At 61.0% G+C, this 57,671-nt stretch carries 37 protein-coding genes, 1 other RNA gene and 11 pseudogenes (1 of these 49 running past the window's edge); 25 read left to right on the top strand and 24 right to left on the bottom strand.

Translation table 11 applies throughout. From position 1 onward, the window contains the following. The first annotated feature begins 361 nt into the window (after positions 1 to 361). Positions 362 to 754, top strand: coding sequence for a hypothetical protein (locus tag AC0L21_RS30235; protein WP_473256434.1), 393 nt, complete (start codon positions 362 to 364; stop codon positions 752 to 754). A 1,779-nt stretch (positions 755 to 2,533) separates the two neighbouring features. Further along, a pseudogene (locus AC0L21_RS30240) lies at positions 2,534 to 2,755 on the top strand (transposase); the annotation flags it as partial. A 243-nt stretch (positions 2,756 to 2,998) separates the two neighbouring features. Here the strand turns inward: AC0L21_RS30240 and AC0L21_RS30245 are convergent. Next, positions 2,999 to 4,377: pseudogene (locus AC0L21_RS30245) on the bottom strand (IS1182 family transposase). A gap of 405 nt (positions 4,378 to 4,782) precedes the next feature. Here AC0L21_RS30245 and AC0L21_RS30250 point away from each other — a divergent pair. Further along, a complete protein-coding gene (locus tag AC0L21_RS30250; RefSeq protein WP_473265303.1) occupies positions 4,783 to 4,986 on the top strand; it encodes a hypothetical protein in 204 nt (67 codons plus the stop codon). Positions 4,987 to 5,349: 363 nt separating this feature from the next. Here the strand turns inward: AC0L21_RS30250 and AC0L21_RS30255 are convergent, their stop codons facing one another. Next, positions 5,350 to 5,511, bottom strand: coding sequence for a hypothetical protein (locus AC0L21_RS30255; RefSeq protein ID WP_167552270.1), 162 nt, complete (start codon positions 5,509 to 5,511; stop codon positions 5,350 to 5,352). Positions 5,512 to 6,710: 1,199 nt separating this feature from the next. Here AC0L21_RS30255 and AC0L21_RS30260 point away from each other — a divergent pair. Then, positions 6,711 to 7,143: pseudogene (locus AC0L21_RS30260) on the top strand (MFS transporter); the annotation flags it as partial. A gap of 1,013 nt (positions 7,144 to 8,156) precedes the next feature. Here AC0L21_RS30260 and AC0L21_RS30265 read toward each other — a convergent pair. The 4 genes and pseudogenes from AC0L21_RS30265 to AC0L21_RS30280 all read right to left on the bottom strand — a co-directional run. Then, positions 8,157 to 8,588: pseudogene (locus tag AC0L21_RS30265) on the bottom strand (integrase core domain-containing protein); the annotation flags it as partial. Positions 8,589 to 9,181: 593 nt separating this feature from the next. Beyond that, positions 9,182 to 9,418 carry a DUF2188 domain-containing protein gene (locus tag AC0L21_RS30270; RefSeq protein WP_473265306.1) on the bottom strand — a complete coding sequence of 79 codons (237 nt, stop codon included), beginning with the start codon at positions 9,416 to 9,418 and terminating at the stop codon, positions 9,182 to 9,184. A gap of 376 nt (positions 9,419 to 9,794) precedes the next feature. Further along, a pseudogene (locus tag AC0L21_RS30275) lies at positions 9,795 to 10,052 on the bottom strand (IS110 family transposase); the annotation flags it as partial. Positions 10,053 to 10,509: 457 nt separating this feature from the next. After that, positions 10,510 to 11,808, bottom strand: coding sequence for an AAA family ATPase (locus AC0L21_RS30280; RefSeq protein ID WP_473265407.1), 1,299 nt, complete (start codon positions 11,806 to 11,808; stop codon positions 10,510 to 10,512). 45 nt (positions 11,809 to 11,853) lie between these two features. Between AC0L21_RS30280 and AC0L21_RS30285 the strand changes: the two are divergent. Further along, positions 11,854 to 12,741: pseudogene (locus AC0L21_RS30285) on the top strand (IS91 family transposase); the annotation flags it as partial. Between the two features lie 614 nt (positions 12,742 to 13,355). Here AC0L21_RS30285 and AC0L21_RS30290 read toward each other — a convergent pair. Continuing rightward, the gene (locus tag AC0L21_RS30290; protein ID WP_473256331.1) at positions 13,356 to 13,661 is read right to left on the bottom strand and encodes a hypothetical protein; all 306 of its coding nucleotides are present in this window, start codon (positions 13,659 to 13,661) and stop codon (positions 13,356 to 13,358) included. Positions 13,662 to 14,095: 434 nt separating this feature from the next. On the opposite strand from AC0L21_RS30290, the pseudogene AC0L21_RS30295 reads away from it, so the two are divergent. The 5 genes and pseudogenes from AC0L21_RS30295 to AC0L21_RS30315 form a co-directional block, all read left to right on the top strand. Then, positions 14,096 to 14,224: pseudogene (locus AC0L21_RS30295) on the top strand (cold-shock protein); the annotation flags it as partial. Positions 14,225 to 15,374: 1,150 nt separating this feature from the next. Further along, positions 15,375 to 15,684, top strand: a pseudogene (locus AC0L21_RS30300) (transposase); the annotation flags it as partial. Positions 15,685 to 16,563: 879 nt separating this feature from the next. Then, positions 16,564 to 17,769 (top strand): MFS transporter, encoded by a 1,206-nt coding sequence (locus tag AC0L21_RS30305; RefSeq protein WP_259217615.1) that lies wholly within the window; start codon positions 16,564 to 16,566, stop codon positions 17,767 to 17,769. Positions 17,770 to 19,328: 1,559 nt separating this feature from the next. Continuing rightward, positions 19,329 to 20,396: a LysR family transcriptional regulator gene (locus AC0L21_RS30310; RefSeq protein WP_473265310.1), complete on the top strand. Its 1,068-nt coding sequence runs from the start codon at positions 19,329 to 19,331 to the stop codon at positions 20,394 to 20,396. An 87-nt stretch (positions 20,397 to 20,483) separates the two neighbouring features. Next, complete coding sequence (locus AC0L21_RS30315) at positions 20,484 to 21,884, top strand: aspartate ammonia-lyase (protein ID WP_473265313.1); 1,401 nt, start codon at positions 20,484 to 20,486, stop codon at positions 21,882 to 21,884. 839 nt (positions 21,885 to 22,723) lie between these two features. Here the strand turns inward: AC0L21_RS30315 and AC0L21_RS30320 are convergent. Continuing rightward, positions 22,724 to 22,993 carry a hypothetical protein gene (locus tag AC0L21_RS30320; protein ID WP_438743030.1) on the bottom strand — a complete coding sequence of 90 codons (270 nt, stop codon included), beginning with the start codon at positions 22,991 to 22,993 and terminating at the stop codon, positions 22,724 to 22,726. On the opposite strand from AC0L21_RS30320, the pseudogene AC0L21_RS30325 reads away from it, so the two are divergent. After that, positions 22,958 to 23,361 (top strand): annotated as a pseudogene (locus AC0L21_RS30325) (transposase); the annotation flags it as partial. The gene AC0L21_RS30320 and the pseudogene AC0L21_RS30325 overlap by 36 nt on opposite strands. A gap of 86 nt (positions 23,362 to 23,447) precedes the next feature. On the opposite strand, the gene AC0L21_RS30330 reads toward AC0L21_RS30325, so the two are convergent. Next, positions 23,448 to 24,818 (bottom strand): MATE family efflux transporter, encoded by a 1,371-nt coding sequence (locus tag AC0L21_RS30330; protein ID WP_473265315.1) that lies wholly within the window; start codon positions 24,816 to 24,818, stop codon positions 23,448 to 23,450. A gap of 754 nt (positions 24,819 to 25,572) precedes the next feature. Here AC0L21_RS30330 and queD point away from each other — a divergent pair. Next, complete coding sequence (queD, locus tag AC0L21_RS30335) at positions 25,573 to 25,935, top strand: 6-carboxytetrahydropterin synthase QueD (protein ID WP_085361592.1); 363 nt, start codon at positions 25,573 to 25,575, stop codon at positions 25,933 to 25,935. 1,372 nt (positions 25,936 to 27,307) lie between these two features. Here the strand turns inward: queD and AC0L21_RS30340 are convergent. Then, positions 27,308 to 30,412, bottom strand: a complete 3,105-nt coding sequence (locus tag AC0L21_RS30340; protein ID WP_317245409.1) for an efflux RND transporter permease subunit — start codon at positions 30,410 to 30,412, stop codon at positions 27,308 to 27,310. A gap of 588 nt (positions 30,413 to 31,000) precedes the next feature. Then, entirely contained in the window at positions 31,001 to 31,261 is a 261-nt protein-coding gene (locus AC0L21_RS30345; RefSeq protein ID WP_317245410.1) for a hypothetical protein, read from the bottom strand. 628 nt (positions 31,262 to 31,889) lie between these two features. Between AC0L21_RS30345 and AC0L21_RS30350 the strand changes: the two are divergent. Next, a pseudogene (locus AC0L21_RS30350) lies at positions 31,890 to 32,050 on the top strand (IS256 family transposase); the annotation flags it as partial. Between the two features lie 741 nt (positions 32,051 to 32,791). Then, positions 32,792 to 34,495 carry a recombinase family protein gene (locus AC0L21_RS30355; RefSeq protein ID WP_259217620.1) on the top strand — a complete coding sequence of 568 codons (1,704 nt, stop codon included), beginning with the start codon at positions 32,792 to 32,794 and terminating at the stop codon, positions 34,493 to 34,495. Here AC0L21_RS30355 and AC0L21_RS30360 read toward each other — a convergent pair. The 7 genes and pseudogenes from AC0L21_RS30360 to AC0L21_RS30390 all read right to left on the bottom strand — a co-directional run. Next, positions 34,477 to 34,557 (bottom strand): annotated as a pseudogene (locus AC0L21_RS30360) (acyl-CoA thioester hydrolase); the annotation flags it as partial. The gene AC0L21_RS30355 and the pseudogene AC0L21_RS30360 overlap by 19 nt on opposite strands. A gap of 69 nt (positions 34,558 to 34,626) precedes the next feature. After that, complete coding sequence (locus tag AC0L21_RS30365) at positions 34,627 to 35,544, bottom strand: metallophosphoesterase (protein ID WP_473265318.1); 918 nt, start codon at positions 35,542 to 35,544, stop codon at positions 34,627 to 34,629. 129 nt (positions 35,545 to 35,673) lie between these two features. Continuing rightward, complete coding sequence (gene ruvB, locus AC0L21_RS30370) at positions 35,674 to 36,726, bottom strand: Holliday junction branch migration DNA helicase RuvB (protein ID WP_354063120.1); 1,053 nt, start codon at positions 36,724 to 36,726, stop codon at positions 35,674 to 35,676. Next, positions 36,723 to 37,253 (bottom strand): hypothetical protein, encoded by a 531-nt coding sequence (locus AC0L21_RS30375; protein ID WP_473265322.1) that lies wholly within the window; start codon positions 37,251 to 37,253, stop codon positions 36,723 to 36,725. The genes ruvB and AC0L21_RS30375 overlap by 4 nt, the downstream gene beginning before the upstream one ends. After that, positions 37,250 to 37,867 (bottom strand): Holliday junction branch migration protein RuvA, encoded by a 618-nt coding sequence (gene ruvA / locus AC0L21_RS30380; protein ID WP_027515524.1) that lies wholly within the window; start codon positions 37,865 to 37,867, stop codon positions 37,250 to 37,252. The genes AC0L21_RS30375 and ruvA overlap by 4 nt, the downstream gene beginning before the upstream one ends. Next, on the bottom strand, positions 37,864 to 38,391 hold the full coding sequence (gene ruvC / locus AC0L21_RS30385) for a crossover junction endodeoxyribonuclease RuvC (protein ID WP_007599969.1): 528 nt from the start codon (positions 38,389 to 38,391) through the stop codon (positions 37,864 to 37,866). Before ruvC ends, ruvA begins: the two co-directional genes overlap by 4 nt. Positions 38,392 to 38,462: 71 nt before the next feature. Next, a complete protein-coding gene (locus AC0L21_RS30390) occupies positions 38,463 to 39,209 on the bottom strand; it encodes a YebC/PmpR family DNA-binding transcriptional regulator (RefSeq protein WP_027515523.1) in 747 nt (248 codons plus the stop codon). Positions 39,210 to 39,413: 204 nt separating this feature from the next. Here AC0L21_RS30390 and AC0L21_RS30395 point away from each other — a divergent pair, with 204 nt between their 5' ends. Continuing rightward, positions 39,414 to 41,162 carry a methyl-accepting chemotaxis protein gene (locus AC0L21_RS30395; RefSeq protein WP_473265324.1) on the top strand — a complete coding sequence of 583 codons (1,749 nt, stop codon included), beginning with the start codon at positions 39,414 to 39,416 and terminating at the stop codon, positions 41,160 to 41,162. A 109-nt stretch (positions 41,163 to 41,271) separates the two neighbouring features. After that, positions 41,272 to 42,696: a methyl-accepting chemotaxis protein gene (locus AC0L21_RS30400; protein WP_473265326.1), complete on the top strand. Its 1,425-nt coding sequence runs from the start codon at positions 41,272 to 41,274 to the stop codon at positions 42,694 to 42,696. A 1,054-nt stretch (positions 42,697 to 43,750) separates the two neighbouring features. Here AC0L21_RS30400 and AC0L21_RS30405 read toward each other — a convergent pair. Continuing rightward, positions 43,751 to 44,014, bottom strand: coding sequence for a hypothetical protein (locus tag AC0L21_RS30405; protein ID WP_007599963.1), 264 nt, complete (start codon positions 44,012 to 44,014; stop codon positions 43,751 to 43,753). Positions 44,015 to 44,192: 178 nt separating this feature from the next. On the opposite strand from AC0L21_RS30405, the gene AC0L21_RS30410 reads away from it, so the two are divergent. The 5 genes from AC0L21_RS30410 (at position 44,193) to AC0L21_RS30430 (ending at position 51,114) form a co-directional block, all read left to right on the top strand. Next, positions 44,193 to 44,528, top strand: a complete 336-nt coding sequence (locus AC0L21_RS30410; RefSeq protein ID WP_473265329.1) for a hypothetical protein — start codon at positions 44,193 to 44,195, stop codon at positions 44,526 to 44,528. Positions 44,529 to 44,789: 261 nt separating this feature from the next. Then, entirely contained in the window at positions 44,790 to 46,679 is a 1,890-nt protein-coding gene (locus tag AC0L21_RS30415) for a sensor histidine kinase (protein ID WP_473265331.1), read from the top strand. 444 nt (positions 46,680 to 47,123) lie between these two features. Beyond that, a complete protein-coding gene (locus AC0L21_RS30420) occupies positions 47,124 to 47,588 on the top strand; it encodes a (2Fe-2S)-binding protein (protein WP_473265333.1) in 465 nt (154 codons plus the stop codon). Positions 47,589 to 47,596: 8 nt separating this feature from the next. Further along, positions 47,597 to 49,774 (top strand): xanthine dehydrogenase family protein molybdopterin-binding subunit, encoded by a 2,178-nt coding sequence (locus AC0L21_RS30425; protein ID WP_473265335.1) that lies wholly within the window; start codon positions 47,597 to 47,599, stop codon positions 49,772 to 49,774. Continuing rightward, entirely contained in the window at positions 49,771 to 51,114 is a 1,344-nt protein-coding gene (locus tag AC0L21_RS30430) for a c-type cytochrome (protein WP_473265337.1), read from the top strand. Before AC0L21_RS30425 ends, AC0L21_RS30430 begins: the two co-directional genes overlap by 4 nt. Positions 51,115 to 51,272: 158 nt before the next feature. Here AC0L21_RS30430 and AC0L21_RS30435 read toward each other — a convergent pair whose 3' ends face one another. The 5 genes from AC0L21_RS30435 to AC0L21_RS30455 form a co-directional block, all read right to left on the bottom strand. Then, positions 51,273 to 52,097: a TIGR00282 family metallophosphoesterase gene (locus tag AC0L21_RS30435; RefSeq protein ID WP_473265339.1), complete on the bottom strand. Its 825-nt coding sequence runs from the start codon at positions 52,095 to 52,097 to the stop codon at positions 51,273 to 51,275. Beyond that, on the bottom strand, positions 52,075 to 52,671 hold the full coding sequence (locus AC0L21_RS30440) for a 5-formyltetrahydrofolate cyclo-ligase (RefSeq protein WP_473265341.1): 597 nt from the start codon (positions 52,669 to 52,671) through the stop codon (positions 52,075 to 52,077). Before AC0L21_RS30440 ends, AC0L21_RS30435 begins: the two co-directional genes overlap by 23 nt. 99 nt (positions 52,672 to 52,770) lie before the next feature. Next, positions 52,771 to 52,932, bottom strand: a non-coding RNA gene (ssrS, locus tag AC0L21_RS30445) — 6S RNA. 48 nt (positions 52,933 to 52,980) lie between these two features. Beyond that, positions 52,981 to 53,364, bottom strand: coding sequence for a cell division protein ZapA (locus AC0L21_RS30450; RefSeq protein ID WP_007599950.1), 384 nt, complete (start codon positions 53,362 to 53,364; stop codon positions 52,981 to 52,983). Continuing rightward, on the bottom strand, positions 53,361 to 53,681 hold the full coding sequence (locus AC0L21_RS30455; RefSeq protein ID WP_026232773.1) for a DUF4164 domain-containing protein: 321 nt from the start codon (positions 53,679 to 53,681) through the stop codon (positions 53,361 to 53,363). Before AC0L21_RS30455 ends, AC0L21_RS30450 begins: the two co-directional genes overlap by 4 nt. 287 nt (positions 53,682 to 53,968) lie before the next feature. Between AC0L21_RS30455 and tkt the strand changes: the two genes are divergently transcribed. The 4 genes from tkt to AC0L21_RS30475 form a co-directional block, all read left to right on the top strand. Next, complete coding sequence (gene tkt, locus AC0L21_RS30460) at positions 53,969 to 55,954, top strand: transketolase (RefSeq protein ID WP_473265343.1); 1,986 nt, start codon at positions 53,969 to 53,971, stop codon at positions 55,952 to 55,954. A 147-nt stretch (positions 55,955 to 56,101) separates the two neighbouring features. Next, positions 56,102 to 57,109: a type I glyceraldehyde-3-phosphate dehydrogenase gene (gap, locus tag AC0L21_RS30465; RefSeq protein ID WP_027515515.1), complete on the top strand. Its 1,008-nt coding sequence runs from the start codon at positions 56,102 to 56,104 to the stop codon at positions 57,107 to 57,109. Between the two features lie 33 nt (positions 57,110 to 57,142). Next, on the top strand, positions 57,143 to 57,301 hold the full coding sequence (locus tag AC0L21_RS30470) for a hypothetical protein (RefSeq protein WP_247406375.1): 159 nt from the start codon (positions 57,143 to 57,145) through the stop codon (positions 57,299 to 57,301). Beyond that, on the top strand, positions 57,298 to 57,671 hold the 5' end (the start) of the coding sequence (locus AC0L21_RS30475; protein WP_473265345.1) for a phosphoglycerate kinase. The gene runs 823 nt beyond the window's last position; only the first 374 of its 1,197 coding nucleotides appear in the window; its start codon is at positions 57,298 to 57,300; its stop codon lies beyond the right edge, outside the window. Before AC0L21_RS30470 ends, AC0L21_RS30475 begins: the two co-directional genes overlap by 4 nt.

The following is a 57,671-nucleotide window of genomic DNA, read 5'->3' on the forward strand; positions in this document are numbered from 1 at the left end:
GGCAAAGCCGAGGACAATCGTCCAGACGGTTCTTGCCCGAATGCTCGCATGCGCCGAGGTGATGCCCGGCTCAGCCTTCATGATGCCGCTTCCGAGCGCAGAGCTGTAAATTGAAGGCGCAGGACCGATAGGACGTGAGCTGGATGGATGTAGATTCATCGAAGGATGCCCTCTGCAAGCAGCCGAAAGCACGGTTTGAGATTGCAACGTGATCTTATTAACGCTAAATCGTCGCTCGAGAAGTCTACGCACGGCAGGATAGTTAGCAACCTGCCAACCCAGGTAGGTGCTTTGGCATGCCTTCTAGCCAATGTCTCCGCCCTAAGGATTACCCGCAGCCCCGCGGGAACTAGACCGGCTGATGATCGAGCGTGGCAAGCCCAGCGTGGTGGTCAGCGACAACGGCAGCGAGCTCACCAGCAACGCCATTCTCGCATGGGCCGAGCTGTTGAGGCGACCTCGTTCATTCGGCTGGTCACGCCTCGGCCCTCCCCCTGCAAACCTTGAGGCGCCCGGCCCGGACATCATCGTGAGGCGCTGCGCGATCTCGGAGAGGACCGTGACCCAGGAAAACATGAACCAGCCCGAGCGACCCAATGCCTGGCCGGCAAACTACAATCACCCGCGCCGCAACCCTGACCAGTGCCGCCCGCGCGAGCGCTACGGTCGTGCCGTCCAACTGGCATCCAAACGGGCGCGGCGAAAAAGCGGGCCTCCGAGCGCGATGATCCGGCTTCTTCTGCCGTCGGAATAAGCACCTCCGGCGGAACATGCCTCCAAATCCTGTTTTCCAGCGCGCCGCGCTTCGAACCGGATGATGCATCGTGTTTGAGCGAAACCAAGGCCGCGTAGTGCAGCTCGATAAAATCGGCCATGACGGCTCCGCGAAGCTCCTGCTCGATCTGGATGCGCCGCTCCTCATGCATGTCCATCTCTGGTGTGAGACAGTATGAAGCGCTGGGCTGATCTGCAAGGCCGCAACCTAACGCGACGTTCGGTTCGAACATTTCTCTAGGCGCGACTGTTGCGAGGCGATTGCAGCAATTCGCGCGGTCGTTGTTAAGATGCAGAGGCTTGGAATCAACAGATGAGAGTAGAGCGCCGGGGGGTGAGATGGATTTGGGATCTGGCGACAAGATGAACGACCTCATGGAAAAATTGAACAAGCTCCGCGCCGATGCTGCGGATTTGGCCGTTATGAGCAGCCGAGCAAGCGACCGCAAAAGCACGACCTCTTCCGACGCTTGGCAGATGAGCTCGCAACAGAGGCTCTTGTGCTTGAACAGGTCGTGAAGCGGCAAAGCACACGCTCAGCTCCGGTCCACATGGACAACGTGGTGCCTCTCACTGAAGGTCCTGAGCGGAACTGACCGCTTTTCCGAGCTGTGCGGATCCTGGAAATGGGCAATCCTCAGCGTCGCATTGTTGGTCGTAGTGGCCGCGGATACCTCAACATGCCACGTTCAACCCACCATAGCTGCTTGCCGATATCAGCACACATGCGCAGTCGATGACCGCGAAGGACAGCACTTCAAAGCACTGACGCGGAGTCTCCTCGCGTATGGAACGCCTCGGCCCAACGTCCTTGACACGTCAGCAACTTAGAGGTGCATTTGTTTTGAGGCAGCCGCAGTCCTCGATCCTTCTAAAAAAGAACCCTGTTACCTTCAACGTGTCACGGCTGAAGAAGAAACTCTCGAAAGCACTTATGCGTGCAGCGCCGAAAAGAACCGGCTGATCTTGCCGGTGGTGCATGACGTGAAATATGAAATCACTGATTTGCAACAGCGAGTGTCCGCGCTCGCTCAGACTTGCCCTTACACCTTCCTACCTCAGTGACGACTTAAAACGGGTATGATAAACCGGATCAAGCCGCTCAGAAAGTTTGCTAGTGGCTGCCTGGTCTAAACTTCGGTTGCATGATGCCCAGGACCGGTCGTTCAACCCACTCGGGCGGTTAAGCTGCTTAGGACAACACCCGCCGCGCCTCAGGTCGTTGACTGAGGCCACAAGGCGCTTCGGCAGTTTGGGGGTCTTTCCGCCGACACCACCGACGCATGCCGAGCGATCTCAGCAACGGAGGCGTCGACCACGATTGCGTGGCGCCGCTAGCGTAATCGTAGTCGGGATCGCTGGCGACATCCCGAGCGACACCGGGCGCCCCATTGGACCGCTAAATTCAGCAGAGCGATCTGCGCTCCCGTGTCGTGCGCCTGTGTCTCTCTATTGTGGAAAATCGGGAAGTAGTAGCGTCGCATAGTCGGAGCCCTCGTCCTTTGGTCGCGAGCATGCCCGCCCACATCTCGGCGGTTCCTCACCTGTCAAAAACGACAGGGTCCGTGCGACAGTGGCGCTAGCAGACGGGCTCGCGGTTGCCGCCCCTCGCGGCAATACCTCTCGCGTTCGAGCACATTCTGAGGCAGCAAGCCTTACGTATTGAAATCCGATAGCTACTGACGTGCCCCCGCCAAATTAGGCCAGTTTGAACTGGAATTTTCCACTTATGATCCCCTGATGGGGAGAGGAGAATTCCATGAAGGCATCGAAGTTTTCAGAGGCGCAGATTGCATTCGTGCTGAAGCAGGCTGAAGACGGCTCGGCGGTGGCCGAGGTCTGCCGCAAGGCCGGGATCAGCGAGGCAACCTTCTACAACTGGTGGAAGAAGTATGCAGGCTTGATGCCCTCGGAGATGAAGCGGCTGCGTCAGGTTGAGGAAGAGAACGGGAAGCTGAAGCGGATTGTCGCCGACCTGTCGAAGTCGCGCGTCTCCGGCCCCTTGCCGTTCATCATCTTGAGTTGATAGCGGCCGGTCGGCGCCTTGCCGACCGTGAGGATCCGACGTTGTCTTTAGCCGAACAAGCGTGAGGTCCGTGCAATGTCGGCTATTGGAGGGATTGTGTTGCAAAACTCGTTTCTGACTTGGGGGCGAGCTTGGCTTTGGAGTTTCGGCGGTTTTTTTGGTACGGGGTGTCGGCGGTTTCCGTTTTGCTGGTGGATTTCAGCACGCGACTGCCAGTTGTGGCGGGGGACGGCAGATTAGCTTGGCCAGCCGCCTCAGGTTCTGCGCGGTGGCTGTGAGCAGCACTTCGTCCCTGACGCCATTCAGGCCCCGCAGCCGAAGCCGGTCGAGCCTGAGAATGCGTTTCATATGAGCAAACCGCATCTCGACCTTTTTGCGCTCGCGGTGCGATTGCTCGAAGGCTTCCGTATTGGCCAGCGCACGGACATGATCGCGCACATCTTCGTTGACGTCACGCGTAATTTTGCGCACGACCGCCGTCGTGCATTTGGGCTTCAAGGCGTAGCCAGAGCAATCGCTCTTGCTGGCCCTGTAGTAAACGATGTGACCTTGATCGATATTGCCGGTGCTGGTCAGTTCCGCGCCACCCGGGCAAACATAGACATTGCGCTTTTTGTCGAAGACGAAGTCCGCTCGGCTAAAGGTGCCATCGGGGCGTGCCGACTTGTCCCACACCGGAACGTGCGGCGTGATCTTGCGATCCACTAACCATTTGAGCAATCTGACCGCGCCGTAAGCCGTGTCGCCTGCCAATCTCTTGGGGCGCAGATCGAAGCGACTCTCAACACGGTCCACCATGATCTGGGTGACAGCAATCTCAACCCGCGCGTGCCTACCGCATCGAGGATGATCCCGGCCTTGTTGTCGATCAGATAGTTCGCATCATAAGCAAAGAATGGATCCACGCCCGGCCTCGTAACCCATGTTGCTTGCGGATCGGTGAGCGAGACTTCCTTGGGAGGCTTGCGGCGACGGCTGCGTTCACTTGAACCGCCGCCGTCTTCATCGCCGTCGGTGGCATCAAGCGCTGCGATGTACTCGCGCACGGCATGGGATGCTTCCTCCGCCTTTGGCCAGGTAATAGGCTGGTCGCCGGGAAGTCGCCTAGTCTTGTTCACATCAGCCTTGATCAGGCTCGCATCGACTGAGAACGCTTCGCCTCCGACCAGCCCCGCCGAAATACACAGCGCCACTACACGTTCAAAAACCCGGCGTAAGGCATCGCTCTCACGGAAGCGTTCGCGCCGCGCCCGGCAAAACACCGAGTGATCAGGGATAGGATCCTCGATGCCGAGCTTGCAAAACCATCTATAAGCCAGATTGACCTGGACCTCGGCGCAGAGCCGACGCTCGGAACGAAGTGCAAATACGTAGCCCAAGACCAGCATCCGGATCATGAGCACCGGATCAATCGAAGGCCGGCCAGTGTGGGAGTAGAATGGAGCGAGCTCGTTGTGCACCCAACTCAGGTCCAGAAAACCGTCGATTTGCCGTACCAGGTGATCAACCAGCACCACTTTGTCGAGATCAAAGGAGTAAAAGAAGTGGCCCTGACCGCTCTCCTGCCGACCTAACATCCGCTGCTCCCGCAAATGCCGCCTCAAACCAACGGAATCACAGTTCGCGAGTCGTCTCAACCGGCGTTTTGCAACACAACCGGAGGCAGACCGGACACGGAGCCGGGCTTGCGTCGGCCGCGCTTAGTCACTCCGGCTCTGACTTGCCAGCCAATTCGCGTGCAGCCAAGCTAAGCTCCAGCTCCCTGAGCTGCTCCACCGAGTGCTCTACGATCTCATCGTAGTCAGATGGCGCCAGTGAATGCACGCCGCGCAACGCCAGTTGTTTTTGAAGGATCGTCCACGCCGCGCGCCAAATAACCCATTACGGAGTCGCGCCGCGATCTGGCGAGCCTTCCGGCGGCCATGCTTGCCCGACTTGAGTAACGTCGCGACGCGCTCACTTGCGCCGCCATGGCACCGAGCATGATCATCCTGATGCCGACGTTATCCGGTTACGGCCCGGTGCAGCACGTCCGGGTTAGCCTGGCTCTGGTGCCGGCGCTGGTCGACGGAGAAAAATACCTGATATACGACTACGTCCCGCCACCCGAAGTCCGCGACCTGCGCCGGCTGCGACGGGAGAAGGCACCGCGCGCGCAGCACGCACCCTGGTCCGGTGGACTCTGAAATGCGACAGCCGCTGAAGCGCGCCGGAAGAAGACGATCTGACCCATCAGACACAAACGCACAACGCCCCCCGGTCGAGTATGTTGACCGGGGGGCGATTGGCTTACGCACTGGCCCGAACAGCAGGAAATTCCCAGGCGAAGAGGTACGGCGGTGATGGCGCGAGAGTTTCAAAAAAGAGCCGGCTGATCGGGACCGCGCACTCTCCACAGCGAGTAGCTCGGCCTCAAGCTCCGGTAACGCTACAAGCGCCAGCAACGGCGGCGGCACGTCATTGAGCCGGCCGACACCCGCGCCGAGGCTGAGTTGGCCGAACACCTCGACAAACTGTTCTGCTCGATGAGCCAGGTCAGCAAGCCCCCCTCACTGCAAATCGCGGTAGAGTGCGATCCCGATCATAAGCAGCGAGACAGTTGCAAGCACCAACGGGCAGATAAGCGGCAGCTTCTCCAGCACAGCGATAACGGCTGGCCGTCCAATAACAGTTCTCTTCACCCGCGCGAAGCGCCAGCCTGCGACACCCATTCGGACAACTCCGTTTGGCCCCCAGCAGCGGCAGTCTGACTACTATCAGCGCGAAAGCCCCCGCCTGGCTATAACCGGTTGGCCGGAACCTGAGTGAGGGTAAAGAAAGCCTTTAAACTTAATCTAACGCTCGCCGCATCATGATCACGGCTATGTTTGGCCCAAGTTCACAAACTTTTGGCCTGAATTCGCAGGATACAAAGCGCCCTTTCTATTAAGGCCCTCCCGTTGACCCAACGACCGGGTGCAACTCGACCTGGGATGACTAATGCGCGTCTTTTTTAGTTGCTTGTTTTGCGGGGCGCTTCCCAGCGCTATCCAGGTAGAGCGGCCGGTCGTAGGCAACGGCCGTTTCGAGTGCAAGGAATGCAAGCAACACTCCGTCGATGGTGGAGCGGGTACGACTTTACAGATTGGAAGGGGCCGCTCGACCAGCCTTTGGCGTCGCGCGACGTTTAGGTCGGGATACGATCCGGGTCGTGCCGGATTGCCGCGAGTCACCGGCTCCGCTTCAAATGGGCACATGCCAAACCTCACCCGCCGGCGCTACCCCAAACCCCTACTATCCGGGACTCAATCTGGGAGAGAGGAGACGGCGCAAGCAAGCGTTTCTGGCTGCTCACCCTGTTTGCTGCTTTTGTGGCGGTGATACTCCGAGCCAAACGGAGGACCACGTTCCGGCGCGGGGTATCTTCGACGCCAGGCAGTGGCCGGTGGGTTACAGCTTTCCGGCGTGCGGACCCTGTAACGGATCGACGCGTCACGACGAAACAATCATGGGGATGCTCGCGCGCATCGTGCATTTCGACGACACTACGAACGAACTACAAAACCATGAAATGCGGCGTGCGATGGCGGCTGTGCACCCATGCCTTCCCTGAAGCATACAGATCGACGCGCCTGTCGGCGAATGAAGTTCGGGCGTTTTTGAAGAGCATCGTCGCTCCTGATTCGCAGGCACCAGCGTGCCCGCTGTCAGGCAGAAACTCCACTTATCGACCTGTTCAAACTTGCGGAGCCGGCTCTCAGGTCCACGGTCCGATAGGCTGATACAGAGGCGATCGGGCCCGGCGCGTGAGAAAGTTGAACAGACCAAGAGCTTGTGCGCAGTGCCCCTCATTTTTGGCGGGTGGACTATTCCGTCTCGATTGCCCTACATGGCTGCGCTCGCCAGCAATTTGCTCCGGAGTTTCTAAACGATGTCTGCGGATCGGCCGGCCGCGCGACTTGCAACGCGTCTAGCATTTTTTGCCGCTGGTTTTGGTATGGCGCCCTGGGGCCGCTGGTGCCGTTCGTGAAGGAGCGATTGGCGGTCGATGAGGGCGTTCTCGGCTTTCTGCTGCTATTCCTGGGTTTTGGCTCGGTCGTTGCGGTGCTTTTGATCGGCTTGTCGAGTGCGCGCTACGGCAGTAAAGCTATCATTCTGATCGGTGGGTTCGGCCTTGCACTCATCTTTCCTTGGCTCGTGATTGCCGGTACGCCTTGGGCGCTCGGGGCTACGCTGGTCGCATTCAGCGCCTCGCTCGGCCCGATCGATGTCGCTGCGAATGTCCGCGCGGTGGAGGTAGACGTGCAGCCAAGCGCCCGCTGATGTCCGGTTTTCACGCGCAATTCAGCATCGGCGGCATTGCCCGGCTCCGCCACGACGACTATTGCTTTGGTCGAATGTTGGTGCTTTCGCATCAACCCTAATCTTTGCGAGTTTCATGGCGAGCGTTTTGCGCAGATAACCTCAACCTGGGAACGCCAATTGGCCAGCTGTCCTTCAGTTCGCTGTGACCAGTGGGCGGCTTCTGCCGGTGTATGGCTTGGCTTGGGGACGTAGTCCGTGAATGCTTGGATTGCCGCTACAACTTCGGCCCCAGGACGGGCGTTACTCCTATGAGCGGAGCCAGCTCGAACAGTTGCAGGCCGAGTCTTTTAATATGACAGGCACGCGGGGATGCGGCAATCACCGGTGCCGGTAGGTGCTCTCTAATTCTTCTCAGAATACATATTGGGAGCACCTTGAGAATTCCAGCCTCTCGGGAGCAAAGGTGGCCAGCCTCAGTCTTCGAGGACGGGCTGGCCACTATCGCTTGCGGCGCCACCTGGCAGGCCCAACGGAATGCACACGTTCGAGCGACATATCACCTCACTGCGGTCGCAGGCGCTTGCGGTGCTTGCAGCCAATCAGGCCCGGGCGGCCGATCAGTCTTTGAGCCTGGCAGATCGACAAGTCGCGACGTTTAATGCTGAGGAGGCCCAGGCGGTACTAGACATCCTCCATTGCGTGAAGCTCGACCCCGGGCCTGAGGAGGCACGGAAGATCGCAGCGCGCATACGCGCGCTTCTAGAGTACCCACGGAGGAGCCAACCGATTCGAGTGGCTTGCCTGTAGGGTTTGCTTGGAACACGACGCGACCGTTTCTTGCGTTTGAGGATTCATTGCAGTCCCATTTTCAGGCGTGAACGGAGCACATTCCGAAGCGGGCGCTCGGCAACCGCGATAGCTTGATGAGGGCCGTCATCATTGACGCCAACGTGACCTGCCACTGAATTTTCGGTCAGCGGCAGTCAGAGTTTCGGGGTTTTTGTACGCCAAGTGGCGCGGGTTGAGCAACGGACGATCGGCGGAGCTGGTCGAGGTTGCGCAGCCGATGGTCCGTTGCGGTGAGGTGAGCGGCGTAGGCCGCGGAGGTCAAGTATATCAGCGACGAGTGGGGAGGCTGGCGATTGTAGTCGGCGACCCAATTGGCAATCTTGGTGCGGGCGTCGGCGAGATCGAAGAACAGAGGCTCGTTGAGCAACTCGTCACGCATCCGCCCGGCGAACGTTTCAGCGAAGCCGTTCTGCATCAGCTTTCGGGGAGTAACGAAGTGCCAGTGGATGGCCGCGTCCTTGCTCCAAGCAAGCATGGCGTTGCAGGTGAACTCGGTGCCATCGGACACGATCATTCGGGCTTGCGGCATCGCTCGACGATTGCTGAGTTAGCAGGCCACGCGCCGCCCCGAGATCGACGTGTCCGGAATGGCGCCCAGGCATTCCTTGGGGACGTCGCCGACGATGTTGAGGATGCGGAAGGGCCGACACTCAAAACCTTCAGAGGATCCCTTCGGCCGGAACCATCGCGCGCCTCATGGCAATCGGGCGGGACCTGCTCACGAAAGCGGAGACCGTTCCGCTCGCGGCGAGCGAATCTGGCATGCCAACGTTGGTTGAGGCACGCGAGATCATTGCCGAATTCTACCTGATGATCCGCCGCAAGATCGAGGCGGGTCTCATGACGTGCATCGAGCGCTTGTTCGCGATCAAGGTATGAAGGTGATCGGCAGCCCGATGCGCAACTGCGTTGTACTCACGGTGTTTGCGCTGTAACTTTGGGTTCGCGCCGCTGTAGCGTCTGAGGTTTGGTTCGTTTGGGAGGCACTAACTTCTTCCTCTCTAGAAGCGCGCGTATGCGCCCAGCGATCTTCCGTGCCTCCTCATGCCGGGGGGAGTCGAGTTTCACGCAATTGAGGATGCCTAGCACGTCCTGAGGGTCCTCGGCATCGAACGTCGCGACGTGGCGATCTGCCAAACTCAAGTCTGATCGGCCGCCGGGGCCTGATTGGCTGCAAGCACCGCAAGCCCCTGCCGCCGCCGTGAGGTAATGTGCCGCTCACACGTGTGCATCCGTTGGCCCGCGCGGTTAACCTGGTGGGTACGGGTCGCGCCCATATACCCACTCGCTTCTGAATCTTTTGTCGTAGCCTTGGACTAGAACCTGCGCGTCGTTTCCTGCCTGCCCATGTTTGTGGGCAATTTCTACCGCGACACTGATGGCCTCTTGCTCAGTGGCATATGGGGCGGAGTACACGTCCTTGAGCGAGACCGCCCATTGGCCCTGGTAGCGCGTGACGAAGTATTGAACACCGGTCATTGGCATAACCTCTGGCGAGCACCGCCCAATTGGATCGCCCAAGGTTGAAGTTAGCGGCCAGTGACCCGGCGCAAAAATCAGAGAGAAGCGCTGTCCCTACCACGCGCCGCTAACTTCGACGCTCTCAGCCTCAGCGGCGGAAGAAGCTGACGCTGGGATACATCCATCAGGAAACGGCCTAGGACAACTACCAGAATCGGTCGGCCCCACGTCGTCGACCAGTCTCTAAGCTGGTCCAATGGCTTTGCAGAGGCGAGAGGCATCACCATGGCAAAACGAGTGCGCCTTCGTTGCATAAACAAGACTGACAGACCTAACGCACATGAGAGGATCAAATATGTCGGCGGCCCTGAATTCAGGCGGAACGCGATGGAGGCTATCCGTCGCGAAGGCTACGTTTGACGTAAGGCTTCACGTAAGCTGGCGGCATCATGCGGACAGAGTGGCCCAGCGCCGCTATCTCGCGCGCCAGTGATGGCCACTCGCACAGTCCTCCATACCTACCAAGCTATCTGGGAGGCTCCGAAAGAAGGGTAGAACCTGCGATCTCCGCAATGTGCGACGAACCGGCTCTCCCGTTTTCGGGGGTGCCGTGAACTTGAAAGATCGACTTGGCCAAATCCAAATCCACTGTGATAATTTTCTCATGGAACGGTCCTTCCTTTGTGGCGCCTCTCCTATGTGACCACGTTAGGCACTTTTGATGCCGGTTCGAAGGGCCGTCCCACACCATCACTTTTGATGAAGTTCAAGCGTCGGCTCGCGTTGGTTTCACAAAGGAATCAATATGATGCAGCGAGCCCTACGTCCGTCGGCCGTGGTCCCTCGCGGATTTGACGTGGAAAGCGCCTTTTGTGATGGCGCGACGACCGTGATCACCGTGCGCGCCACGAGTGGGACGAGTCTCTGTCCCAGCTGCGGGAGCAAGCGAGTCTGCGGCAGCGTGGGCCGGGCTACGTCTCAAGGTAAGTCGATTCTGCCGCGTCAATCTTCGCTTTATCACCGCGGGAATAGATTGGATGTTGTTAGGTCGGACCTGGAAGCATCCTTCCGATCTCCGATTGGCATCTGTTAACGCATCGAGAGGACAATTCGACCTACAATAAAGTCGCCTTGGGAGGTTTCTCTAACTCAGCACGGCGTTTTTCAGCATCCTTTTTCCGCTTGTTGGCGTCAACACGGTATTGGTCAATTGCATCGAGATCACTTTTCATCTCGGCTGGTGTCGGAACGAGGATCGCCTTGCCGGCCGCCATGTCATGTCCTGAGCGTTCCGAGACGCGCTTCATCGCCCAGTAGACTTGCTTATGATCGTCATCTTCGACAACGACCATGCGCAAGCTCTGTGTTTTGACCTCGCTGTTGAGTCGTTCAACGACCTTTCCTAACAGGACCTCCTCAACGAATCGCTCCCAAGTTTCCCTGAGATCGGTGTAGAAGTCCTTTGCAAGCCGCCGCCATGTGTCTGTCGTGAAATCCGCAACGCCATCAAAGCCCTTCAGCCGCACCTTGAGCGTCTCAATGCGTTTCGTCACCGACTGAGCAATCCATGGTTCATCGCTTTCGCTGATCAAACCAAAGCCAGCAGATTCCGATTTATTGATGTAGTTTCGGACCAAAGGGACCGCTGGAGTGGCCTGCGCGGCCGCGTCAACCACCTCATTGAAGAACAGAAGATTATGCGTGAAGATGATGACTTGGCGTCCCGCGGCCGCTTCTTTCACAAGTCTCGCGGCCACCCGCCTGATGCGAACGTGATCGAGAGACGATACCGGATCGTCGATGATCATACCTTGGCGCGATGTGTCTCCGCCGACCTCTGCCAGAAAACAGGCTAGTGCAAGCGCGCGCTGCTCACCTTCGCTCAGAACCTTGCTGTTCGGGGTGGCTTTGGCCGCGTCGAGCCCAACCTCGAAATAGCTTTGCCCATCCTGGCTTCGATCATTGACGGCAAACGGAATGTGCGTCAGCGCCAAAGCCTCAATCTCGGCAACGATGCGTTTCTCGAGATTCTCCATGACGAGGCTGCGTCGCAGCGATGTCATCTGCCGGGAGACTGAACCAGTCTCGACGACATCGCAGCATGTGAGAAGCTTGCGGCGCTCTTTCAAATCCGTCAGACGCGCTAGAACCACGGCGAGATCGTCAGAAAATTTCTTGCGATCCTTGAGCGCGTCGCGTCGCGCCCGATCCACAGCGCGATTGCCATCGTTGGCCGCGGCCTTGTCATCTGCCAGCGCCTCAGCCTCCAGCGTTTCCACCTCCGTCTGAATATTCGTCGCGATAGAGGCGGTAAGCGAATGGAGCGCGGCAAAGTCGGCCATCGCTGCAACATCGACAATCGCATCTCGCCTCTTGCCGGCAGCCGCGAAATAAGCCGCAATGAGTGGTACCATCTCCCTGCGCTTGGCCGCCAGATCGCCAAATTCGCCTAGCGCGGCGTCGCCGCGATTGCTTTCCAAAACAAGGCGGTCGTCTATGCCATCCTGTTTAGGGCCGCCGCCGAGGCGATGACCGCCGCTTGCTGCCAATCCGCGCCGGCTCGGCGCGGAGATCGGCGGCGTCGCGGTCCTGCACACCTGGGGACAATCGCTAACGCATCATCCCCACGTTCACTGTGTCGTGCCGGGCGGCGGCCCGTCACCTGATGGAACACGCTGGATCGCCAGCCGACCGAACTTCTTCCTGGCCGTCAAACCGCTGTCCCGGCTCTTTCGCTGTCTTTTTCTCAAACGCCTGATCGGGGCCTTCCACGCCGGCGCCTTGCGCTTCTTCGGCGATCTTGCTTCTCTTGCCGAACTCGACACTTTCGCTGGTCGCATCAAAGCCATGCAGCGCGTCAACTGGGTTGCTTACGCCAAGCGGCCCTTCGGCGGACCCGCACAGGTGCTGGCCTATCTCGGCCGCTACACCCATCGCGTCGCGGTTCGCCAACAGCCGGCTCGTCGCACCCGACAACGATCATGTTGCCTTCACATGGAAGGATTACCGCCGGGACGGCGCGACAAAGATCATGAAGCTCAAGCCCGACGAGTTCATTCGCCGCTTCCTGCTTCATGCGCTGCCCGACGGTTTCCATCGCATCCGCCACTTCGGCTTCATGGCCAACCAATCGCGCTGCCAAGCTCGCCCTTTGCCGCGAACTTCTCGATCATGAGACAGCCCCACACGACAGCCAGCCGCCGCCTGTGGATTCGGAAGCTCAAACCTGGGCCGAAGTTCCTGCCTGTCCGGATTGTGGTGGCGTCATGCGCATCATTGAGCGCTTTCGACACAGCTTCAGACGCTCCATCCCTCGAACATCACCGTTCCGATGCGACACATCGTGAGCCAAGTCATGCCGTGCACGACGATCATCATTCGTCATTTCGCTCCCAGCGTCTCGATCATCGCGGACGATGTCGACTCCGTGCTTTCACACTGCGCGACAACAACCGTCCGATGCAGCAAAATGCCTATCGCGATCTCCAGTGAAGCGCGTCTGATCTCAATTCTTCCCCGATGCGCACATCTCGTGTCTCTGCCTCACGCGCCGAGCCAGCAGATCGGGCCTTCCGATCTCGAACGTGCTGCATGCTCTGGTCCTCGTCTTCGGCCAGAACGAACTTCAAACTGGATTAAGCCCGAGGGGCAGGGTCAACACCCACGCCTTCTCGGCGGTGCGAAATCCATGCACCAGATTCGTGTGGGCGTCGGCGGCGCCACTACAACGATCGCGTGGTTGCCCCCCAGCGCATCCAGTACGAGGGCAACCTATGGCGTGAGGACACCACGCGGCAATCCTCAGCGGGCGGCAATCCTCAGATGGGCTGTGACGGGCGTCTCTTGGAGACTCGTACGACTCTCACGGCTACTCGCCGTTCCCAGCCGGTGGTCGGCCGCAGTCGATTCTTCTGGCGCGATTTGGCGGATTGTTAGCAAAGTTGCGCGACTCTCCGACCGCCTACATCTGTTCGTCGGAGCCGTGGCCTCTCGCGAGATCCCGTGTCCGTTGCATCGTGCGGGAAAAATATTCGTCGCGCTCGCGGCGCACGCGCTCTTGATGCGCTCTGAAATTCGCAACTCGTTTGCTGATGTGCTCTCGCTCGGAGGTGTCCCAGCTCAACCGCGGGGGAGAATCGGGTGGGGAAGCTTTTGCGATTGGCGCGATGGGTGCTATCAGCTTTGGAATAGGCGCTACGCTCCGTGCGCGTTCTAGGAGTGCCGCGGATTGTTGAACCAGCGCCTCCAGTTCCTTCTTCCAGTTCATCTTCCATGTTCTCCGAACAGTCATGGGAGCATGCTAATTTGGTGCGGTACGCTCGTCCAGCTACCCCTTTTGGTAGTTGCGAGGCCGCTGCTTGTCCGCAAAATAGTGGCCGATGAGCCATTTGGGCCGATGAAATTCGCGGCTTCCCTGCTAGGAGAACCCACCCACGTGACCTTCGTCGCCCAAGTGACGCAACAGGATGGAAGATCAGAACGATGCGACCTGGGTCAAACCCGTCGGCTGTGCCTGGTCTCTGGCATGAAAGCATGATCGCCCAGGCTCGCCATACTCGAACTCCTCAAGCGAACTACGCTGACGCCGAAGCAGCGGAGATTGTGCGTCAGTGCGCGAATCGTTGCCGCCCGAATGGTCCGACCAGAACTACTCTACAGTATTGCTCAAATGGGAGACGGGAGTGGCGAGCGGTGTTGTGAAATGCGACGAAGGGTTTCGGCTTTCATTCAGCCGGATGGGAGCGGCTGCGGGAAGGGCAGGCAGTCTCTTACGAGCTTAAAGTCGACCCGAGGCGTGGTAAAAGCAGTGCGGAAAATCTGCGTGTCTGATTTCATGTCGTAGGCGTCTGGCCTCAGCCCCCCGCCCAAGTCTGGCGCTTACCTCGGAACGACCCCAGCCGCTTTAAGCACTGGGGTCGTTTCATTTCTCGCCAATTTTCGACGTTTCGCGGGTCCGAATACAAGAGAACGTAGCTAGCGATGCTCGCTAGCGCATCGCCTCTTTGTCCCGTTTGGTAGACGGGTAACAGTCAGTCCGCCCGCTCGTCATAGCGCGATTTGAAGGCGCTCGCGAGCGGCTTATTGGTCGGAAGGTCATCCTCGCCGATCATCCTGGACTGGAGGTGGTGGCGCCGGCGCTGATCAAACCCGATACCGTGCTGCGGCGCGAGTTCAACAGTGTGGACCAACGAAGGGATGGGAAGCGAAGCAAGGACTCTCGAGTCGAGAGGGCTACGATATCAGGCTATTGCTGCGCGTCTCCCTTCGCCGGACGTTGGATCCGGTCAAGGTCGCCAGCCTCGAGGGCTCACAACCAGGCAATTCGTAGATTCTGGGCAGGCTCGTCAACGCACTCCATCAGGAGTCTTCGGGGATCTCGGGGAGCACGACGCCGCACCTGCGGCCGCGTTTGTGCATGCGCTCGCCGCGCTCTTCTCAGCCACACGCCTGGCGCGTACGCTGAAGCTGCAACCGCGTAGTCGCCCTTCAAGTGCTGGATGATCCTCGCCGAGAAATGATAGCTCGTCACGCAGCGGCGATGATCGTTTACCTCACATCAATAATTGTCGGGGCAGGGCTGGATTGAATTTACCTTAATTGGGCGGGGCCAACTTTGGTTGAGTGCTCGTCCGGTCGCCACGCCATTATGGGATCGCTCTCCGACCTAGAGCCTCTCGTCCTGGAGGTTGGCAATCCTCTTGGCGCAGCGAACCGGCTAGAACTGAAAATCAAATTTTGAGATGCACGAAGGCAATGCCGAACTCACCTATCGGAATTCCTAGGGGATTTTTTCTGAGCCGGGACATTTCAGGCGTCCACCACCGATCCGTGCCTCGCACGGACCAACATACGGCCCGTTGGCATCGAGCGTTGAAGCCCATTTGAGGATTCAAAGCCGGAGCGGCTGCTAGCATCAATGCTAAAGCTCGATCCGTCCTCCTAATTTAACCAGCGCATGCGACGGCACCTTGAAACATCGCGCTTCCGATCGGTATCAAGCGTCGGCGCCTATCTGGGTCTTACGCCTCGACGCAACCCCTCTGGCGAAACCGGGCAAGAAATCAGGATGGGGCGACCGTCTTCTCCCAACCTACCTGTACGAGGCGGCGATCGTCCTGCTTCATCGAACGAAGAAATGGTCCTCTCTTAAGGCTTGGGGCATGAAGCTCGCTAAGCGGATTGGCATTCGAAAGGCAAAGGTCGCCATCGCGCGCAAACTCGCCATCCTTCTTCACTGTATCTGGGTCTACGGCACATCGTTCGACTGGGGCCAGAGGAAGGAAGCCTGATCCGATCTTGTAGAGTTCCTGGTCCGGTCTGCCGGACTGGCGATGTCTCGCTGGGACGGTGTTGTGGCGGCCTCGGTCAATCAGGCGGTGGCGGCTCGTCCGCACTCCGCTGCAAACGTTGAGGCGCCCGACCCCGACATCATCATGAGGCGCTGCGCGACTTGGAAAGGACCATGATCCAGCGAAGACCTCAACCAGCCCCGGCGATCTAATGCACGTATCAGCCGGCCCGCGCCGTCTCCGCAATCCGGACCAGCTCCGACGGCGCGAGCACTACCACCGTGCCGTGGGCGAGTTCAGAAATGTAAGTTTTGACAACAAACCGCAATTAAAGGGCCGATTGACACCCAGCGCGCGCGTACGCAGGCGAGGCAATCGCGGCTCCCCGGAGATCATGATCTGCGAGCGCCCTGCTAAAGCTGCCGAAGCAGTGCCGGGACATCGTGAGTGAGACCTCCTCCTCGGTGTTGGCAGCTCGGCAATCTGCAGGCCGTCCGAACGCACGAAAGGCATCACGATGCTATTGCACCGTTCGTTTGGCGGGGTTGGCGAAGCGCAGCGCCTGGTGGCGAGCGACGCAGCTCTTCGAGTAAGGTCAGGCCCTCTTTCACGACGCCGGCCGGAACGACAGTCCCACTCAGGACGCCAGTCGAGGACACCGAGTGCCGTTTGTCGTGTGTCAACTATCAACTCTCGCAGTTGATGGAGAGAACGACCCATGCAACCGTAACGATCGGATACCACCGATGCAGGTCGATTAACATCCGGAGAGACGCCCGTGCCATGCGGCGCCACGTCCATGGATGAAAAATGCGTACAAGCAGCGGCTGATCATCGACAAATCAAACGGGCGGATCCTTCGTACAGTGATGTTTAATAATGACGAGTGACGGCACAGAATCTTCGCTCCGCATCTGGCTCGCCGTCATCGTGCTAGGCATCGCCTCGTTTCACATCGTCTTGGCAGAGATAGCACCTATCGGACTGTTGTCTCAGATTGCTCGCGACCTCGGACGAGATCAGGCAGCGGTCGGGCTCACGGTGGCCCTCTATGCCTGGATCGGTGCTGCCAGCGGTCTGTTGTCACCCGTTCTGCTTCAGAAGTTTCCTCGCAAGCCGCTACTCATCGCCTTGACTCTTATCCTTTCCGCAACAACGTTTGCGGCGACGATGTCTCACACTTTCGAAGGGTTGTTGCTGGCACGCACGGTGGGCGCTGTCGTTCACGGTTTCTATTGGGCCATGGCGGCTGCGGTTGCGTCTAAGATTGCGCCGTCCCGCAGTATGGGTGTTGCGATGGCAATCGTATTCGGCGGGATCTCGATGGCGACCGTTGTTGGCGTGCCGCTCGCGAACTTCGTCGGTCAGGTGAGCGGATGGCGTGCAGCGTTCAGATTAATTGGCGCCATCGGACTGATCACCTCAGCCCTGATGGTGGCAGTTCTTCCTAAAATGCAGGCCGGGACGCCAGCGGGATGGAGAGAGCTTGGATCAGTCTGCCGCAGGCATGACCTGTTGGGGATCTATGCCGTAACGACATTCATGGCGGCGGCGCATTTCGGGGCGTACACATTTATAGAACCATTCCTCAGCGAGATTCCAAACGTTGCCCAAGTCATGATCGGCGCGCTGTTGTTCGGCTTTGGCGGAGCAGGATTCCTGGGGAACATCCTGGCGGGCGTCCTCATCGACCGCTTCATGAAGCCCATCATCACTGCGGGGCTGCTTGCTCTGTGTCTGGCGCTCGTTGGCCTTGGATGGTTTGGTCCCCACTTGGGGACAGGCCGGGTCCTTGTCTTGCTGGTCATCTGGGGCGCTGCCGTCGCGGCGCTGTTCGCGGGACTCCAGACCTGGATCCTGCGCGCCGCCGGTTCGACAGTGATGACTGCTGCCGCGATGCACTCGGCGGTCATCAATTCGGCCATCGGCTTCGGAGCCGTCCTTGGCGCCCAGATGTTGACTGTAGCCGGCCCATCAGGAGTGATGCTGGCAGCTGGTATGGTCGTCATCATCCCTCTGCTGATAGTTCTCCCGCAAGCAGCCCCAGAGGGTGATCTAAAAAAGGGGGCGTTGCTTGATGGATAACGCCGCAGCCGTGCGCACCGCGCGGATCGCCGCGTGCCCTACCACGAATGTCGCACGAAACCTTCCGCTGGTACGCGAGCGTTGACCAAAATGTTCGTGCAGCCAGGCGGACCGGTCAAAGGGGGTGAAACACCACGCCAGGCCTTGCCCGAGAACTCGTTGAGGAACTCGGCATCGAAGTTTCTCGCGATGTACGCGAACATCTCGAGCGATTGCGCCGTTGCGGCATTGCGAGGAGCATTCGGTCGAGCGGTCTACTGCACTGCGGGACACTTTTGCATTCTTTCCACACAACAATGTCTCTGTCCTGAGATTACCCCGCATTCTAGCATCATAATTGACGCTACCCGACAGACGGACAAGCTCGCCTTCTTCATCCCGTGAGCGTCTTCACGCTGGCGTGTGACGCGCTTCTCGATGATCGGTCCTATCGCGCTCAACCGAAGGCGCTCTTTGCTGGCTGTTCCGAGGCACTGCCGAGCAGCTGAGCCATCATCGCCTTCCTGCGCGAATGAGCAAGCTGACGATGTCTATTTGCGTGCTTTCCTGATTGAGCGCTCACCAGCATCACAATTGCATTCCAAGCATCGACTTCGATCAATTGCGTCCTTAGACCCACTGGGATCTCCAGGCCATGGTCTAGAACTCGGCTTACTGTCAATGAACTCGCATGATGGTGCCGAAGACGAGACGCAAGATCGGCGCGGCCTCTAGATCAAGTTTACGCGCTTGAACGCATTGTGGCAGGTCGCTTCACTCGTTTCGGGATGGTCGTCGCATTGGATCATCGGCCATTCGTCGGACGTGTCTGCGGATACCCATATCCGCGAACACCTACACATCGATGCCTGCGTCGGCCATAACCACAGGCTCAAGAGGGAGCTCATGCGCGGCGGCCATCGCGTCAACTTCTGACCTCGTGGACAAAGGCGGCGCACTCATCGTTGATAGAGAGAGGCGCGGCTACGTCCATGATACAATAGGTGCGTGCACGAAAACCGAGCTGTTCCAGAAGCTCCTAAAATCGGGCTGCAGGGCGGAGGACTCAAAACTGCGGACCGCGGAGCGGCTCGCTAGTTTGATGGCGGTCGTCTGCCCTCTCAGCTGGCGCGTCCTCTGGCTCATCATGCTCAATCGTACGGCCCGGACGCATCACCGAAGATCGCCTTCACGGACACCGAGATCGTATTCCTCGATGAACTCATCAAGGACGTCGGCATTCGACGAGGTCGCCTTGGAACCCCCGCATTCTACTTGACCGAACTTGCACAATTGGGTGGCGACCTGCCAGGGCCGCCGATCCGCCACCCGGAAATGTTGTCATCTGGCGCGGACTCTCCAGACACACCGGATCGAACTCTGCGCCGAAATTGGAGCGGTCGGAAATGTGGATAAATGAAGTGTCATCGAACATTTCCACCGCTGCGGCTTTGGAATCGGCTGTTTGCGCAGTAAGCGCGAGTTTCCGGTGCGCCAACCTGTCGAGTAGATTGACTCGCCGCAACTGAGAAAACGGACTAGTGGCACACCCGATAAAAATCCATTAGCGTAAGCTTCCTATGTTTAGTTTGGCTGATTTGCGTGTACTGGAAGTCGCGGCCGTCGTCATCGAAGAGGGCAGCATGAGCGCGGCCGGCCTCAGACTTGGCATCACTCAATCGGCCGTTTCACAAGCGATGAAGCGCGCGGAGGCGCATATTGGCGCGTCCCTCGTCCGTCGCGATCGTCGTCCCCTTGAGCCCACGGAGGCGGGGCAAGCTCTGCTCACCCACATGCGCGAGATAACCCTGCGCGTCGGACGAGCTGTCGAGGAAATGCGGGCCGCCGCAGCGCGTCCCGAACGCGAGGACCTTCGGCTCGGGATGATCGACACGTTCGCGTCCACAGTGGGACCACTGTTGGTCCGCAGCCTCATGGCGGGTTCAATCGCGCTTCGCGTGAGCGCGTATTCGGGGCTGGTACCCGCGCACGCCGAGGCATTGATGCGCAACGAGATCGATGCAGCTGTCACATCGGATCCAATGGAGGGCGTTGACGAAGTTACCCGCTTACCTCTATTGCGCGAGCCATTCCTCCTGGTAGCACCGATTGCCTGGGCGGATACTCTTCGCGATCGTCCACTGGACGACCTACTACTCGAGCACCGACTTATCCGCTACACCGCGCGTTCGCACATGGGAACGCAAATTGAACGTCATCTCCGGCGTCTAAGGATAGAGCATCCGCAGACGATGTCGTTCGACACGTCGGACTCGCTACTTTCGATGGTCGCCAATGGCATGGGCGTGGCGATTACAACACCCCTGTGCATATTGCAGGCTGCCGTCCATCGACCGGCGCTCGAAGTCATGCCATTGCCGGCGACCGGCCTCTCGCGCACGATCGCGTTGGTGACTAAGCAAGGCGGATTAGACACGTTGGCTGCGCGAATAGCGGATGATACTCGTGTGCTCCTGCGGAACTGGACCTTGCCCCAGATCGCGGCTCAAATTCCCTGGATGGCTCGTTCCGTCGGCAGCATCGTGTTGGATCCGCTCGCTCACGAGGACGCCGCCTGCCGGTGCGTTGCGGGTGGCCCACCCGGACTCTCGACGGACAATATAACCCTAATTAATCATACTTATTAGCCTCCATAACATCTCCGATCTTAGCTTTAACTCTCGCCCGTCCTCGGAGAGAGTTGTTTGCGTAGCGTCCGAACCCCGGGATCAGAGATGTCAGCGACTCGCACCGAAATAGACAGTCTAGGAACGCGCGAGCTGCCGCTGCGCGCCCTGTACGGATTGGCCTCCCTGCGTGGGAGCGAGAATTTCGACATCTCACTCCAGAAGCTCGGTGATCAGCCGGCACTTCTTCGGGCACTAGCGCGCATCAAGCGCGCTGCCGCGGCGGCCAACCGTGAGCTCGGAGCCCTCGACGCCAAAGTAGCAGGAGCACTAATCGCGGCGGCGGACGAGGTCATTGCTGGTAAACACGATGGGCAGTTTATCATCGATTTGCTCGAAGGCTCCGGCGGCACATCAATCAACATGAACATGAACGAGGTTCTGGCGAACCGGGCCCTGCAAATTGTCGGTGAAAAGCCCGGTCGGTACGACGTGATCCATCCAAATGATCACGTGAACCTATGCCAGTCGACGAACGATGTGCTGCCCTCGGCGCTCAAGTTGGCGGCGCACGAAAAGTCCGGCGATCTGGTGGGTGCGCTGGACCAGGTGGCGGCCGCTCTTTCGGAGCGGGCCATTGTATTCGCTGACGTATTGCGCGTCGGCCGCACATGCATGCAGGCCGCCCAGCCGATGACGCTCGGTCAGGCGTTCGGCGGTTACGCATCAGCGATCAAGCGGCTCTCCTTGAAGCTGTCCGTGGCGCGCCAGGAATTGATGGTGCTTCCCCTCGGAGGCACTGCGATTGGCACCGGGCTCGGAGCAGTGCCGGGCTATCGCCGTGCCGTTTATGGACATCTTGCGGCAATCTTGGGCCACGCGGTACGCCCAGGCGACGACATGTTCGATGCCATGCAGAACGCCGACGCCTTCGCACGCGTGTCGTCGGAAATCCGCATCGCAGCAGAGGTAATGGCGAAAATCGCCTCTGACCTGATCATCCTTTCCTCTGGGCCAAATACGGGGCTTGGCGAATTGCGGTTGCCCGCTCTCCAGCCCGGTTCTTCGATCATGCCAGGTAAACTCAATCCAGTCCTGCCGATGATGATCCAGCAAGTTGCGTTCGCTATCGTGGGCAACGACGCCGCAGTATCTCTCTCAGCGTTGAGCGGCCAACTCGAAATCAATCACTTCGAGCCAGTCATCGCCTCGCGCCTCTTCGATTCGATCGAGCTTTTGACGCGATCGGCCAGAATATTTGCCGACCAATGCATCTCGGGGATCCGGGCAGACCGGGAACGGTCGCTCAGCAACTTGATGCAATCTTCGGCTCTTGCGACCGTGTTCGTACCGCGCCTTGGTTATGAACAGGTATCGACACTTGTGCTTACAGCCGCTGAGCAAATGCGGCCCTTCATCGAAATCGCGATCGACCGCGGACTTCTGAACCGTAGCGCGGTTTTGCAGATGCTGCACGAGAGCACCCGTTATCCCGAGAATGCCGCATGAGCCGCGATTCTGCACTTGCCCTTGTACGCGAAGGGCTCACGAGCATGCCGCGAGTCGATGCACAACGCCAGAGGATCAACCTACGAAGGTCATGCCACAGCCAACTCGCCATCGCCCTGTCTCCAACCCGATGCGGCGGATGAGACGATGCGCCACGATCGAGAGGCCGCTTGTCCATAGGTCAGTGCTCCGGCCTCTCTTCAAGTCGTGCTTATACGGACGCGCCCGGCCGTAGTGCCAGGGGCAGTGATGGGCAAAGTCAGCAAACACGTAAGACATCGTCGATAACGTATTCTAACCATTCGCGTGGGGCCGTCCTGGCCTCCGCCAATCTTCACATCCTGTTCGGCCGGTAGCCCGATCAAGATGTGCAAGTTCTCCGATAGCTGGTTACGGCCTGATTCACCTGATGATACATTCACGAGGCGTGATCGAGTCCCGCAGGTGAACACTGGCCCAACATTTTTTCGTTCGTTCGCTGCCGTATTCAAGACGGCACTGAGGCACGGAAAACCCATCCGATGCCGAGAGGCAGCTGCGCGCGTCAGAATCTCATCCGTCGTATCGACTGGGCCCAGCTGAAGTTTCCCCACTCCTAGACGTTGTTTATGTCGTATGCGACATTCGGTTTGAGTATAAGGTAAGGTCAATCAAGATGCTCTGGCTGTAGGCCTTGTCGATGACCGTGCCAGTGTTTACCTGGTTTGTAGCAAAAGTTAGCATCACCTTTTGTATTGGCGCCATTGCATTTAGCTGCTTGCCATAGAGTAGCAAAGCGCAAAGGGGGTTCGCATTTCCATTCACCAATTCGGAAACACCGCATGTTACTGGTGTGATAGTCAGCTCTCGATTGAGATCACCCCCGCTTCACGGCCGACCACATTGCCACTGCCTTGGGGCGCTTCGACTTCCAGCCTTTCGCCGATATCAATGCCGTAAGAGCTGACGCCCTTAATTTGGCCGTTAGGGCGCGCAATCGGGCCGCCAAGCAGTTTGGAGTGGCGATCAGCACGGCGATCGGCTGGATGAAGCGGGTCGATGAGACCGGCAGCGTTGCTCGGGGCCAGATGGGTTGGAAAGCCATTACCTTTCTGGCGGCCCTGCGCCATGACCGGATCGATGCGCCATGGTTCATCGAGGGACCAATCATGGCGTGAGCTTCCGGATCTATGTGGAGAAGGTTCTCCTGCCGACCCTTCGGCCCGGCGACATCGTCGTCCCGGACAATCTCGGCAGCCACAAAAGCAAAGCCGTGCGCCAGCTAATCGGCTTCGCCGGAGCAAAGCTCTTCTTCCTGCCAAAATACTCACCCGACCTGAACCCCATCGAACGAGTCTTTGCCAAACTCAAGCATCTGCTCCGCAAGGCAGCCGCACGAACCGTCGATGCGGTCTGCGCCGCCATCGGCGAACTCCTTTATGCATTTACACCCGAAGAATGCGCCAACTACCTCAAAAACTCAGGCTATCGAAGCTAGTCCCATCACGCTTTAACGGCGAGCCTCCCAGGAGGCTAGCGCCCAATGATCTGTGCCTCGATCATATCCGTTCTCAGCTCAACCCGCTATCCCGATCGCTCTTGAGGACCGTGGCGGAGCGCTCGTCTGAGCTCGCCGAACTGGTTGAACATGACGATGAGAGCGATTATTCCGGCGCCAAGCTCTGCGAGCGCTTGACTGGCTAACAGTCCGTTAAAGCCCGCTACCAGCGGGAATAACAGTACGGCCGGTATGAAGAGATACCCCTGCCTGGCCAAGGACACAATTGCACTGAGGCGCGCTCTCCCAAATGACTGAAGCATTGCCGTCACGAAACTCTGCACCCCAAACAGTCCAAAGAAGAGATGGAACACGATGCAGGTCGAGACGGCAATTTCGGTGACGTACTCGTTGTCGCTAAATAGGCTCACTAAAGGCCTTGCAAAAATCACAACGGCCGCAGAATACAGCACCGAGAATGCGATCGTCACGAAGAGCATGAACTTCGCAGCCCTCAATATACGAGCATAGTCGCGTGCGCCCCAACCGAAACCCAGGATAGCTTGAGCGCCAATACAGAACCCGGTGATAGGCAGTGCGCCGACCATCAAGATACGCACAGCTATTCCAACCGCGGCGATGGAATCGTCGCCGAACGGCGCAGCAGCTCCGTACAAGAGCATAACGGCAAGAGCAGATAAGATACTCGTCATTGTCGCCGGCGCGCCTACCAACGCGAGCTGTCTGATGCGGTCTGCTCGCAATGATATGTGAGATATCCTGACGAGAACCGTCCCGCCAAGCTTCGTAAAATACGCGATATACAGTCCGACAGCAGAGATCTGAGACACCAGCGTTGCGAGGGCTGCGCCTCGCACGCCAAGGTCAAGTGAAAATATGAAGACGGGATCAAGCACAGCGTTCAGGATAAACGCGGTCATCATCACCCACATGCTAAATCGTGTATAGCCTTCGGCTCTTACAATGAACCCGCTGACGGTATTTAGTAGCATCGGGGTGCACCCCAACAAAACCGTTCCCGCGTAGTCGAGCGCCACGGGCATGATGGTTGGGGTTGCTCCGAGCGTTGCAAATATCCCTGGCAGATTTGGAAGCAGAGTGAGGGTGACTATGATACCGATCGGAGCGGCGAGCGCGAGTGCCGTGCTTGCGCCTCGACTCGCTTCTAGGTACTCACGAGCGCCCAGATGACGAGATATGAACGACGCTGCTCCAACACCGATCCCCTGTCCGGCTGCGGCGAGCAGGACCACGATCGGCAAGGTCATGCTAACAGCTGCGATCGCCTGCGCGCCTAGGGCGCCAACAAAGATCGCGTTGACGACCTGCTGCAGCGCATGGATCGATAATCCAACAACAGACGGAATGGCGAGCCGCAGGATAAGACTCAAGAGATTCTGGTCCGATAGATCGACGTGCTGTTTTTTCTTTGGCATCACATTACGCTTGCTGTCGAGGGCGAATTCTGTATTCGGTCCATTCACGGACGAGTGAATTTTTCCAAATTCGACGATGGCGTACTCAGCGCAATCCTCTCTGGATCTGCTCTGGCACGCCGTGATCGCCTGGATAGGTTGACGTTTTCAAAGCTGATTTTTGCCTGGGCATACGCCTCCCGTCAGTTGTAGCGAATACTGACCGAGGTGTTCGAGGGTAGCCCCCAGGTTCTGCTAGTCATATTGTGCCGTTCCGCCCTTTGGTTGAGCATCGTGCCGGTTGCGTTCACTTCTCGGGATGATGATCGGCGGGGAAACGCGGCCAGACCCTAGAGCCTCAAGTTGGTTTTGGCATCTACCGGATCTTGTAGTAGACGCTCCATCATCTGCATGGCACAAGCAATGAACGTGCTCAGAACCACTGTGGTGGTTCGATGATGTCCTGCAATCTTTACACGATATCGGGTTCCTCAGCGCGATCGAGACGAACGGCAGGCTGCCGGCCCCGGCCAGCGTGGTGACTGGATTTGCGTCAGTAAATAGCGCCGCGCTGGCCGTCACTCGCGGACACGAACTGAAAATTCGTGTGGCCGCAACCGGCAGCCTGCCAGACCGGTTCGATGAGCGTGGCTTGAACAATTTCTGCTTCGATCGAAAGACCGCCCTGACGCCGTCGAGCGGCGGGCTATCTCGGACTGCCTGGCTCAGCCGAAATGGCGGCTCAGCGTGCAGTCCCACAAACACTCGGCATCACATGAAGATATCCCAAGCATTTAAGTTCGAGGCAGCGCACCGACTTCCAAACGTCCCGCAGACACATCGCTGTCATCGGGTGCATGGTCATTCCTATCGCGTCGAGGTCGTGCTGAACGGGGCCGTCGATCCGCACACCGGATTCGTAATGGATTTCTTCAACATGGAGGAAGCGTTTGGCCTTCTTATAAAGAAGCTCGATCACCATTGCCTGAACGACGTCCCGGGACTGGAAAATCCGACGGCGGAAAATATCGCCATCTGGATCTGGGAGCACGCGAAACCGCGCCTCGCCCAACTCTCGAGCGTGAGGGTGTACGAGACGACGGATAGTTGGGCGGAATATGACGGGCCCGATCGCTGAATTCAGCGCTGATTTGGGACTGTGTCGATGCGTCGCGCCTGTCGTTCTTCGGCTCAGAAGCGGACTTGCTCGATCTGCGATTCGGCTCTTCATCCGCCACGCCCGCGGCCAGATTTCCGCGCTCACAGAAGAGCCCTTGGATCCGACCGGAGCGCCCGGTTTGGCTATGAGGACACCCATCACGTGACCGCATTCGAAAAGCTTCCGGCCAAACGATTCGGAATCTCGCGTTGTGCTAACCGCGGAACGATCAGAGCGATTCGTCCTCAGGAGCGAATTCGATGCTGATTGTACCGGCGAGACGACCCGCCATTCCGGACGCTGCGGTTGGGCGACTTGGTGCTGCAGCAGGTCGGCGCTAGCCGCCAATGCGAGGAGCACGGGTTGATGCAAGATCGCGCAAGCCCGCATGTGCGCGAGCGTGCCATAGACATCGCCGTCAATACCCCCCGTTCGACACTTCGACGGGCGAAGCCTCAATTGAAGCTGGCGAGGTGCCGGACTCGAGCGTCCGCGCTGACTGGTCACGGATGCATCCCTTGGCCGACTGGTTATTTCCACCCAACCAATAGCTGCGGACGTAAACCGGGCGAACAGCTGTCCACAGGAACCGATGCCTCGCCCCGCCGCATCCGATAGAGTGCAGTCAGGCCCGCACCGACCGCGGGTTCATCCCGGGAGCCTCCGATCCCCAAACCTTAGCCGAAATGGCGGCCGCGCTCGAGTAATCGCCGGACTATCGCGTCTTGGCCGGCTCGTTTCGCGCCCAAAATTGGCGGGGATTGAATTTCTTGGCAACTATCTAAGCCTGCAGCAAATCAGCGGTCTCTTTTCAGACAGCAATTGCAGCGCGGTCAGGAAGTGAATAATTCTCCACCAAGAACCAATTGAAAAATGGGTACGCCACCCATTCGGGGAACATGGATTCTGTCCCTGTCCCGGGCGACGTCAATCCTGCGAGTTATGCTGCCGTGATGTCCGGCAACTCACGTGCGGTGGCCTGCTCGGTCAGGTAACAACAGCATCCGCCTGTCGGAGCAGAAACGGATCCGCGACGCGCTCTTCGCCGAACACATGATTCCCCCAAGCTTCGCACCACCGGTTTGAAGCTCCGGACGCGCAAGGGACCGTGAAACCCTCCCAGGCATCCGTCGCTCACCACATCTGCACAATGAAGCGGCCGTATTTGGTCGCGATGTAGTCCTTCACCTCGGGCAAGCAGTAGATTGAGACGAAGCGCAGCAGCCGCGGATCATCCTTCCTGTCCGCCGCCATGAACTGCAGGCACCCAGTGCGATCAAGTTACCGCGGTCGGCGAGCAGCGCCGCTACGCTAGCGGCGCGATCGAGCAAACCCGAGTTGATCGTTAGGATCATCGCTTGGCCAGGTGGGCATCGGATGCTCCGATGAAGGCGAGCTCGGCGGCGTTCTGGACGTGATCGGAACTCGCGTCGGCGCGGTGATCCGACGCGATCGCGACATAGAGCGCCGGCAGCACGAAAAGCGTGAACAGCGTGCCGATGGACATGCCCGCGACGACCACGAGCCCGATCGAGAAGCGGCTCGCGGCGCCAGCACCCGTTGCGGTCAACAAAGGTAAGAGGCCCGTGACCATCGCCGCGGTGGTCATCAAGATTGGGCGGAGGCGGACGCGCGCCGCCATCTCGATGGCCGAGCGGGAATCGAGTCTCTCCTTGAGCTGCAGCTGATTGGCGAACTGGACCATCAGAATACCGTGCTTGGATATCAGCCCAGCCAATGTCAACAGTCCGATTTGGGTGTAGATGTTCATCGTCGCCAAGCCAAAGAATAGCGGGATTAAGGCGCCGGCGATTGCCATGGGAACGCTGAACATAATGATGAGGGGATCGCGCAGACTTTCGAACTGCGCCGCAAGCACCAAGAAAATGACGATGAGTGCAAACGCAAAGGTGATGACTAGTTTGTTACCCTCCTGCACATATTGACGGGCGTCCCCGAGGAAGTCGTGACTGAACTCTGCGGGCAGTTTCATTGCCTCGACGTCGAGGAAGTCCACAGCCTGACCGATCGTGACGCCGGGCATCGGTACGGCTTGGAAGGTCGCGGAGTTGAGCTGGTTGTAGTGGGTGAGTGCGTTCGGATTGGTCGCAGTCTCGATGGAGACCACGGTCGATAGCGGCAGCATCGAGCCCGCCGCTGTCTTGACATAATAGCTCCCAAGTGATTCCGGCGTCAGGCGTTTCTCGCGCGGCACCTGCGGGATCACTTCGTAGGAGCGGCCCTGCAGGTTGAAGCGATTGACGTAGTTTCCGCCAAGGAGGGTCGCGAGCGCGCTACCGACGTTCTGCATGGTGATGCCAAGGTCGCTCGCCTTGGATCGATCGACCTTGATTCGCACCCCCGGCTGGTTGAACTCAAGGTCAGAGTCGCTGACCATGAACAGACCGCTCTTGCGCGCGGCATCCTTCAGCTCCGACATCTGCTCGTAGATGTACTGGAAACCGAGCGTCGACTTGATCACCATCTGCACTGGTAAGCCGCCCGAACCGCCCGGAAGCGGCGGCAAGCTAAAGGCAAATGCGTTGATGCCTTCCAGTTTGGACAGCTCGGCCTGGACCAGCGATTTCAGCGCGATCGATGAGCGCTTGCGCTCGGCCCAAGGCTTAAGCAACATCCCGGCCATGCCGCCCTGCGGACCGCTGATGCCGTTGAGCACGAAGCGAAAATCCGTCTCGGGAAACTTCTGGAGTGCCTTGTCGAGCTTGGCGCCGTAATAATCCAGGTAATCAATATTGGCGTATTTCGGCGCTTTTGTCAGTGCGAATACGATGCCCTGATCCTCCTCGGGTGCGAGTTCCTTGGAAGTGTGCATATACAGAAAGGCGACGAGGCCCAGCATGGTCAGCGCAAACAGCCCGGTAATCGGGCGATAGTCGAGCGAGCGGTCGAGCTTGCGGCCGTACCAGCGCGTCATGGCGCTGAACACACGATTCACAAACTTTGCAAACCGCCCCTCTTCAGCGCTCTTCAGGAAGACCGCGCACATCATGGGCGACAGCGTCAACGCGATCACGCCCGACACGATCACCGAACCCGCCAGTGTAAACGCGAATTCGCGGAACAGCGCGCCGGTGAGGCCGCCGAGAAAGCCGATGGGCGCGTACACGGCGGCCAACGTAATCGTCATGGAGAGGACGGGGCCGACGATCTCGCCCGCGCCGTTCGTAGCGGCCTGCGCGGGCGACGCACCTTCTTCCATATGGCGATGAACGTTCTCCACCACGACAATTGCGTCATCAACCACAAGACCGATCGCAAGCACCATCGCAAGGAGGGTCAGCAGATTGAATGAGAACCCCAGCGCCAGCATCATACTGCAGACGCCAATAATGGACAGCGGAATGGTGACGACCGGAATGATGACAGACCGCAAGGAGGCCAGGAACAGGAAGATCACCAACACCACGATCGCGACCGCCTCAAGGAGCGTCTTCTCCACCTCGTCTATCGATGATTGGATGAACTTGGTGGAGTCGTAGGCCACTTCCATCTTCAGCGATGGCGGCAGGCTGCGCTTCATTTCTGGAAGCAGTGCCCGAACGCCTCGCGCTATGTTCAGTGGATTACCTTCTGGGCTCGCCTGCACGGCGACGAAGATAGCGTGTTCGCCGTTCATCGCGACGCTGGCGTTTGTGCTCTGCGCCGCAAGCTCGACTGTCGCGATGTCCTCCATGCGCACAAAGCCGCCGTCATTGGCTTTGACGATCATGCGCTTGAATTCATCAACACTCCGCAGATCAGTGTTGACCGTGACGTCGGAGAGAGTGAAATAGCCCTTAGTCTGGCCGGCCGCAGCCTGGAAGTTGTTGGCCGCGATTGCAGCAGAAACATCAGCTGGCGACACGCCGTGGCCCGCCATTCTCGCGGGATCGAGCCATAACCGCATCGCAAAACTCTGGCCGCCGAGGATGTCTGCCGCTGCGACGCCGTCTACAGTTGACATAATCGGTTGCACCACGCGCGAGAGATAGTCGGAGATCGCGCTGGCCGTCAGTTCTTCGCTGGAGAAGGCGATATACATGACAGCTGTGGTCTGACCGGCAGATTTGGTGACGACCGGATCGTTCGATTCCTTAGGGATTAAATATTTGACCGAGTTGACCTTGGAGAGCACTTCAGTGAGCGCCTCGTTGGGCTCGAAATTGAGCTTGATATAGACCTGGATCGTCGAGGCACCGAGCACCGAGGAGGACGTAATGTAATCAACGCCTTCGGCCGAAGCGAGCGCTTGCTCAAGGGGCGTGGTGATGAACCCCTGGATCATGTCGGCGGAGGCGCCAGGATAAGAGGTAGTGATATTGACGACCGTGTTGGTCAGCTTAGGATACTGCCGGATTGGCAAAACGGTGGCCGCACCAATGCCGGTCAGCAGGATCAGGAGACTGACGACGATAGACAATATAGGACGTTTGATGAAGAGCTCGGTAAATGCCATCGAGATGCTCGCATTCAAGAGACTGACGGAAATTCGCCAGTAAGCCAGGCTACAGCAACAGTCATCAACGCGGCGACTGTGGCTAGGGGCACCTTCTCAGGGTATAGCCCCATGTTTCTCTTAAGCTAGCAACCGCCCCGGGGGGGCCGGCTCGAACCAGTAGAGCTGAGCCTCTGGGCAAAGCCGCAGACAATGTAAAGAGTCAGCTCCGTCGTAGCAGCCGATGTCCAAGATCACTGGGTCTTGCTTCTGGAGGGAGCACACAATGTGCTGATGGACCTCCAACGCGGAAGTGGGCTGACGTATTTCCATTTAACCTCGTCCCACGCTTCAATGGCAGCAATGCCTTGCAGCACACTTATCAACTCAGCTTAGGATTTCGCGCCGCCCCACCCTTCGGACGGTCCAGCTTCGACGCTGAAACTACAGACAAGCCGACGGGCAGCTCAACTCTACAGAGGTAAGCGGGGGATATAGAACGGGTTGCATAACCTATACCAACGTTTGTCGACGAGCGACGCCCGCATGAGCCGCGCGAGACTTGTGATGTTGCTCGAGAGCACAGGCGTTTCCCTTCAGTCTTGTGCTTCACGATGAACCGGCCATCTCGGGTCCGCCCGCAAAGTAAGTGAATCCCAGGAAGGCGAAGGTCTCGGCCACCGCTCGCTGCGCGGCTGACGCGGGAGGGCCGCGAACCGCGCCAAACTCGATCAACGGGTTTTGTCCGCATGGAGCGCCGGCCAGTCGCGCATTGAGGGCCAAGAGCATTTCCTGGGCATCTGCCTTGCTCTCGAAGCCGATGACGAAGTCGTGCGCAAAGCGCACGGTCACAACGCGACCGCGCTGCATGGCGACCGCTCCAGTGGTCGACCCAGCGATCGAGGAGGTAATGCAGGAAGATGTTGGAAAGGAGCGGACTGATCCTGCCCTTTGCGGCGTGTGTCTTGCTTCTCGCCGCTCTCACGAACGCCAGTTCGCAGCCGCATCTCGATGAGCTGCAGGATACGAGGATCGGCAATCCTGTGCGCCACCATCCGCAGCAGCCACTCGTGGTCGACCGAATCGAAGACACTGGATATGTCATGATAGCCGGATCGAGGGCATCAAGCTCCATCTGAGGATCCCGCCCCGGCCGGGAGCCGTAGGAGAACCCGAGGAATTCGAGCTCATAGGCGGCGCTCAACACCTCGGCCACCGCGCTTTGGACGATCTTGTCCTCTAGCGGCCGGCACACCGAGAGGCCGCCTACCCCCGTCGGGTTGGGGCTGTAGACGCGCCGCACCGGCTGTAGCCGGTAGGGACAGTGTGGACCCGTGCGCAGAGATCGCGGATTGGTCCGTGAGCCCCTCTTCGTACTTTGCCTCCCTTATCCCATCGACCTCCGCGCCGGCCTGCGGGCTTTTGTCGTCGAAACGCCCGAAGCAGAGCGTCTTTCTCGATGTGGTGCAGCAAGGCTGTGAACCGGTTTGGACATATGGTCGGCATGTTCCCCAACGAGGAGGCCATGGTTCGCCTCATTGGAGTGGTCCTGCTCGAACAGAACGACAATGGGCCGTCCAGCGCGCCCGTTACATGACGCTAGAAATCATCGCGCCTTTGAGCGATGATTCGAGCGTCAGCCTTCCGGCCGCCAGCTGACCGGCCCGGCCCTCTTGCCGGCCAACCGGTTGCCCGAGCGCCAGTTACAGCATGCTGAGGAACACGAGTATTTCTGACAGTGCTTTTCGCGCCCTACTGCGGAGCTCACGAAGACGCGATTGCTGGCTCTTGGAGCCTCGACGCAAGATCGAACAAGCGGAATAAGAAAAGACCCAATCATCGAAGGGTCCTTGGGGTCGACCACCGCGTCTGGGCTGAACGTTACAGTTCGCCGGGGCTCTGCGGCAGCCAGTACAATATGTGGGGAACCGAGGACGGCTCCTACGCACCGGGCACCCGCACCCGCACCCGCACCCGCACCCGATAACAAACTTACGCCGCCGCCAGTATTTTTACTCCGCTTTGCTTAGCATTTCTGCTCTGGACTACGCGCCTCATCGCCAGGAATGCCCTCACGCACGCTGCGGCACTTGACGAATTTCATTTTCATTCGACGCTGCCGAAGCCAGCATGAGGGACGCGTTGCGAGTAATCGCTGCGGCTTGGCCGTAGCGCAGCGCGGAAATTTACGCTAGCTTCCGCTCGCGAGTTTGCAAATGCCTACCCGCATCCGATCTTTCCGAAGACAACGAGCGACCATTCGACCGCTTGCCCCCTCCCATCCTCAGAGCTGGGATAATCCGGACAATGAGGAAATCTGGTTTGAGTTGGCGCGCGCCATCGGCCGTCAGATCGCACGGGATGAAAATCATGGCTCGGGGCAGCCGATAGAGGACCGGCATGACGACACCGTCATCGAAGAAAACGGCCGTAATATACGCGCGCTATTCGAGCGACATGCAAAAGGCGAGCTCGATTGACGGTCAGCTGTTACTCTGCCGCAAGGTCGCATTGCGCAACAACCTCGATGTCGTCGGCGAGTTTGTGGATGCCGCAAAATCTGGTCTTACCGAAGGTGCGCGGGACGGCTATCAGCGCTTGCTCAACGGTGTGCGAAGCCGGCAGTTTGACGTAGTCGTCGTTGAGCATTTCGACCGCTTGTCGCGCGATCCCGCAACCATCCAGCGTCTCAAGCAGGTTTTCGAGTTCAACGGCGTTGAGCTGATGGATCAGAAAGGAGTCTACGCGACCGCCACTGACATTAGCATCGCAAGTCTGTACAACACGATTTACAAGCCGCAGCTCGCCGAAAAGGTTCGGCGCGGCCATGACAACGCTGTTGCGAACGGAAGAATTCCGGGCTCATACGCCTATGGTTATCGGCCAAGGCCGGGCGCGCCCGGCGAGCGCGTAATCGATGAGAACGAAGCAAAGATTGTGCTCCGCATCTTCAAAGAATATGCAGCGGGCCGCTCGACCCGAACTATCGCCGCTGACCTCACCCGCGAAGGTGTGCCCTCACCAGGGGCAACTCGTCACAAGAACAAGGCGGGTCGCACCACCTGGAACCATCAGTGCATCACAGGCGGTCGGCATGGTCGCGGCATTATCGGCAACGAACTCTACATCGGCGAGATACATTGGAACGTTCGCTCGACAATTCTTAACCCAGAGACGCAGAAGAAACAGAAGCGCCGCAATCCAGCTGAACGCCACATTATCGTCAAAAAGCCAGAGCTGCGGATCGTTCCGCAAGGGCTCTGGGATCTAGCGCAGAAGGTTCGTAGGGTGCGCGCGGTGTCTATGTTCGGACCGACTGGCCAGCCGCGGCGTCGCGCCGTGAGTCCGCGCAACAATGAGCACCCGCTTGCCGGTGTGCTCCGGTGTGGCGTCTGCAATGGCCATATGCGAATCGCTCAATCCTCGCGTAACGGTGCGCCGCGCGCGGCATGCGCGAGCGCGCATCAGCGGGGCACCTGCGAGCACACCCGTAGCTTTGATATGGACGTTCTGCTCGAGGATGCCTCCGAAAAAATCCAGGTGAAATTGCTTTCGCCGAAAGCCATTGAAGAGGCGATGCGTACTTGGAAGGAGGAGCGCAAAAACGATCGGAACAATGGTAGCGAACACAATAAGCTAGAGCGTCGACGCCGCGTATTGACTACCGAGATCGAACGCCTCTCTTATGCCATCGCAAATAGCCGCCGCAAGCCGGACGAATTGCTCAAGCGGATCGATGAGTGCGACCTGGAGCGGGAAAGCGTTGAAGAGCGCTTGCGGCTGCTCGGCGGTGGCGGCGAAAATATAGTTGGCTTCGATCGCCCGAAATTCAGTGACCGATACTCCTCGGAGGTTAGAAGGCTTATCACCGCGCTCAAAACCAATCCGAAGGCGATCGAAACTCGCATTGCCTTCCGCAACTTGATTGAATGCATAGTAGTGCATCCGGTTCGCAAGCGGATGCCCTACGAATATACGCCCTACCTGAACAGCTCCGCGCTTTGCGGAAAGAACCTCTTTCCCGAAAACCGCAGCAAGGAGCGAGAGATAAGCACGTTTGCATACTACGACAATGGCAAGTCAGGGAAGTCCGTGTCCTCGTAGTAGACGCGGACCTGCATGTGGTGGCGGCCGTCGCGGATCTCGCCGTCGAGATGAGCTGTCACGTCACGAGCCTCTTCGCATTTCGGTAGCCAGCCCGTTTTGCGCAAAAACGGCCGGCTGCGCAAGCGTGGCTAGACGACCACCGGCCCCCGACCCAGCGTGACCTCGACGATCTCAGGCGGCACACCGACGCGGAGTGGCATGATGCTGCAACCGAGGCCGCCGGAGATGATGACGTCGCATTTCAGCCGGACATGACCATAGGCGAGCCGGAGGCCGTGCTGCGGCGGAACCGCCGGCGACCAGCCGAGCAGGCGGACCTGGCCGCCATGGGTGTGGCCGGACAGTTGCAGCGCGACGCGGGCGGGCACGCGCGGCGCGATATTAGGCTCATGCGCGAGCAGGATGATCGGTGCGTCGTCGGTGACCTTGGCAAGCGTCGCGTCGAGATCGTCGGCGCCGAAGCGTCCCGTGCTCCGGAAGCGTCGCGCCGGCAGAAAGGCGAGTTGATCGCCGAGGCCGGCGAGCCAGAATGCGCGGCCGTCCTTGGTGAGCCGCACGACCTCGTTCTCGTAGACGGGAATGCCGGCCGTCTCCAGCGCGCGATGCGCGACCGTCGGTCCGTGGCCTGCCTGCTGCACGGCCCGATCCACCCAATAGTCATGATTGCCCATGACGGCGTGAACGCCGAGCGGCGCTTTCAGGCCGGCCAGCACCTTGGCCCATTCGTTCGCCGGAATGATGCGCGTGACCTGGTGCAGGCCGGCGACATAGTCGCCGAGCAGCACGATGATATCGGCGTTCAGCGCGTTGGTGCGATCGACGATGGCCTCGATCCGCTCCAGCGACATCCAGGGGTCGCAGGCATGGATGTCGGCGATTACGGCGATCTTCAGCGGGAAATCCGCCGGCCATTGCCACGGGATTGGATGATAGCGGGTGACGCCAAGCCGCAGCACCGGCTCGACGCCGACGCCGTAGGCCGCGGTCGAGACGGCGAGAGCGGACAGGCCGCCAAAGGAACGGATGAGGTGACGGCGCGTGATCATGGAAGCCCGATCGTGATGCAGCTTCTTGATGCGACGCTATTGGAGCAGAAATGGGGTGCGTTTGTGCAGACCGTCTGCACGAGATGACCGGAAATTCATGATAGAAGGAGCAGGCTGCACTTGCGCAGATCAGTCATCGCTCTCGTCGGTCCCGAACAGGCCGAACTGTGCCGCCGCATCGCGCGAGGGCTCGCTGATGCCGAGATGGCGGAAGGCGTGCGAGGTGAGCAGGCGACCGCGCGGGGTGCGCTGCAGATAGCCACACTGGATCAGATAGGGCTCGATGATGTCCTCGATCGCGTCGCGCGGCTCCGACAGTGCGGCGGCCATCGTCTCGACGCCGACCGGGCCACCGCCATAGTTCTGCGCGATGGTGGTGAGGTAGCGGCGGTCCATCGCATCGAGGCCGGCGGCGTCGACCTCGAGCGCGCTCAGCGCGTGGTCGGCAATCTTGCGATCGATCCGGTCGGCATCGGCCGCCGAGGCAAAATCGCGCACGCGGCGCAGCAGCCGGCCGGCGATACGCGGCGTGCCACGGGCGCGGCGCGCGATCTCGTTGGCGCCATCTGCGCTCATGCCGACATTGAGCACGCGGGCGCCACGGGTGACGATGCTCTCAAGCTCTTCGATCGTGTAGAAATTCAACCGGATCGGAATGCCGAAGCGGTCGCGCAAGGGATTGGTGAGCAGGCCGGCGCGCGTGGTGGCGCCGACGAGGGTGAATTTCGACAGCTCGATCTTGACCGAACGCGCCGCCGGGCCTTCGCCGATGATGAGGTCGAGCTGGAAGTCCTCCATGGCGGGATAGAGCACCTCTTCCACCGCAGGGCTGAGGCGATGGATCTCGTCGATGAAGAGCACGTCGCGCTCTTCGAGATTGGTGAGGAGTGCTGCGAGATCGCCGGCCTTGGCGATCACCGGACCCGACGTGGCGCGAAAGCCGACGCCGAGCTCCTTGGCCACGATCTGCGCCAGCGTGGTCTTGCCAAGGCCCGGCGGGCCGACGAACAGCACGTGATCGAGCGCCTCGCCGCGCTTGCGCGCCGCCTCAATGAAGATGGACAGATTCTTGCGCGCCTGCTGCTGGCCGACGAAGTCGGACAACGATTGCGGGCGCAGCGCGGTGTCGCCGACATCATCGCTGCGGCGCTCGGGGGTGACCATGCGGGGAGGCGTGCTCATGCGGGCAGGATAACGCGGTGCAGAGGTTTCGCGAGCCACCAGCAGAGGCTGGCCGGCATGACAGCGGCGATGGCGAGCATGGCGGAAAGCTTCAGCGCCTCAGGCGCGGAACGGACACTCGGCAAGATCACCGCCGAGGTTTCGGCGGGCACAACGAACATGCCAAACCCGACGAAGCCGGCGGCGGCCACGGCCGCGGCGAGCCACGCCATCCAGATCATGTTGAGGTCGGCGTAGACCGCAGCCAGCGCGAAGATCAAGCCGGCGGCGACTGCGGGAAGGAACGAGGCGAGAATCGTGGCGATGGCCAGCAGCACGATCGCGACCGAAACCAGGGTGCGCAGCGCCTCCAGCTGGACGAGCTCAAGAAACATCTGCAGCACCGCGGCACCGAGCGTCGTCACCATCACCGAAACCAGCGCGGCGACCGTCAGCGGCCCCACAACGGCGAAGATCACGACGATACCGGCCACGCGCGAAAGGCGACAAAAAAGAACGGCGGCGGGATTGGCGCGGGCCGCACTCACTTCGACAGCTCCTTCAGGCCGAGCCGGATGAGCTGCGCGGTCTCGGCGCTCTCGCCCGCGCTGCGCGATGCCGATGCGATCGCGGCGGCAGCTTGCGGCTGGCCGTAGCCGAGATTGACCAGCGCAGAGATCGCGTCCGCCACGGGCCGCGGCGCGCGCTGATCGTCGACGGCACCGGCGAGATGCACCACGGCCGGATCGACATTGGCGAAGGCCGGCGCCTTGTCCTTCAGTTCAGTGACGATGCGCTCGGCGACTTTGGGGCCGACACCGGGCGTGCGCGCCACCGCGGCCTTATCGCGCAACGCGATGGCGTTGGCGAGGTCGGACGGCTGTAGCGTGCCGAGCACGGCAAGCGCGACCTTGGCGCCGACACCCTGCACGGTCTGGAGCAGGCGAAACCATTCGCGCTCCTGGTCGCTGCGGAAGCCGAACAGTTTGATCTGATCCTCGCGAACATAGGTCTCGATCGACAGCACGGCGGCCTCGCCCGGCGAGGGCAGATGCTGCAGCGTGCGCGTCGAACAATGCACCTGATAACCGACACCGCCGACATCGAGGATCACGAAATCCTCGCCGTAAGAATCGATCAGGCCCTTGAGCTTGCCGATCATAAGCCTGCCACCTTCAGCCGCAGCGCGGTGCTCTGGCGATGATGGGCATGGGTGATGGCAATGGCGAGCGCGTCGGCGGCGTCCGCGGACGGCGGATCGGCCTTGGGCAGCAGAATCTTGAGCATCATCGCGATCTGCTGCTTGTCGGCGTGGCCGGCGCCGACCACCGTCTTTTTCACCTGGTTCGGCGCGTATTCGGCAACAGAGATCCCGAACATCGCGGGCGCGAGCATGGCGACGCCGCGGGCCTGGCCGAGCTTCAGCGTCGCGACGCCGTCCTTGTTGACGAAAGTCTGCTCGACCGCGGCTTCCATCGGCTTGTGACCGGACAGGACAGCGGCGAGCCCCTCATGGATCGCGAGCAGCCGGCTCGCCAGCGGCAAATCGTCCGGCGGCTCCACCGAACCACAGGCGACGTAGATCAGGCGGTTGCCCTCGGCCTCGATCACGCCCCAGCCGGTGCGGCGCAGGCCAGGGTCGATGCCGATGATGCGAACGGGGCCACGAATCGGGAGCGTCGTCATGGCCCAGTGATAGCGGCTGGCCGCCGTGGGGGAAACAGAAACGGAACGGAAGTAACAGGGGAAGTGTCCCCTTACCCGCCCATCTTCGCCAGCAGCGCGTCCGACACCTCGAAATTGGCGTAGACGTGCTGGACGTCGTCGTGCTCGTTGAGCAGGTCCATCAGCTTCAACAGCTTCTCGCCGGTCTCGTCGTCGACCGCGACCGTGTTCTGCGGTTTCCAGATCAGCGCGGCCTTGCGCGGCTCGCCGAACTTGGCTTCCAGCGCCTTGGCGACGTCGCGATAGCCTTCGGTCGAGGCGTAGATCTCGTGGCCGCCTTCGCTCGAGATCACGTCATCGGCACCGGCCTCGATCGCCGCATCGAGCACCGCATCGTCGGAGGCGACGCTGCGGTCGTATTCGACGATGCCGGTGCGGTCGAACATGAAGGAGACCGAGCCGGTTTCACCGAGATTGCCGCCGGACTTGGTGAAGAAGGAGCGGATGTCGGAAGCCGCGCGGTTGCGATTGTCGGTCAGCGCCTCGACGATGACGGCAACGCCGCCGGGGCCGTAACCCTCGTAACGGATCTCGTCATAATTCTCGCCGTCATTGCCGAGCGCCTTCTTGACGGCGCGCTCGATATTGTCCTTCGGCATGTTCTCCTGGCGCGCCGCGGTGATGGCCGCACGCAGGCGCGGGTTCATGTTGGGGTCGGGCGTCCCCAGCTTGGCCGCGACGGTGATTTCCCGCGCCAGCTTGCCGAACAGTTTCGACTTCTGGGCATCCTGCCGCCCCTTGCGGTGCATGATGTTCTTGAATTGGGAATGTCCGGCCATGCGTGATCTTCTCTAGGGAACCGTGCGCCAAGGTGAGCGTGGGAAGCGCGGCCTTATAGGCCGCCACCCCACTGGAAAGAAAGAGGCTCTACGACTTTAAGGTAACACCGTATGGGCCCGTGCCTAGATGTCAGGCATCGTTAACCCTGATTTCATTCCAGCCTGCGAAAATTGCCTCGACCGTCCCCCGACAAGAGAGACCTGATGGCGTTCGGACTATTTCGGAAGCGTCTGCCGGACATAGCTGCAACTGCGGCTGCCCCGCAGGCTGCGCAGCCGGCGGCCCATTCCGAGCCCGCCGCGGCCGTCGAAGGTGATTCGGCCAAGGAAATCCTGGAACTGCTGGAACTCGAGCTGGGCGCCATGATTCGCCAGCTCGAGCGCGCCGCCAATTCGGTGGCCGGCGGCGCCGAGGCGACCGCCACGACGCTTGCCGCCATCCGCGACCGCACCGACGCACTGACCGGCCGGACCAATGCCGCGCAATCGAATGCCTCCACCTTCGCCCATGCCGCCGACAAATTCACCCAGTCCGCGCTGGGCATCGGGGCGCAGGTCCGCGAGGCCGGCAAGCTCGCCGACGAGGCCAGCGCCGCGGCGCAGGAAGCCCGCGCCAATGTCGATCGCTTGCGCGAATCCTCGGCCGCCATCGGCAACGTCGTCAATCTGATCGCGCAGATCGCGCGGCAGACGACGCTGCTCGCGCTCAACTCGACCATCGAGGCCGCGCGTGCGGGCGCGGCGGGAAGAGGCTTTGCGGTCGTCGCCACCGAGGTCAAGGCACTCGCGGTGCAGACCCAGGGTGCGACAGAGGAGATCACCAGGAAGATCGACGCGCTGCAGCGCGATGCCGCCGGCTCCGCGGATGCGGTGCACCGCATCTCGCAGGCGATCGAGGCCATCCGCCCGGTATTCGAGACCGTCAACGGCGCGGTCGCTGAACAGAACGCCACCACCAGCGAAGTCTCCGGCAACGCAACCAACGCGTCGGAGTTCATCATCTCGGTCGGCGAGAGCGCAGCCGAGATCGATGCCGCGACCAAGGCGGCCGAGAGCCACGGCGAGAACGTCGCCAGCGCAGGCAAGGCCGTGACCGCCTTCGCCCAGAAACTGAAATCGCGTTGCGCCGTGCTGCTGCGCCAGAGCGAGCACGACGACCGCCGCAAGACCGAGCGGCTGCCCTGCCATCTGAAGCTCGAAACCGCCCGCGGGGTGCTGCCGGTCTACGAGATATCGATGGACGGCGTGCTGATCGGCGGCGCGGAGGCGGGCCGCCTTGCATCGCAAGCCATGGTCGAAGGCAGCCTCGAGGGTGTCGGCGCCTGCCGCCTGCGCGTGGTCGAGCAATCCAAGGCCGGCGCCCGCGCGCAATTCGTCAATCCCGATGCCGCGCTCAACGAGAAGATCGAGGACCGGCTCTGGTCGATCCACGAAGAAAACACCGAGTTCGTCACCCGCGCCATGGAGGCGGGTAACGCGCTGACCGCGATCTTCGAGCAGGCGGTTGCCCGCGGCGAGGTGAAGATCGAGGACCTCTTCGACACCGACTACGCCGAAATCGCCGGAACCAATCCGCAGCAGTACCGCACCCGATATCTGGACTGGGCCGACCGCGCTCTGCCGGCATTCCAGGAAGCCTTTTTGGTAAAGGACCCGCGCTTGGCGTTCTGCGCCATGGTCGATCGCAACGGCTTCCTGCCGGTGCACAACAGGATCTACTCGCATCCGCAGCGGCCGGGCGATGCTGCCTGGAACACGGCCAACAGCCGTAACCGGCGGATGTTCAACGATCCGGCGGGGTTGGCCGCGGCGCGCAACCTGCGCTCGTATCTGGTGCAGAGCTATGCGCGCGACATGGGCAACGGCAATACCGTGATGATGCGCGAGATCGACGTTCCAATTCGCGTGCAGGGCCGGCACTGGGGCGGATTCCGGACGGCCTACAAGCTCTAGTGCGCGCTCAGGCAAGACGCCAAGGCGCGAATCACCTCTTAAGACCGGAATTGGAATGGGAATGCCGCGGAGAGCCGGCGAACGGCTCTGACTGGAGGACTCTCAAGACATGTCCGTCGTACAATTTGCAGTACTGGACACCGGCTCCAACCGAACGCTTGCCGAACGGCTGATCGATCAGCTCGCCGACCGCATCGGCGGCCTCGGCGTGGAACTCGCTGACATCGCCGGCAACGTCCAGGAAGTCGCAAGCCGCGTCGCGAACCAGTCGGAGCGGTTCCACCACCTGCAGGAAACCGCCGAGACGATGGTCTCCGCCAATCACGACATTGCCAATGCGTCGCAGGCGGTGCAAACGACCACGTCGGCGGCGGTCGGCGAGATCGCGCAATCGCGCGGCGCGGTCGACGCCGCGGTCAGCCACATCTCCGAGCTTGTCGCGGCGGTGGAGCGGATCGAAGCGCGCTTGAGCGCCGTCGGTTCGGCGCTGGCACAGGTGGCAAAGGTGTCCGGGTCGATCGAGGCGATCGCGAAGCAGACCAACCTGCTCGCGCTCAACGCCACCATCGAGGCGGCACGCGCCGGCAACGCCGGCCGCGGCTTCGCGGTGGTCGCAAGCGAGGTCAAGAACCTCGCGGAAGCCACCCGCCGGGCCACACACCAGATCTCCGACACCATGCGCGATCTCGACGGCCAGATCGAAGGCCTGATCGGCGAGAGCAGCGATGCCTCGCAGCGCGCAAAGACCGCCGGCGAAGGCGCCCAGCGGATCTCCGGCATCATCTCGCGGGTCCAGCAGGGCTTCGCCTCCGTGGAGGCGGAGATCGGCAGCGTCACGCGCGCGGCGACCTCCAATCTCGGACACTGCGACACCGTCATCAGCGAGCTCAACGAGCTCGCCAAGGGCGTCGACCTCTCCTCGCGCGATCTCAAGAACGCCGATCAGCGCGTGACCAAGCTGCTCGATACGTCCGAAGGCCTGATCGCACTGATCGCCGACAGCGGCGTGGAGACATCCGATGCGCCGCTGATCCGCGTAGTCGTCGAGACCGCCAAGCGGATCTCCGACGAGTTCGAAGCCGCCATCGGCCGCGGCGAGATCACGCTCGACCAGTTCATGGACGAGAACTACCGGGAAATCCCCGGCACCGATCCCAAGCAGTACAACACTGACTACGTCGAATTCACCGACCGCGCGCTGCCCGCGATCCAGGATTCGATTCAGAAGTCCGATCCCCGCATCGTGTTCTGCGTCGCCTGGGCCAAGGGCGGCTATCTGCCGACCCACAACCCGAACTACCGCCTGCCGCAGGGCAAGGACCCGGTCTGGAATAACGCCAATTGCCGCAACCGCCGCCTGTTCACCGACCGCGCGGTGCAGAAGGTCGCGGCCAACACCAAGCCGTTCCTGCTGCAGACCTATCGCCGCGACATGGGCGGCGGTCAGTTCGTGCTGATGAAGGACCTGTCCTCGCCGATCATGATCCGCGGCAAGCATTGGGGCGCCTTCCGGATGGGCTTTCGGCAGAGCTGAGGACCGCTCCAGCGGCCCTTGGAGTCGAAAACCTGAAAAACAACCCCATGCACAGTAGCCAGGGCGAGCAGAATCAATGGCTTAAGTGCCGGACGAATCCATGGCTTAGGCGGCTCGTAAAGCGGTTGCGCCGTCGGGCAAAACAGGTGCATACTGCTATTATTCCGAAATCTTCAACCCCTCCTCTTCCCTTCTCCCCTTCCGAGAGAAGCCGATTTCGATAGGCCGCACGCTGTACGGCCTTCCGGGCCTACGCTGAGGTGGCCCGGTAGCTGTGCGTGCCAAATCAACGGACTACTTCTTTTGCTCTGTGGTCGTCGCAGTGGCCGGGGTGCCGTCGCGAGCGTCCCGTCGCTCGTCGCGTCCTGTACGCCGTGCTTGCCGCCGCTCCGTGCGGCCGGCGCGGCGCTCCTGGCGGCGCTCTGTTCGCCCGCTACGTCGCTCCTGGCGGCGTTCTGTGCCCGACTTGGGCGCGTCGGCTGGCGGCGTCGCAGGCGCGGCGGCTGGCGCAGTGGTTTGGGCCACCGCCTCTGAAGCTGCAAAAATTGAGGAGGAGGCCACAAACCCAAACACCGCTGCGCATCCAAGGAAAGTGAGTGCGTTGCGACGACAGACCTGTTTCGGCTCCGAACGTTCATTCATGTTCAGGCTCCCGGTTGCTGCCCCGTCAGAGCATGTCACCAGCGCCGGTCCCCGACTTATTGATCTGGATCAACTTCGCCGGGCGCTTCAAGCCACGTTGGGATTTCGGTCGATGGGATCGACACTCTCGGAAAGTGAGGGATGATAGTCCCTGCAGTGACGATCAGTCCGTCGTTGAATTTGGTTCGCGCAAAATCCTTAGCTGCTGCTTCGCTTTCAAACGTGTTCGTTAGACGCGGGTGTCGCCGTCTTGACAGTGTGCCGTCCGGCGGCACTTCAAAAGTGACGTACCAAGTGTGCTTCATGCCCTAATGCCGCCCCGGCGGTACTAGTGCCTATCCCCGCCAGACCAAGAAAAGCCGCCACCGGGACGAAACGATGACGGCTTCTTGCTGGCTTGCGAAACCGGCCTTTACCGCCCGGCTCCAACGCGATTGACGCCACCATTCGCATTGCCACCGGCGTTGTGGCGGACTGCGGCGCGGGCCACCGGGCGCGGCCTGAGCACGACGCCTGCCCGGGCAACGCAACCCGCCGGATATTCTACGTACTGGCAGTAAATCACCGCCTTGGCTGGGGTTGGACTAAGCGACAGGGTTGCAAGCCCAAGCAGGCCGCTGGCGGCAATGCCCGCGACCGTCGCTGACTTGATCGAAAGAAGCTTCCTCGGATGCATGGCGGACCTCCCTCTTCGCACTTGCGTCACCGAAGGGTGACGGAAGCCGCCTCAGGTGCGGCTGAGCATAGCGTAGGCGTCGCAGTGCGCGGGTTCGATTGATCTACATCAACCTCACGCGCAGAGTGAGCCGCAATCTCGCGAGCGGGGCTCAATGAATTCATGGAAGGGTTCCATCATGCTCCGCTATATTCTCGCTCCTCTTGCCGCCTTCGTTTTGCTCATCGTCTGCTTGACCCCCGATGATGCCGAGGCTCGGCGCGGCGGAGGTGCCTATCGGGGTGGCGGCGGTTACCGCGGCGGTGCGGTCGCGGTTCGAGGACCGCGGGGCGGCGGCGCTGTCGCAGTGCGCGGCGCAGGCTACCGTGGCTACGGCTATCGTGGCGGTTATCGCGGCTACGGCTATCGGGGCTACGGTGTGGGAGCGGCAGCGGTAGGCGCGGCTGCCCTTGGCACTGCTGCGTACCGCCGCAGCTGCTACGATGCTTACGGGAACTATATTTGCGCCTATTAATCCGTGGCGACGCGCGATAGCGCGGGTTGCCCTCTGTGCGCGCAAACGCTGACGGTGACCGTCCGATGATGGCGACCTGCGTCATCGGTCTGCAGGTACTCTGGGCGACGCGGCCTATTGCAGGGACCGCGCGACCGCGTCGCTATGAACTCTTGCGGACCTGTTTGTGTCAGAATTGCCCCGCAGTTTCCCTTGTCTCCGCTTGTTGATAATCTGATCGAGCGGATACGGTACTCCACTTGGATCGGGGCTCGGAGTGCGATGCTTTTCTGGCTGTCTCGCTCATGGCGAACCTGTCGCGCGCGGAGCCTCACCGTTGCGTTGACCATCGCATTGTTGATCGCGACGACAAGCCAAAGTGCGGCAGTTGATCCACAGCCAAAGCGAGTACTGATGCTGCATTCATTCGGTCTTAGGTTCAGACCTTGGACTGATTATTCGGAAGCCCTTCGCGCCGAGCTGAGCCGCCGGGCATCCATTGAATTTCAAGACCAATCGCTGCTGAATGCCCGGCGAAGCAGCGACAAGTCAGACGCCCCCTTTGTCGAGTATCTTCGTTCCCTCAATATAGACCAGCCGCCCGACCTGATCGTCGCGATCGGTGCGCCTGCTGCCAATTTCGTGCAGGCTCATCGCAAAGACCTCTTTCCAACTACGCCGATGCTGTACACTCTGGTAGAGCGACGCCGCGTCGACTTCGATAAATTGACCAAGTACGACACCGTCGTGGCAATCACGAACGACGATCGTGTTTTCTTTGAAAATATCCTGCAGGTCCTACCTCAAACAACTACGATTGCCATCGTAGTCGGTGCTTCGCCGAGCGAAACCTGGTGGCGTAACGAGGTCGCCAAGTCCACCGTGCGGTTCGCGGATCGTGTCCATTTTCGATGGTACAACGAGCTCTCGTTCGAAGACATGCTCAAGGATGCCGGCAACCTTCCGCCGCACAGTGCTATTTTCTGGATTGGATTGAATGTCGATGCGGCGGGAGTGGCGCATGAGGGCAACAGTGCGTTTACCCGATTTTACACCGTAGCCAATGCGCCCATCTTTTTTCACGACGAAAGTTTTTTTGGAGAGGGCATCGTCGGTGGACCAATGCAGGTCGTTTCCAGACAAAGCAAGCAGGCGGCGGAAGTCGCGCTTCGCATCCTTAACGGCGAAAATGTCGCCGACATCAAGCCGACTTTTGTCCCGCTGGCCGCGCCTATGTTTGACTGGCGGCAACTGCAGCGGTGGGGGATTTCCCAAAGCAGACTGCCGCCTGACAGCACGGTTTACTTCCGGGAGCCCACGTTGTGGGAGCGATATCGGTGGCAAATCACGTTCACTATCGCGCTTGTCCTCGCGCAAGCGGGACTGATCGCGCTTTTGCTGTTTGAGCATCGTCGGCGTCAATTCGCCGAAGTACAGTCGCGACAGCGCATGGCTGAACTGGCCCACGTCAATCGCTTCGCGACCGCTGGCGAACTGACCGCTTCGATTGCTCACGAGATCAACCAGCCGCTCGGGTCTATTCTGACGAACGCCGAAACCGCAGCCGCGATCCTGCAATCGCAGCGTCCCGATATCGCTGCACTTTCCGATGTTGTTGAACTCAGGGAAATCGTGAACGATATTTTACAGGATGACCGGCGTGCCACCGAGGTCATTCGCAGGATGCGCAGCCTCCTAAAGAAGGCGCCGTTCGAATTGAAGCAACTGGACCTCAATGAGGTTGTGCAAGAGACGATCAGATTTCTTTCGGCGCTAACCGTCAGCCGAAAATTCGAAATGGCCACCGTGATCACGGCGGATGCGCTACCGATCCTCGGCGACCGCATTCAGCTTCAACAGGTTGTTCTGAACCTTGTAATGAACGGCATCGAGGCGATGAAGGATATGCCGCCTGAACATCGCAGCATCAGCATTCGGACTTCGCGCGTTGAGAAGTTTGCGGAGTTATCCGTGTCGGATCGCGGGCCCGGCATTACCGAAGATAAACTAAACGAGGTTTTCGAACCGTTTTACACCAGCAAAGCGGAAGGCATGGGCATGGGCTTGTCCATTGCACGCACCATTATCGACGCGCACAACGGGTTCATATCAGCGAGAAATCGGGAGCACGGCGGTGCCTCGTTCACGATCAGGCTTCCCTTTGTCGGCTGATCACAACGGCGGCCATACGCGGAGACCGACCCCTCACCCGAGTGAGCCTGCGTCTACCGGCGTCGCGGCCCTCTCCCACAAGGGGAGAGGGCACAACAATGAGCCGCTGCAATTGATCCCGTCAGACGTGCTCGCCGTCTGACTTCCACAATCGCACGACTTTCGTCATCGCATGATTTTGCGCATTCGCACGATCATCTGCGGCAATGAACGGCGCATGTGAAGAAAAAGCGTCAGAAAATGACGCTTATCATATCAATTAGCCTAAAATCACCGCAGCGATCGCCGCACAAATTCGTGAACGTCATGGCCTGACGCGTTCGCTCCGCAAATATGCATTGCCGAAAATGTCGACGCTTCATCGTTTCGCATCGATATGATTATTGTGCGCGCGAATTCGATGACTAGATCGCCGCAAGCGATCGAGCGAGCAAGGGGATGCATATGGCAACTGTTCTCACCATCAACGGCGAAACGAAATCGTTCGACGCGCCACCTGACATGCCGCTGCTGTGGGTGCTGCGCGACGTCCTCGGGATGACCGGCACCAAGTTCGGCTGCGGCATCGCGCAGTGCGGCGCCTGCACGGTGCACGTCGATGGCAAGGCAGTCCGCTCCTGCGTCTTGCCGGTCAGCGCGGTCGCGAACCGCGCCATCACGACGATCGAGCATGTCGGCAGCACACCGGCGGGCGCAAAGGTGCAGAAGGCCTGGCTCGATGCCGAAGTGATCCAGTGCGGTTACTGCCAGTCCGGCCAGATCATGGCGGCCGCGGCGCTGCTGGCGGCAACGCCAACCCCCGACGACTCCGACATCGACGCCGCGATGGCGGGCAACATCTGCCGCTGCGGCACCTATGTGCGCATCCGCGAGGCCATCAAGCAGGCGGCCTCCGCCCGTCAGTCGTGAGGTCCGCCATGATCGCCGACAAGACTCTTCCCGAGGTCTCCCGCCGCTCGCTGCTGACTGGCGGTCTCGCAACCGGTTTCCTGCTCGCCTTCCATCTGCCGCTGCGCGCCGCCGTCAACGAGCCTGAGCAGCCGCGCGATACCACCGACGGCAAGTTCGCGCCGAACGCCTTCATCCGGATCGAGGAGACCGGCCGCACCGTTCTCCTGATGCCGCAGGTCGAGATGGGCCAGGGCGTCTATACCTCGATCTCGATGATCCTGGCCGAAGAGCTCGATGCCGATTGGGCAAAGGTCGCGGTGCTGCACGCGCCGCCCAACGACCAGCTCTACGCCAATCCCGCCTTTGGCCTGCAGGCGACCGGCGGTTCGACCTCGATCCGTGCTTGGTGGAAACCATTGCGCTCAGCCGGCGCCAGCGCGCGGGCGATGCTGGTGCAGGCTGCCGCGGCGCAGTGGCAGGTCGAGCCTGCAAGCTGCTCGACATCGAAGGGCGAGGTCGTGCATGCCGCAAGCGGGCGCAGCCTGTCCTACGGTGCGCTGGCGCTCGCCGCGCAAAGCCAGACGCCGCCGAAGGACGTGCCGCTCAAAGATCCCAAGGATTTCGTGATCATCGGCCAGCCGCTGAAGCGGCTCGACACGCGAGACAAGGTCAACGGCAAGGCCGTCTACGGCATCGACGCGATCCTGCCCGGCATGAAGATCGCCGCGATCGCCAATTGCCCGGTCTTTGGCGGCAAGGTCGGCAAGGTCGACGACAGCGCGGCGGTGAAAATCCCGGGCGTGCGCAAAATCGTGGTGCTCGAGGACACGGTCGCAGTGATCGGCGACCACATGTGGGCCGCGAAGAAAGGCCTCGATGCGCTCAAGATCGAGTGGAACGAGGGACCGAACGCGAAGCTCAGCACACAGGATATCTGGCAGGATCTGCGCGCCGCCAGCGCGAAGGACGGCGTGGTCGCGAAATCGGTCGGCGACATCGCCAAGGGGCTCGCTAGCGGCGACCGGTTCGAGGCGAGCTTCGAACTGCCGTTCCTTGCGCACGCCTCGATGGAGCCGATCAACGCCACCGTTCACGTCAGGCCTGATGCCTGCGAGATCTGGACCGGCACGCAGATCATGACGCGGGTGCAGTCGGAGGCGGCGAAGGCCGCGGGCTTCCCCGTCGACAAGGTGATCGTCAACCAGCATCTGCTCGGCGGCGGCTTCGGCCGCAAGCTCGAGCCGGACATGGTGGTGGCGGCCGTGAAGATCGCAAAACAGGTCGACTACCCCGTCAAGGTGATATGGACCCGTGAGGAGGACATCCAGCACGACGTCTATCGCCCGGTCTATCGCGACCAGGTCACGGCATCGCTGGTCGACGGCAAGGTCGCGGCCTGGAAGTACAAGGTCGCCGGCTCGGCGGTGATTGCGCGCTGGCTGCCGCCGGCGTTCCAGAAGGGTATCGACATCGACGCGGTCGATGCCGCCGTGGATGCGCCCTACGATTTCGCCGACTTCCATGTCGAATATGTCCGCGCCGAACCGCCGGCGGTGCCCACCGGCTTCTGGCGCGGCGTCGGTCCGAACAACAACGTGTTCGCGGTCGAATGCGCTATGGACGAGCTGGCGCGCAAGGCCGGCAAGGACCCCGTCGAATTCCGCCGCTCGATGCTGACGAAGAATCCGCGCATGCTCGCGGTGCTCAATCTCGCCGCCGAGAAATCCGGCTGGGGCCAACCGCTGCCACCGCGGGTCGGCCGCGGCATCTGCGTGCAGCCGTCGTTTGCGAGCTTCCTCGCGACCGTGGTCGAGGCGGAGATCGACGATCTCGGCGAGATCGTGCTCCGCCGCATCGTCTCGGTGGTCGACACCGGCATCGCGGTCAACCCCGATACGGTGAAAGCGCAGATCGAAGGCGGCCTGGTGTTCGGCCTCACCGCAGCGCTCTATGGCGAGATCACCATCGAGAAGGGCCGCGTGCAGCAGTCTAACTTCCACGACTACCGCATGATGCGCATCAACGAGACACCGAAGATCGAGGTCTTCGTGGTCAAGAGCGGCGAGGCGCCCGGCGGCATCGGTGAGGCCGGCGTCAATGCCGGACCGCCGGCGCTGCGCAACGCCATTTACGCGGCAACCGGCGTCGCGCTGCGGCGCCTGCCGATCGATCGGAAACTGCTGGCTGCGGGGAAAAAAGCATGAGCGGCAAGATGCGTATCCTCACTGGCATCGTCGTGATCGCCATTGTCGCGGTGGTATCAGGCGTCTGGTTCATCCGCGGGCCCGGTCCGCTCGACTTCGCCGGCGGCACCAAGGTGGCGCTGGCGGATTACCGCGCCGGCAAGCCGGCCGGCGTGCCGGCCAGGCTGGAGAAGGCGAGCCTGGTTGAACGCGGCGAATATCTGGCGAAGGCGGCCGACTGCATGGTTTGCCACAGCAAGCCGGGCGAGAAGGATTATTCCGGCGGGCTCGGCTTCAAGCTGCCGTTCGGCACGCTTTATTCCACCAACATCACGCCGGACAAGGACACCGGCATCGGCAATTACAGCGACCAGGATTTTCTCAACGCCGTCCAGCGCGGCAAGCGCCATGACGGCGCCCGGCTTTATCCGGCGATGCCCTACACGTCCTACACCTACATGACCGACGAGGACGTGCTGGCGGTGAAGGCCTATCTGTTCAGCCTGCCGGCGGTGCGCGCGAAGCCGCCGGAGAACACGCTGTCGTTCCCGTTCAACCAGCGCTGGGCCATGATGGTCTGGTCGGCCGTGTTCAATCCCGACACGCGCTTTGCGCCTGATACGTCGAAGAGCCCGGAGTGGAATCGCGGCGCCTATCTCGTGGAGGCGCTGGCGCATTGCGGCGAATGCCACACGCCGCGCAATCTCGGCTTTGCGCTGGACAACCGCAAGAAATTCGCGGGCGCGATCACGGCCGGCTGGCGCGCCTTCAACATCTCCTCCGACAAGGCCACTGGTCTCGGGAACTGGCGCGACGAGGACCTGATCTCCTATCTGTCGCTCGGCCACGCGCCGGGCCACGGCTCGGCATCGGGGCCGATGGGTGAAGCGGTCGACCACAGTTTCAGCCAGTTCGCGCCTGAGGACATAAGCAGCGTCGTCGCCTACTTGCGCAGCGTGCCGCCGCAGCCCTCGCCCGACCTGCCCGCAACCACAGCGCCGGTCGCGCCCGCCTCGCACAAGGACGGCATCACGGCAGATCTGCGCGGCAAGAAAATGTTCGCCAGCGCCTGCGCCAGCTGCCACGGCTGGAGCGGCGAGAGCCCGGTCTCGCCGATGGCGACGCTGACCGGCACCTGGGCCGTCAACGACCCCGCCGCCATCAACGTCGCGCAGATCGTGATCTCGGGCACCAAGCGCCACACGCCGGATGGGGCGCTGTCGATGCCGGCATTCGGCAGCGCCTACAGTGATGACGAGATCGCGGCGGTGGCGAATTATGTCACGGCGCGGTTCGGTGCGAAGGGATCGAAGCTGACGGCGAAGGATGTGGCTGAGTTGAGGGAGCAGACGGCGGAGTAGGTCCCAATGTCGTCCTGGCGAAAGCCAGGACCCATTACCCCGATTGCCTGTTTGGCACGACACTTTCGACCGCGAGCCTGCCCATTACCACGGCCGGTGGTAATGGGTCCTGGCTTTCGCCAGGACGACACTGAGTGTGTGGCGAGCTGCGCGAGAACTCAGCTCAACCAGAATTTCGGCGTCGCCGGCTCCAGCCGGCCGCCGGCGCGCACCGGGGCAATCCGCAGTGCGAGTCCGGTCGCGTCATCCGTCTCCACGGCCACGCCGCTGAGCGTCGCCGGGCCCGCCGCCGGCTCGAACCGGCCTGACGGGATCCCGGAGGTGAACCTCCGCAGCGGCTCCTCCTTCTGCATGCCGATGATGGAATCGTAGTCGCCGGTCATGCCGGCATCGGTCATGTAGGCGGTGCCGCCCGACAGGATCTGGTGGTCGGCGGTCGGCACATGGGTGTGGGTGCCGACGACGAGGCTGGCGCGGCCGTCGCAGAAGAAGCCGATGCCCTGCTTCTCGCTGCTCGCCTCGCAATGGAAGTCGACGACGATGGCGTCGGCGGCAATGCCGAGCGGGCAGGCACCGAGCTCGCGTTCGAGCGCAGCGAAAGGATCGTCGAACGGGGTCATGAAGACGCGGCCGAGCGCGTTGACGACGAGCGCGTGCTTGCCGTTCTTGGTCTCCACCAGCGCAGCGCCGCGGCCGGGCGTGCCGCGCGGATAATTCGCGGGCCGCACCAAACGCTCGGCGCGCTCGATGAACACCAGAGCTTCGCGCTGGTCCCAGGAGTGATTGCCGAGCGTCACCGCGTCGGCACCGGCGTCGAGAAACTCCTGATAGATAGCTTCCGTGATGCCGAAGCCGCCGGCCGAATTCTCGCCGTTGACGACGACGAAATCGAGCGACCAGTCCTTGACCATGCCGGGCAGATATTCGGCGATGGCGTTGCGCCCGGCACGGCCGACGACATCACCCACGAAGAGAATGCGCAACTTCAGAACTCCGGAAATCGAATACGTCCGATTCCGTTAGCACATAATCCAGCGCCACGTCGTGGGATAGTGCCGGAACCGCCTTGATCTCCTGCGCTGCAAAAGCGAGCCCGATGCCGACGATATTCTTCGCTTTTCGCAAATGCGCGAAAGTGTGGTCGTAGTGCCCCGCGCCGTAGCCGATGCGATGGCCGAGACGATCGAAGGCAGCGAGCGGCGTCAGCATGATGTCGGGAATGACTTCAGCGGCCCCAGGCGACGGCTCGGGAATGCCGAGCGGGCCGAGCATCAGGCGATCGTTCGGATGAAAGACGCGGAAGATCAGCGCCTGGCCGCGCGCGGTGACGCAAGGCAGCGCGAGCCTGGCGCCCTGCTCGGCGAGCTTCTTCAGCAGCGGCATCGGATCGATCTCGCTGCGGATCGGCGAATAGCCGGATACGATGCTGCCGGGCAGGAGCTGGAACGGCAGCCCGCGCTTGGCGAGCCTGGCGGCGGCGGCGGTGCGTTTCTTTTCGCTCAGCGCATCGCGCGCCGCGAGGGCTTTGGCACGGAGTTCGGCTTTGGTGTTGGTCATGCGCTTGCCCCCGAGGCAGAGCTACCCCCGCTGTCATCACCCGCAGCGTGTCGGGGACGCAATTTCGACAGGCACGAACCAGAAGGAAGAAAACAAAAGTGCGAAGCCGCGAACGCCGTTGAAGCACTCGATCCCGGAGTTCCCTACGAAAGTAGGTGGGCACCATATGTCCGAGCCCACGGGCCCGGCCAGGGACAGTTCCCTAAAGGATCGATAAGGCCCCGGGGATATTATGGCTCCTGACGCGCGTCGCAGCCTCGCTTGGCCAATGTAACAACGATGCTGACGAATCGCCAGCCCGGTGAAGGGTCAGCCGATGGCGATCCCGTTGCCGACGGTGCGGTTCAGGACCTGGGTCGACTTCTCGATGCGCTCGGCCGCGGAGTTCAGGGCGTTCACGACCGCGGTCTGAGTCAGCCGGGCGCGCTCGACGGCGGCGTTGCGGAAATCCCGCAATTCGGTCAGCTCCTGCTCCATGGTCCGGATGCGGTTGCCGGCGTCGACCAATTCGTCGCAGACGGTCAGCGCCGCCATCACGGTGAGCCTGGCATCACCGATCTCGCCGAACTTTCCGCGCAGCGACTGAATCCGCGTCTCCAGGCTTTCGGCGAGCTTGAGCAGCCGCACCTCCTGGCCTTCCTCGCAGGCCATGCGGTATTGCCGGCCGTTGATGGTGACGTTGATGTGGCTCATCCGTCCTCTCCGGTATCGAGCACCGAACGTATCGTGACGATCGCGGAATCCAGCCGATCGGAGATCTCGCGGCTGGAGCGCTCGAGCTTGCGCGCCTTCACCAGCGCGCCGTCGAGTTCGTCGGCAAGGCGCGAGCGGTCCGCGCCCAGCGCCTGGATCCGCGCCGCGAGCTCGTTCTCGTCGCGATCGGCGTCGCGCCGCCGCTCCACCGCGCTTTCGAGCGAGTCGAGCGCCGCCATGAGCCTGCGGGTCGCGATCTCGATCTCGACGGCCGAGGACTCGGTCATGGCAGAGCTGTTGGATACGCGATCGTTCATGCAGTCAGCGGCGGAACCTGTGGCCTATCCCCGGGGGCTTGCCGTCCGGCAAAAGACTCGGTTCGGCAAGCGGTTAGAAGCAGAAATTTACGTGGCAAGCTAGCGGAGCGCAACGCCGCCACGAAACTATGCACTGCTAAGCAACTTTTGCGGCCAAACCGGCGTTTGATTGCCTTGGCCTGCCGGAACCGAGATGCTATCCCAGCCGCGACCCCAGCGGCCGAAAGGCTCCTTCCGGCGCGGCCAAATCCAGCCACAAGCGCCTCATTTCAGACGGATTTTCAGACATGACGCAGGTCGATCACAACCGTATGGCCAATGCGATCCGCGGCCTTGCCATGGACGGCGTCGAAAAGGCGAAATCGGGTCATCCGGGCCTGCCGATGGGCGCCGCCGACATGGCGACCGTGCTTTTCACGCAATTCCTGAAATTCGATGTCGCCGCGCTGGACTGGCCGGACCGGGACCGCTTCGTGCTCTCGGCCGGGCACGGCTCAATGCTGATCTATGCGCTGCTGTATCTGATCGGCAGCCCCGAGATGACGATCGACCAGCTCAAGGACTTTCGCCAGTTGGGATCGCTGACGCCGGGACATCCCGAGCACGGCCACACCAAGGGCATCGAGACCACCACCGGTCCGCTCGGCCAGGGCATTTCCACCGCCGTCGGCATGGCGCTCGCCGAGAAGATGCTCGCCGCCGAATTCGGCAGGAAGATTGTCGATCACCACACCTATGTGATCGCTTCCGACGGCGATTTGATGGAAGGCGTGTCGCAGGAAGCGATCGCGATGGCCGGGCACTGGAAGCTCAACAAGCTAATCGTGCTGTATGACGACAACGGCATCTCGATCGACGGTCCGACCTCGATCTCCGATTCCGTGGACCAGGTGAAGCGCTTCAAGTCGGCGGGTTGGGCGGCCGAAAAGATCGACGGCCACGACCAGGCGGCGATATCCGCCGCGATCACGCGCGCGCAGAAATCAAACAAGCCCACGCTGATTGCGTGCCGCACCACCATCGGCTTCGGCGCGCCGCACAAGGCCGGCACCAACAAGGTCCACGGCGAAGCGCTCGGCGCCGACGAACTCAAGGCCGCCAAGGAAAATCTCGGCATTTCGCTGGAGCCGTTCTCGGTGCCCGACGACGTGCTGAAAGCCTGGCGCGCGGCCGGCAGCCGCGGCGCGGCGGCACGACAGGAATGGGAAGCAAGGCTCGGTGAACTCGGCAGCCGCAAGCGCGCCGAGTTCGAGCGTCGGCTCCGTCACGAGCGGCCAGCAGCGCTGGCAAAGGCGTTCAAAAGCTACAAGAAGGAGCTCTTGGAAAAGCCGATGAATGCGGCAACCCGCAAATCCTCGGAAGCCGTGATCGAAGTCATTGCCGGCGCGATGCCGATGGAATTTCTGGCGGGCTCGGCCGACCTCACCGGCTCCAACAACAACAAGGCGAAGTCGGCAACCGCGTTCTCGGCCAAGACGCCGAAGGGCCGCTTCATCCATTACGGCATCCGTGAGCACGGCATGTGCGCGGCGATGAACGGCATCTTCCTGCACGGCGGTTTTGCGCCGAACGGCGCGACCTTCCTGGTGTTCACGGATTATGCGCGGCCGGCGATGCGGCTCGCCGCGTTGATGGGGACCGGCGTCGTTTATGTGATGACCCATGATTCCATCGGCCTCGGCGAAGACGGACCGACCCACCAGCCGGTCGAGCATCTCTCGGCGCTTCGCGCCATTCCCAACATGCGCGTGTTCCGCCCGTGCGATTCCATCGAGGTTGCCGAGTGCTGGGAGCTCGCGCTCAACCGCATCGACGGCCCGACGGTCCTGGCGCTGACCCGGCAGAACCTGCCGCAACTGCGCACCACCGCACCGAACGAGAGCCCCTGCCGGTTCGGCGCCTACGAGCTGGTGGCCGCCCAAGGCGAAGCCAAGGCGACGCTGTTTGCTTCCGGCTCCGAAGTGGAGATGGCGGTGGCCGCCCAGAAGCAGCTCGCCGAGCGCGGCATTCCGACCCGGGTGGTTTCGGTTCCCTCGCTCGAGCTCCTGTTAGCGCAACCAAAGGAGCGCCGCGACGAGATCATCGGCAACGCGCCCATCAAGGTCGCGATCGAGGCCGCCGTGCGCTGGGGCTGGGATGCCGTGATCGGCCAGGATGGCGAGTTTATCGGCATGCACTCCTTCGGCGCCAGCGCCCCTCTCAACAAGGTATTCCAGCACTTTGGCATTACCGCCGAGGCCGCGGTTAACGCCGTTCTGAAACGCGTTTCCTGAGAGTTGAGATTGCCGAAAAAAAGGACTACCTAATCTCCCATATGATCAAGCCCCGCCCGGCCGAACCGGGCGTCCGCCCTAAAAAAACCCTCGCAGGCGCGCTAGCGCGTTGTGCGGGATGACAACGGTCATTGAAGGAGACGAAACATGGCAGTCCGCGTCGGAATCAACGGTTTTGGCCGCATCGGCCGCAACATCCTGCGGGCCATCGCCGAGTCCGGCCGCAAGGACATCGAGGTCGTCGGCATCAACGACCTCGGCCCGGTCGAAACCAACGCCCATCTGCTTCGCTTCGACAGCGTTCATGGCCGCTTCCCCGGCACCGTGACCGTCGATGGCGATACGATCAGCCTCGGCGGCAACAAGATCAAGGTGACCGCCGAGCGCGATCCCTCGAAGCTGCCCTGGAAGGATCTCGGCATCGACATCGCGATGGAATGCACCGGCATCTTCACCTCGAAGGACAAGGCCTCGGCGCATCTGACCGCCGGCGCCAAGCGCGTGCTGGTCTCCGCGCCCGCCGACGGCGCCGACGCCACCATCGTCTACGGCGTCAACCACGACACGCTGACCCGGGAACATCTGGTCGTCTCCAACGGCTCCTGCACCACCAACTGCCTCGCGCCGATCGCCAAAGTGCTGAACGACCTCGTCGGCATCGAGACCGGCTTCATGACCACGATCCACGCCTATACCGGCGACCAGCCGACGCTCGACACCATGCACAAGGATCTCTATCGCGGCCGCGCGGCTGCGATGTCGATGATCCCGACCTCGACCGGCGCCGCCAAGGCGATCGGCCTCGTGCTGCCGGAACTCAAGGGCAAGCTCGACGGCGTCGCGATCCGCGTTCCGACCCCGAACGTCTCGGTCGTCGACCTCAAGATCGTCGCCAAGCGCGCCACCGATCCGAAGGAAATCAACGAGGCGATGAAGCGTGCCTCCGAGCAGCAGCTCAAGGGCATCCTCGGCTACACCACCGCGCCGAACGTCTCGATCGACTTCAACCACGACCCGCACTCCTCGACGTTCCACATGGACCAGACCAAGGTGCAGAACGGCACGCTGGTGCGCGTGATGTCCTGGTACGACAACGAATGGGGCTTCTCGAATCGCATGGCGGACACCGCCGTCGCGATGGCGAAAGTGATCTAACCAAGACGCGTCACGGCACAGCCGGAGAACGCCATGACCTCGCAACTCGTCGCCCTCGCGCTCCTCTTGGCGTTGATGGGCGGCCTGTTGTTCCTGTTCTTGCGATCGGGCTCGAAGATCAAGCCCGATCCGGATCGGAAGATCGAGGACTGGCCCAACATTACCCAAGGCGGTTCAGGGGATCCCTCGTGACCAACAAATTCCGCACCCTCGACGACGTCGACGTGAAGGGCAAGCGCGTGCTGCTGCGCGTTGACCTCAACGTGCCCATGGAGAACGGGCGCGTCAGCGACGCAACCCGGCTCGAGCGCGTCGCGCCGACCATCACCGAAATCTCCGACAAGGGCGGCAAGGTCATCCTGCTCGCGCATTTCGGCCGGCCGAAAGGGCGCGATGCCAAGGACTCGCTCAAGCCCGTTGCCGAGGCGCTGTCGAAGGTCGTGAAGAAGCCCGTCGCCTTCGCCGACGACTGCATCGGCGAGCCCGTGGCCAAGGCCGTGGCGGCGCTGAAGGACGGCGACATCCTCTGCCTGGAAAATACCCGCTTCCACAAAGAGGAAGA

The organism is Bradyrhizobium sp. WSM4873, from assembly GCF_055811355.1.

Coding starts and splice junctions, on each gene's coding strand:
- AC0L21_RS30235 (WP_473256434.1), top strand. CDS start 362: ATGATCGAGCGTGGCAAGCCCAGCGTGGTGGTCAGCGACAACGGCAGC.
- AC0L21_RS30250 (WP_473265303.1), top strand. CDS start 4,783: ATGATCATCCTGATGCCGACGTTATCCGGTTACGGCCCGGTGCAGCAC.
- AC0L21_RS30255 (WP_167552270.1), bottom strand. CDS start 5,511: ATGGGTGTCGCAGGCTGGCGCTTCGCGCGGGTGAAGAGAACTGTTATT.
- AC0L21_RS30270 (WP_473265306.1), bottom strand. CDS start 9,418: ATGCCAATGACCGGTGTTCAATACTTCGTCACGCGCTACCAGGGCCAA.
- AC0L21_RS30280 (WP_473265407.1), bottom strand. CDS start 11,808: ATGGTACCACTCATTGCGGCTTATTTCGCGGCTGCCGGCAAGAGGCGA.
- AC0L21_RS30290 (WP_473256331.1), bottom strand. CDS start 13,661: ATGAACTGGAAGAAGGAACTGGAGGCGCTGGTTCAACAATCCGCGGCA.
- AC0L21_RS30305 (WP_259217615.1), top strand. CDS start 16,564: ATGACGAGTGACGGCACAGAATCTTCGCTCCGCATCTGGCTCGCCGTC.
- AC0L21_RS30310 (WP_473265310.1), top strand. CDS start 19,329: ATGTTTAGTTTGGCTGATTTGCGTGTACTGGAAGTCGCGGCCGTCGTC.
- AC0L21_RS30315 (WP_473265313.1), top strand. CDS start 20,484: ATGTCAGCGACTCGCACCGAAATAGACAGTCTAGGAACGCGCGAGCTG.
- AC0L21_RS30320 (WP_438743030.1), bottom strand. CDS start 22,993: ATGGCGCAGGGCCGCCAGAAAGGTAATGGCTTTCCAACCCATCTGGCC.
- AC0L21_RS30330 (WP_473265315.1), bottom strand. CDS start 24,818: ATGCCAAAGAAAAAACAGCACGTCGATCTATCGGACCAGAATCTCTTG.
- queD (WP_085361592.1), top strand. CDS start 25,573: ATGAAGATATCCCAAGCATTTAAGTTCGAGGCAGCGCACCGACTTCCA.
- AC0L21_RS30340 (WP_317245409.1), bottom strand. CDS start 30,412: ATGGCATTTACCGAGCTCTTCATCAAACGTCCTATATTGTCTATCGTC.
- AC0L21_RS30345 (WP_317245410.1), bottom strand. CDS start 31,261: ATGCAGCGCGGTCGCGTTGTGACCGTGCGCTTTGCGCACGACTTCGTC.
- AC0L21_RS30355 (WP_259217620.1), top strand. CDS start 32,792: ATGACGACACCGTCATCGAAGAAAACGGCCGTAATATACGCGCGCTAT.
- AC0L21_RS30365 (WP_473265318.1), bottom strand. CDS start 35,544: ATGATCACGCGCCGTCACCTCATCCGTTCCTTTGGCGGCCTGTCCGCT.
- ruvB (WP_354063120.1), bottom strand. CDS start 36,726: ATGAGCACGCCTCCCCGCATGGTCACCCCCGAGCGCCGCAGCGATGAT.
- ruvA (WP_027515524.1), bottom strand. CDS start 37,867: ATGATCGGCAAGCTCAAGGGCCTGATCGATTCTTACGGCGAGGATTTC.
- ruvC (WP_007599969.1), bottom strand. CDS start 38,391: ATGACGACGCTCCCGATTCGTGGCCCCGTTCGCATCATCGGCATCGAC.
- AC0L21_RS30390 (WP_027515523.1), bottom strand. CDS start 39,209: ATGGCCGGACATTCCCAATTCAAGAACATCATGCACCGCAAGGGGCGG.
- AC0L21_RS30395 (WP_473265324.1), top strand. CDS start 39,414: ATGGCGTTCGGACTATTTCGGAAGCGTCTGCCGGACATAGCTGCAACT.
- AC0L21_RS30400 (WP_473265326.1), top strand. CDS start 41,272: ATGTCCGTCGTACAATTTGCAGTACTGGACACCGGCTCCAACCGAACG.
- AC0L21_RS30405 (WP_007599963.1), bottom strand. CDS start 44,014: ATGCATCCGAGGAAGCTTCTTTCGATCAAGTCAGCGACGGTCGCGGGC.
- AC0L21_RS30410 (WP_473265329.1), top strand. CDS start 44,193: ATGCTCCGCTATATTCTCGCTCCTCTTGCCGCCTTCGTTTTGCTCATC.
- AC0L21_RS30415 (WP_473265331.1), top strand. CDS start 44,790: ATGCTTTTCTGGCTGTCTCGCTCATGGCGAACCTGTCGCGCGCGGAGC.
- AC0L21_RS30420 (WP_473265333.1), top strand. CDS start 47,124: ATGGCAACTGTTCTCACCATCAACGGCGAAACGAAATCGTTCGACGCG.
- AC0L21_RS30425 (WP_473265335.1), top strand. CDS start 47,597: ATGATCGCCGACAAGACTCTTCCCGAGGTCTCCCGCCGCTCGCTGCTG.
- AC0L21_RS30430 (WP_473265337.1), top strand. CDS start 49,771: ATGAGCGGCAAGATGCGTATCCTCACTGGCATCGTCGTGATCGCCATT.
- AC0L21_RS30440 (WP_473265341.1), bottom strand. CDS start 52,671: ATGACCAACACCAAAGCCGAACTCCGTGCCAAAGCCCTCGCGGCGCGC.
- AC0L21_RS30450 (WP_007599950.1), bottom strand. CDS start 53,364: ATGAGCCACATCAACGTCACCATCAACGGCCGGCAATACCGCATGGCC.
- AC0L21_RS30455 (WP_026232773.1), bottom strand. CDS start 53,681: ATGAACGATCGCGTATCCAACAGCTCTGCCATGACCGAGTCCTCGGCC.
- tkt (WP_473265343.1), top strand. CDS start 53,969: ATGACGCAGGTCGATCACAACCGTATGGCCAATGCGATCCGCGGCCTT.
- gap (WP_027515515.1), top strand. CDS start 56,102: ATGGCAGTCCGCGTCGGAATCAACGGTTTTGGCCGCATCGGCCGCAAC.
- AC0L21_RS30470 (WP_247406375.1), top strand. CDS start 57,143: ATGACCTCGCAACTCGTCGCCCTCGCGCTCCTCTTGGCGTTGATGGGC.